49 protein-coding genes, 8 tRNA genes and 1 riboswitch (1 of these 58 running past the window's edge) are annotated in these 57,671 nt (G+C 73.0%); of the genes, 31 read left to right on the top strand and 26 right to left on the bottom strand.

All coding sequences use genetic code 11. The features are described from left to right. From ABZ479_RS26700 to ABZ479_RS26685, 4 genes are all read left to right on the top strand, one after another. On the top strand, positions 1-183 hold the 3' end of the coding sequence (locus tag ABZ479_RS26700) for an aspartate aminotransferase family protein (protein ID WP_500463903.1). The gene continues 1,197 nt to the left of window position 1, outside the view; 183 of the gene's 1,380 nt are visible here — the last part of the coding sequence; its start codon lies off the left edge, out of view; its stop codon occupies positions 181-183. Between the two features lie 69 nt (positions 184-252). Then, positions 253-675: a hypothetical protein gene (locus tag ABZ479_RS26695; RefSeq protein WP_500463902.1), complete on the top strand. Its 423-nt coding sequence runs from the start codon at positions 253-255 to the stop codon at positions 673-675. 128 nt (positions 676-803) lie between these two features. After that, the gene (locus ABZ479_RS26690) at positions 804-1,490 is read left to right on the top strand and encodes a GntR family transcriptional regulator (RefSeq protein ID WP_500463901.1); all 687 of its coding nucleotides are present in this window, start codon (positions 804-806) and stop codon (positions 1,488-1,490) included. Positions 1,491-1,547: 57 nt separating this feature from the next. Beyond that, entirely contained in the window at positions 1,548-2,201 is a 654-nt protein-coding gene (locus tag ABZ479_RS26685) for a putative DNA-mimic protein (RefSeq protein ID WP_500463900.1), read from the top strand. Positions 2,202-2,238: 37 nt separating this feature from the next. On the opposite strand, the gene ABZ479_RS26680 is transcribed toward ABZ479_RS26685, so the two are convergent. Continuing rightward, positions 2,239-2,988 carry an SLATT domain-containing protein gene (locus ABZ479_RS26680; RefSeq protein ID WP_500463899.1) on the bottom strand — a complete coding sequence of 250 codons (750 nt, stop codon included), beginning with the start codon at positions 2,986-2,988 and terminating at the stop codon, positions 2,239-2,241. 203 nt (positions 2,989-3,191) lie between these two features. Here ABZ479_RS26680 and purD point away from each other — a divergent pair, with 203 nt between their 5' ends. From purD to ABZ479_RS26660, 4 genes are all read left to right on the top strand, one after another. Beyond that, a complete protein-coding gene (gene purD / locus ABZ479_RS26675) occupies positions 3,192-4,442 on the top strand; it encodes a phosphoribosylamine--glycine ligase (RefSeq protein ID WP_500463898.1) in 1,251 nt (416 codons plus the stop codon). A 189-nt stretch (positions 4,443-4,631) separates the two neighbouring features. After that, positions 4,632-6,311: a hypothetical protein gene (locus ABZ479_RS26670; protein WP_500463897.1), complete on the top strand. Its 1,680-nt coding sequence runs from the start codon at positions 4,632-4,634 to the stop codon at positions 6,309-6,311. A 95-nt stretch (positions 6,312-6,406) separates the two neighbouring features. Then, positions 6,407-7,963, top strand: coding sequence for a N,N-dimethylformamidase beta subunit family domain-containing protein (locus tag ABZ479_RS26665; RefSeq protein ID WP_500463896.1), 1,557 nt, complete (start codon positions 6,407-6,409; stop codon positions 7,961-7,963). 70 nt (positions 7,964-8,033) lie between these two features. Further along, positions 8,034-8,930, top strand: a complete 897-nt coding sequence (locus ABZ479_RS26660; RefSeq protein WP_500463895.1) for a phosphoribosylaminoimidazolesuccinocarboxamide synthase — start codon at positions 8,034-8,036, stop codon at positions 8,928-8,930. A gap of 181 nt (positions 8,931-9,111) precedes the next feature. Here ABZ479_RS26660 and ABZ479_RS26655 read toward each other — a convergent pair. The 4 genes from ABZ479_RS26655 to ABZ479_RS26640 form a co-directional block, all read right to left on the bottom strand. After that, positions 9,112-9,184 (bottom strand) — tRNA-Gly (locus ABZ479_RS26655). 407 nt (positions 9,185-9,591) lie between these two features. Continuing rightward, positions 9,592-9,664 (bottom strand) — tRNA-Gly (locus ABZ479_RS26650). Positions 9,665-9,709: 45 nt separating this feature from the next. After that, positions 9,710-9,781 (bottom strand) — tRNA-Gly (locus tag ABZ479_RS26645). Positions 9,782-9,935: 154 nt separating this feature from the next. Then, on the bottom strand, positions 9,936-10,253 hold the full coding sequence (locus ABZ479_RS26640; protein WP_319138710.1) for an Lsr2 dimerization domain-containing protein: 318 nt from the start codon (positions 10,251-10,253) through the stop codon (positions 9,936-9,938). 261 nt (positions 10,254-10,514) lie between these two features. On the opposite strand from ABZ479_RS26640, the gene purS reads away from it, so the two are divergent. The 9 genes from purS (at position 10,515) to purM (ending at position 20,207) form a co-directional block, all read left to right on the top strand. Next, a complete protein-coding gene (gene purS / locus ABZ479_RS26635; RefSeq protein WP_499599628.1) occupies positions 10,515-10,760 on the top strand; it encodes a phosphoribosylformylglycinamidine synthase subunit PurS in 246 nt (81 codons plus the stop codon). After that, entirely contained in the window at positions 10,757-11,440 is a 684-nt protein-coding gene (gene purQ / locus ABZ479_RS26630) for a phosphoribosylformylglycinamidine synthase subunit PurQ (RefSeq protein WP_499599630.1), read from the top strand. Before purS ends, purQ begins: the two co-directional genes overlap by 4 nt. Beyond that, positions 11,437-13,686 (top strand): phosphoribosylformylglycinamidine synthase subunit PurL, encoded by a 2,250-nt coding sequence (purL, locus tag ABZ479_RS26625; RefSeq protein ID WP_500463894.1) that lies wholly within the window; start codon positions 11,437-11,439, stop codon positions 13,684-13,686. The genes purQ and purL overlap by 4 nt, the downstream gene beginning before the upstream one ends. Positions 13,687-13,828: 142 nt before the next feature. Next, complete coding sequence (locus ABZ479_RS26620; RefSeq protein WP_500463893.1) at positions 13,829-14,671, top strand: hypothetical protein; 843 nt, start codon at positions 13,829-13,831, stop codon at positions 14,669-14,671. A gap of 55 nt (positions 14,672-14,726) precedes the next feature. After that, positions 14,727-14,930, top strand: coding sequence for a DUF4177 domain-containing protein (locus ABZ479_RS26615; RefSeq protein ID WP_018558397.1), 204 nt, complete (start codon positions 14,727-14,729; stop codon positions 14,928-14,930). Between the two features lie 47 nt (positions 14,931-14,977). Then, complete coding sequence (locus ABZ479_RS26610) at positions 14,978-15,775, top strand: maleylpyruvate isomerase family mycothiol-dependent enzyme (protein WP_500463892.1); 798 nt, start codon at positions 14,978-14,980, stop codon at positions 15,773-15,775. A 29-nt stretch (positions 15,776-15,804) separates the two neighbouring features. Beyond that, the gene (locus ABZ479_RS26605) at positions 15,805-17,466 is read left to right on the top strand and encodes a hypothetical protein (protein WP_500463891.1); all 1,662 of its coding nucleotides are present in this window, start codon (positions 15,805-15,807) and stop codon (positions 17,464-17,466) included. Positions 17,467-17,593: 127 nt separating this feature from the next. Then, a complete protein-coding gene (purF, locus tag ABZ479_RS26600; RefSeq protein WP_500463890.1) occupies positions 17,594-19,111 on the top strand; it encodes an amidophosphoribosyltransferase in 1,518 nt (505 codons plus the stop codon). A 28-nt stretch (positions 19,112-19,139) separates the two neighbouring features. Next, positions 19,140-20,207: a phosphoribosylformylglycinamidine cyclo-ligase gene (purM, locus tag ABZ479_RS26595; RefSeq protein ID WP_500463889.1), complete on the top strand. Its 1,068-nt coding sequence runs from the start codon at positions 19,140-19,142 to the stop codon at positions 20,205-20,207. Between the two features lie 80 nt (positions 20,208-20,287). Here purM and ABZ479_RS26590 read toward each other — a convergent pair whose 3' ends face one another. Beyond that, the gene (locus ABZ479_RS26590) at positions 20,288-20,656 is read right to left on the bottom strand and encodes a DUF3073 domain-containing protein (RefSeq protein ID WP_499599638.1); all 369 of its coding nucleotides are present in this window, start codon (positions 20,654-20,656) and stop codon (positions 20,288-20,290) included. A gap of 330 nt (positions 20,657-20,986) precedes the next feature. Next, a complete protein-coding gene (locus ABZ479_RS26585; RefSeq protein WP_499599639.1) occupies positions 20,987-22,093 on the bottom strand; it encodes a Leu/Phe/Val dehydrogenase in 1,107 nt (368 codons plus the stop codon). 173 nt (positions 22,094-22,266) lie between these two features. Between ABZ479_RS26585 and ABZ479_RS26580 the strand changes: the two genes are divergently transcribed. Both ABZ479_RS26580 and bldC read left to right on the top strand, forming a co-directional pair. After that, a complete protein-coding gene (locus ABZ479_RS26580; RefSeq protein WP_500463888.1) occupies positions 22,267-23,121 on the top strand; it encodes a DUF8083 family protein in 855 nt (284 codons plus the stop codon). Positions 23,122-23,607: 486 nt separating this feature from the next. Next, positions 23,608-23,814 carry a developmental transcriptional regulator BldC gene (bldC, locus tag ABZ479_RS26575; RefSeq protein WP_003949541.1) on the top strand — a complete coding sequence of 69 codons (207 nt, stop codon included), beginning with the start codon at positions 23,608-23,610 and terminating at the stop codon, positions 23,812-23,814. A gap of 263 nt (positions 23,815-24,077) precedes the next feature. Here the strand turns inward: bldC and ABZ479_RS26570 are convergent, their stop codons facing one another. From ABZ479_RS26570 to ABZ479_RS26535, 8 genes are all read right to left on the bottom strand, one after another. After that, complete coding sequence (locus tag ABZ479_RS26570) at positions 24,078-24,287, bottom strand: DUF6274 family protein (RefSeq protein ID WP_499599642.1); 210 nt, start codon at positions 24,285-24,287, stop codon at positions 24,078-24,080. A gap of 139 nt (positions 24,288-24,426) precedes the next feature. After that, a tRNA-Asp gene (locus tag ABZ479_RS26565) sits at positions 24,427-24,501 on the bottom strand. Between the two features lie 72 nt (positions 24,502-24,573). Then, positions 24,574-28,491, bottom strand: coding sequence for an ATP-dependent RNA helicase HrpA (gene hrpA / locus ABZ479_RS26560; protein ID WP_500463887.1), 3,918 nt, complete (start codon positions 28,489-28,491; stop codon positions 24,574-24,576). Positions 28,492-28,766: 275 nt separating this feature from the next. Further along, positions 28,767-28,843, bottom strand: a tRNA-Phe gene (locus ABZ479_RS26555). A 4-nt stretch (positions 28,844-28,847) separates the two neighbouring features. After that, positions 28,848-28,922, bottom strand: a tRNA-Asp gene (locus ABZ479_RS26550). Between the two features lie 332 nt (positions 28,923-29,254). Then, positions 29,255-29,327 (bottom strand) — tRNA-Glu (locus ABZ479_RS26545). 83 nt (positions 29,328-29,410) lie between these two features. Continuing rightward, entirely contained in the window at positions 29,411-30,997 is a 1,587-nt protein-coding gene (locus ABZ479_RS26540; protein WP_500463886.1) for a metallophosphoesterase, read from the bottom strand. Positions 30,998-31,078: 81 nt separating this feature from the next. Continuing rightward, on the bottom strand, positions 31,079-31,429 hold the full coding sequence (locus ABZ479_RS26535; protein ID WP_499599646.1) for a metallopeptidase family protein: 351 nt from the start codon (positions 31,427-31,429) through the stop codon (positions 31,079-31,081). 299 nt (positions 31,430-31,728) lie between these two features. Between ABZ479_RS26535 and ABZ479_RS26530 the strand changes: the two genes are divergently transcribed. From ABZ479_RS26530 to ABZ479_RS26505, 6 genes are all read left to right on the top strand, one after another. Next, entirely contained in the window at positions 31,729-32,241 is a 513-nt protein-coding gene (locus tag ABZ479_RS26530; protein ID WP_500463885.1) for a hypothetical protein, read from the top strand. 199 nt (positions 32,242-32,440) lie between these two features. Then, on the top strand, positions 32,441-34,507 hold the full coding sequence (locus ABZ479_RS26525; RefSeq protein ID WP_500463884.1) for a DEAD/DEAH box helicase: 2,067 nt from the start codon (positions 32,441-32,443) through the stop codon (positions 34,505-34,507). Positions 34,508-34,709: 202 nt separating this feature from the next. Then, positions 34,710-36,257 (top strand): amino acid permease, encoded by a 1,548-nt coding sequence (locus ABZ479_RS26520; RefSeq protein ID WP_500463883.1) that lies wholly within the window; start codon positions 34,710-34,712, stop codon positions 36,255-36,257. Positions 36,258-36,347: 90 nt separating this feature from the next. After that, positions 36,348-36,420, top strand: a tRNA-Lys gene (locus ABZ479_RS26515). A 483-nt stretch (positions 36,421-36,903) separates the two neighbouring features. Then, positions 36,904-37,161 carry a hypothetical protein gene (locus ABZ479_RS26510; RefSeq protein WP_500463882.1) on the top strand — a complete coding sequence of 86 codons (258 nt, stop codon included), beginning with the start codon at positions 36,904-36,906 and terminating at the stop codon, positions 37,159-37,161. A 474-nt stretch (positions 37,162-37,635) separates the two neighbouring features. Next, positions 37,636-38,136: a ricin-type beta-trefoil lectin domain protein gene (locus tag ABZ479_RS26505; RefSeq protein WP_500463881.1), complete on the top strand. Its 501-nt coding sequence runs from the start codon at positions 37,636-37,638 to the stop codon at positions 38,134-38,136. A 79-nt stretch (positions 38,137-38,215) separates the two neighbouring features. Here ABZ479_RS26505 and ABZ479_RS26500 read toward each other — a convergent pair whose 3' ends face one another. The 7 genes from ABZ479_RS26500 to ABZ479_RS26470 form a co-directional block, all read right to left on the bottom strand. After that, entirely contained in the window at positions 38,216-38,395 is a 180-nt protein-coding gene (locus ABZ479_RS26500; protein ID WP_500463880.1) for a GntR family transcriptional regulator, read from the bottom strand. 117 nt (positions 38,396-38,512) lie between these two features. Then, the gene (locus tag ABZ479_RS26495; RefSeq protein WP_500463879.1) at positions 38,513-38,674 is read right to left on the bottom strand and encodes a hypothetical protein; all 162 of its coding nucleotides are present in this window, start codon (positions 38,672-38,674) and stop codon (positions 38,513-38,515) included. A gap of 172 nt (positions 38,675-38,846) precedes the next feature. Further along, positions 38,847-39,158, bottom strand: a complete 312-nt coding sequence (locus ABZ479_RS26490) for a hypothetical protein (protein WP_500463878.1) — start codon at positions 39,156-39,158, stop codon at positions 38,847-38,849. Positions 39,159-39,401: 243 nt separating this feature from the next. Then, positions 39,402-39,833, bottom strand: a complete 432-nt coding sequence (locus tag ABZ479_RS26485) for a DUF7144 family membrane protein (RefSeq protein ID WP_500463877.1) — start codon at positions 39,831-39,833, stop codon at positions 39,402-39,404. A gap of 228 nt (positions 39,834-40,061) precedes the next feature. Continuing rightward, a complete protein-coding gene (locus ABZ479_RS26480) occupies positions 40,062-40,514 on the bottom strand; it encodes a hypothetical protein (protein ID WP_499599651.1) in 453 nt (150 codons plus the stop codon). Positions 40,515-40,684: 170 nt separating this feature from the next. Then, positions 40,685-42,595, bottom strand: coding sequence for a SpoIIE family protein phosphatase (locus ABZ479_RS26475; protein ID WP_500463876.1), 1,911 nt, complete (start codon positions 42,593-42,595; stop codon positions 40,685-40,687). A gap of 19 nt (positions 42,596-42,614) precedes the next feature. Beyond that, positions 42,615-43,295, bottom strand: coding sequence for a class I SAM-dependent DNA methyltransferase (locus ABZ479_RS26470; RefSeq protein ID WP_500463875.1), 681 nt, complete (start codon positions 43,293-43,295; stop codon positions 42,615-42,617). A gap of 307 nt (positions 43,296-43,602) precedes the next feature. Between ABZ479_RS26470 and ABZ479_RS26465 the strand changes: the two genes are divergently transcribed. Continuing rightward, complete coding sequence (locus ABZ479_RS26465; RefSeq protein WP_500463874.1) at positions 43,603-45,420, top strand: hypothetical protein; 1,818 nt, start codon at positions 43,603-43,605, stop codon at positions 45,418-45,420. Positions 45,421-45,432: 12 nt separating this feature from the next. Here ABZ479_RS26465 and ABZ479_RS26460 read toward each other — a convergent pair whose 3' ends face one another. Next, a complete protein-coding gene (locus tag ABZ479_RS26460; RefSeq protein WP_500463873.1) occupies positions 45,433-46,599 on the bottom strand; it encodes an Ig-like domain-containing protein in 1,167 nt (388 codons plus the stop codon). 462 nt (positions 46,600-47,061) lie between these two features. Here ABZ479_RS26460 and ABZ479_RS26455 point away from each other — a divergent pair, with 462 nt between their 5' ends. Then, positions 47,062-49,440, top strand: coding sequence for a DUF8508 domain-containing protein (locus tag ABZ479_RS26455; protein WP_500463944.1), 2,379 nt, complete (start codon positions 47,062-47,064; stop codon positions 49,438-49,440). A 57-nt stretch (positions 49,441-49,497) separates the two neighbouring features. Here ABZ479_RS26455 and ABZ479_RS26450 read toward each other — a convergent pair whose 3' ends face one another. From ABZ479_RS26450 to ABZ479_RS26440, 3 genes are all read right to left on the bottom strand, one after another. Further along, positions 49,498-50,382: a helix-turn-helix transcriptional regulator gene (locus ABZ479_RS26450; protein ID WP_500463872.1), complete on the bottom strand. Its 885-nt coding sequence runs from the start codon at positions 50,380-50,382 to the stop codon at positions 49,498-49,500. Between the two features lie 107 nt (positions 50,383-50,489). After that, on the bottom strand, positions 50,490-51,194 hold the full coding sequence (locus tag ABZ479_RS26445; RefSeq protein ID WP_500463871.1) for a hypothetical protein: 705 nt from the start codon (positions 51,192-51,194) through the stop codon (positions 50,490-50,492). A gap of 35 nt (positions 51,195-51,229) precedes the next feature. Further along, positions 51,230-51,391 carry a hypothetical protein gene (locus ABZ479_RS26440; protein ID WP_500463870.1) on the bottom strand — a complete coding sequence of 54 codons (162 nt, stop codon included), beginning with the start codon at positions 51,389-51,391 and terminating at the stop codon, positions 51,230-51,232. A gap of 193 nt (positions 51,392-51,584) precedes the next feature. Here ABZ479_RS26440 and ABZ479_RS26435 point away from each other — a divergent pair, with 193 nt between their 5' ends. From ABZ479_RS26435 to ABZ479_RS26420, 4 genes are all read left to right on the top strand, one after another. Beyond that, a complete protein-coding gene (locus ABZ479_RS26435) occupies positions 51,585-51,953 on the top strand; it encodes an effector-associated constant component EACC1 (protein ID WP_500463869.1) in 369 nt (122 codons plus the stop codon). 37 nt (positions 51,954-51,990) lie between these two features. Next, positions 51,991-54,474: a caspase, EACC1-associated type gene (locus ABZ479_RS26430; protein ID WP_500463868.1), complete on the top strand. Its 2,484-nt coding sequence runs from the start codon at positions 51,991-51,993 to the stop codon at positions 54,472-54,474. Beyond that, positions 54,471-55,892: an extracellular solute-binding protein gene (locus ABZ479_RS26425; RefSeq protein WP_500463867.1), complete on the top strand. Its 1,422-nt coding sequence runs from the start codon at positions 54,471-54,473 to the stop codon at positions 55,890-55,892. The genes ABZ479_RS26430 and ABZ479_RS26425 overlap by 4 nt, the downstream gene beginning before the upstream one ends. A gap of 217 nt (positions 55,893-56,109) precedes the next feature. After that, positions 56,110-56,249, top strand: a riboswitch (cyclic di-AMP (ydaO/yuaA leader). Positions 56,250-56,662: 413 nt separating this feature from the next. After that, complete coding sequence (locus ABZ479_RS26420; RefSeq protein WP_500463943.1) at positions 56,663-57,583, top strand: M23 family metallopeptidase; 921 nt, start codon at positions 56,663-56,665, stop codon at positions 57,581-57,583. The last annotated feature ends 88 nt before the right edge of the window (positions 57,584-57,671 follow it).

Here is a 57,671-nt window from a genome sequence, read left to right as displayed (position 1 = left end):
GCGGCCTTCGCGGCGGCCTGCAAGAAGAGCGGCCTGTGGCCCTTCGTCAACATGAACCGCACCCATGTGGTGCCCGCCTGCAACATCACCGAGGCCGAGGCCAAGGAGGGCCTGGCGCTCCTCGACGCGGCCCTGGCCGTCGCCGACGAGCACACCGTCGAGGGCGGCCGGCCCGCCTCCTGAGGAACCGTGCCGGCCGCTGCGTGAGTCTTCCGGGCCGACGACGCGACGGCGTCGGCCCGAGGGGAGCGCATGACGGAGACCGGGACACGCGGCGCATCCACGGAGCCCGCGCCGGGGTGCGGCTGGTACCTGGCGGGCGGGGCCCTGTCCGCCGCGGGCGTGTTCGCCGGCACCGTGTGGGTCGCCGGGTCGTGGCAGAGCTGCCCGCTCGGCAACGACGCGAGCAACACCATCGGGCTGAAGCTGCTGATGCCCGTGGCCTGGCTCTGCATGCTCCTGCTGCTGGTGCCCCTCGGGCTCGCGCTGCGCAGGTGGCCGCCGCCCGGCGGGGGCGCCACCGCGGGGCTCGCGCTCGTCACGGCGGTCCTCGCCCTGACCCTGCTCTACCGGGTCGGGATGGAGTGGCCCTCCCACCCGCCGGACCGGCCGTGCACGGACGGCTTCCCCCTCTTCCCGTTCACGGGGAAGACCGGCCCCTACAACGACGGCTGAGCGCGTCCCGGCGCCCGCCCGGGCCGCGGGTGAGCCGCACCACAGGTGTGGACCACCCGCGGCCCGCCCTCGCATAAGGTGTGGCGGAGCCGTAAGCGCACCGCCACATCTGTAGGGAGGCACCGGGCATGCCGGAAGGCCCAGCGGGTGGAACCGTCCGACGGAGCAGTCTGCGGCAGCAGATAGCCGACGCGCTCCGCGACGAGGTGCTCACCGGGCGCATGGCGGCCGGGCGGCACTTCACGGTCAAGGAGATCGCGGAGATGTACGGGGTGTCCGCCACCCCGGTCCGCGAGGCCCTGGTGGACCTCGCGGCGCAGGGGCTGCTCGACGTCGAGCACCACCGCGGCTTCCAGGTGCGGCGCTTCACCGACGCCGAGTTCCGCTCCATGGTCGAGGCGCGCACCCTCGTCGTCGAGGGGATCTTCCGCCGCATCGCCACGCGCGGCATGCGCGAGGTCGACCCCCAGGAGCTGGCCTCCGTACGCCGCCGGGCCGAGGCCGCGGCGCGGGCCTCGCGGGCCGGCGAGCTGGACGTCCTCATCGGCTACGACATCCGCTTCTGGCGCGAACTGACCGCGCTGGCGGGGAACGCCCACGTCGGCGAGTTCCTCGACCGGATCCGCACCCAGACCTGGGTGTACGCGGTGCCCTACCTGCGCGGCCGGCCGGACGTGGCGGGTCTGTGCTGGTCCGACCACGTCGTCTTGGTGACCGCGATCGAGAAGCGGGACACCGGGACCGCCCAGCGCGTCGTCGAGGAGTTCAACGACCATTCGCTCGAGCTCATGCGGCGTCTGGCCGCGGGCCGGTAGGAACGCCCACCGCCCACTACGCTGGTCCGACCACGCACGGAAGGACTTGGAGCGCCTGTGGCCTGCGACTTGTGGCTGGTTCCCCTGGTGGACGTGCTCCGCCACAGCCCCGACAACCCGTTCGCCGAGGAGATCGCCCGCTATGACAAGGCGTTGAACGACGCCGGTCTCCCCCCGGTGCCCGTCTACTCCTACATGCCGGGCCTGTCCGGCGACGTGGCCCCGGTCGCGGGCTTCGACTACGACGCGCTGCACTTCCTGCGCCGCGCCTACCTGCTGCACATCCAGGGCCTCGCGGTCACGCCGGTCGACGAACTCGGCGGCGACTACGAGCAGTTGCTGGAGATGTTCGAGACCACCGCCCAGCAGTCGCACCTCGTCTGGCACTACGACCACGCGGGCGCGTACGTCCCCCTCGACTTCGCCCATCCGCTGGTCAACGACGAACTCCTCGACGCCGGCGGCCCGCTGGGCTCGGCCCACGGCCTGCTGCGCGAGCTCGCCTTCGTGGCCCCGGTGATCGGCATCGACCCGCAGAACCCGCCGCCCGCCCCGGCGCCGCCGGCCGGTCCCACCGAGCTGGAGGAGCCGGCGGCCCCGCCCGCGCAGCAGGACGGCAGCCCCTTCGCGCGGGAGCGCCACGTGTGGCTGGGGCTGCACGCGGCGGCGACCCGTGCGCTGGGCCAGGGGTCGATGATCGTCTTCAGTTAGCGGCGGCCCGGGCCCGGAGGGCGCCCCCGGGCGGCGGTCAGCCGGCGCGGGGACCTTCCGGGGGGCGCTGCCGCGGCATGCTCGGCCGTCCGCCGGGCAGCAGCGGGAACCGCCCCCCGCCGCCGGGCGCGGCGCTCTCCGTGCCCCGGCCGCTCCCCGCCCAGGTGAGGGCCTGGGTCCGCAGCGGGGCGGCACCGGCCCGGAAGTCGACCATCCAGTCGCCGGTCTCGCAGCGCACGAGCTCCGAGACGTCCTCGCAGAAGCGGCGCAGCACCGACAGGCAGCGCTCGGCGGCCTCGGCCGCGGTGCCCTCCGTCGGGCCCAGGACCTCGCGGACCGACTCGGACGCCCAGTCGAAGCGCAGCGCCTCCAGCCGGCGCTGCACGGCCTGGGCGGTCGCCATGTCGCGCATCCAGCCGGCCGTCAGCCCGAGGTAGCGGTCCAGGCCCACGCACACGACGGCCAGCACCAGGGCGGCGTACGCCCAGCGGATGCGGCCGCCCGCGCCCACGACGGCGAGGACGGCGCCGGACGTCGCGAAGAGGGCCGCGCCGACCCGCAGCGCCCGGGCCCAGCGGCGCTTGCGCAGGCGGTCGGCGAGGTACCACTCGACGGTGCGCAGGGCGTCGGCCTCCACCCAGCGGTAGATCTCCTCCAGCCGCTCGGCCGGCTCCCCCCAGTCGCCGAGCGGGAAGGGCTGCGACCGCAGGTCCTCCTGCCTGTGCAGCGCGCGCCGCTTCGGCTTCTCCCGGGGGACCTCCTCGGGATACATGTCCGGCTGGCTCACCTGCACGCTCCCTCGCGACTTCCGATGACGAGGCACCTTCTTACCGCCGAACGGCTGACCGTGCGAGCGTCATCGGGTCATTTCCGCCCTTACGAGTCGCTTGATCAGGTATGGGGTCAGGCTTCGGCCACCCGAAAGAGTGAGCCGGGGGCCGGGGCGACCGGCCCGCGGGGCGGTCGCCGCCAGCCGATACCCTGGGCACCGTGAACGTGCTTGTGATCGGCGGCGGTGCCCGCGAACACGCCCTGTGCCGTGCTCTTTCCCTCGACCCCGACGTGGAGTCGCTGCACTGCGCGCCCGGGAACGCCGGCATCGCCGAGGTGGCGGAGCTGCACCCGGTCGACGCCATGGACGGCGCGGCCGTGGCCGACCTCGCCGAGCGGCTCGGCGCCGACCTCGTCGTGGTGGGCCCGGAGGCCCCCCTCGTGGCGGGTGTGGCCGACGCCGTGCGCGCCCGTGGCATCGACTGCTTCGGCCCGTCCGGGCAGGCCGCGGCCCTGGAGGGCTCGAAGGCGTTCGCCAAGGACGTGATGGCCGCGGCCGGCGTGCCGACCGCCCGCTCCTACGTGTGCACCACCCCCGCCGAGGTGGACGACGCGCTGGACGCCTTCGGGGCGCCGTACGTCGTCAAGGACGACGGTCTGGCCGCCGGTAAGGGCGTCGTGGTCACCGACGACCTGGAGGCCGCGCGGGCGCACGCCAACTCCTGCGAGCGCGTGGTCGTCGAGGAGTACCTGGACGGCCCGGAGGTCTCCCTGTTCGCCGTCACCGACGGCGAGACGGTGGTGCCGCTGCAGCCCGCGCAGGACTTCAAGCGCGCCCTCGACGCCGACGAGGGCCCCAACACCGGTGGCATGGGCGCGTACAGCCCGCTGCCGTGGGCCGATCCGCGGCTGGTCGAGGAGGTGGAGCGCACGGTGCTCCAGCCGACCGTCGACGAGCTGCGCCGCCGTGGCACCCCGTTCTCGGGCCTGCTGTACGCGGGCCTGGCGATCACCTCGCGCGGTGTGCGGGTGATCGAGTTCAACGCGCGCTTCGGCGACCCGGAGACCCAGGTCGTGCTCGCCCGGCTGAAGACCCCGCTGGCGGGCCTGCTGCGCGCCGCGGCGGCCGGCCGGCTGGCCGACTTCCCGCCGCTGCGCTGGAGCGACGGTGCCGCGGTGACGGTCGTCGTCGCCTCCGAGAACTACCCCGGCACCCCGCGCACGGGCGACCCGATCACGGGCCTGGACGAGGTCGCGGCGCAGGACGAGCACGCCTACGTGCTGCACGCGGGCACCAAGGCGGACGCAGAGGGCCGTGTGGTGAGCGCCGGCGGCCGCGTACTGTCCGTGACGGCCACCGGTGCGGATCTGGCCGAGGCCCGCGAGCGCGCCTACCGGGCGGTGGGACGGATCGGGCTGAAGGGCTCGCACCACCGTTCGGATATCGCAGAGAAGGCCGCCCAGGCCTGAATCAGCGGCAAGGCCACTCCAAGGGGTGATGCCTTCGCCATCCTGCTGACGTGAGCCCCGAGCCCAACTACTGTGCCCGGCAAGCGCACTGTGGAACCCCGCGAATACCGCACTATCGGACCTACCGACATTGCGGTGTCGGTGGGCGGTGCGACAGTGGGGGCATGCAGTCGCGTCAGCAGCTTGGGGGTGAGCACACCGTTGGCCGGGGAAGCAGGTGAGGGACACGCGCGGTCACGCGCGCTCGCCGTCCTGCGCATCCGCAGCGCCGCACTCACGGTGGCGCTGCTGCCCGCAGCGGTCGCGGTGGTGCTGCTGGTCGGCGGCGCGACGGGCCGCATCGTCGGTGACGCGTCCGAGGTGCTGCGCTGGGCGGTGGTCGCGGGCGCGCTGCTGGTGCTGCTGCTCGCGGCCGGTGTCGCGGCGGTGATCGTACGGGCCAGGCCGGCCGTGAGCCCGACCGTGGCCGTCTCCGAGGCGTCCGCGCCCGATCTGTACCGCATGGTGCGTGACCTGGCCGTTCGTCTGCAGGTGCCGGCCCCCTCCGCGATAGAACTGACCCCGGACTGCGACAGCTGGCTGGAGGACCGCACCCACCTCCGGCGCCGCAGCACGCCGTCCGAGGCGCCCGCGCTGGTGATCGGCTCGCCCTTCATGTGGTGGATGCGGGTCGCCGAGCTGCGCGCCCTGCTCGCACCGGTCGTGGCGGGCACGGGTCCGGCCGCCGATCCGGACATCGCGGCCGCCCGCCGCTTCGTGCGCGGCCTGGACGCCGCCGTCGGCGTGGCCACCGCCTCGCGGGAGCCCTCGGTGGTCGGCCTGGTGCGGGGGCCCGCGTACGGGTTCCTGGGCTGGGTCGCCAAGCTGCTGCTGCGCGGCTGCCGGGCGCACGCGGCGGAGATGGAGCGCGCGGTGGCCGCCTCCGCCTCCGAGCGGGCCCAGGCCGTCGACTACGGGCTGCGCATCGTGGCCCAGGAGCAGGTGGGCCTGGCCTACGCGGGCTGGGACCGGCTGCTGACCCGCGTGGCGCTGCCCGCCTGGCGCATGGGGCGCTGGCCGTCCCGTCTCGACGCGGGCGTGGTGGCGGCCCTGACCGAGCTGTCCCGGCGGGACCGGCTGGCGGAGGGCTTCGAGACCCGGCTGGGCGAGCGGCCCGCGTGCGACCTGCTGGAGGAGCCCGGCACGGTGGACGAGGCGGCCTCGCTGCTCGCCGCCCGGCTGTTCCACGGCGGTCCGCAGCGCTCGGGCGCCGAATGGGCCCCGGTCGGCTGGGACACCTATCCGCAGGAGGTCGTGGACCGCATCTGGCGCTCCGACGCCTCCCGCCTGGTCTCCGTCCTGGACGAGGTCCACGAGCCCGTGGGGGTCGCCGGGAGCCGGCGCATATCCGTGGCCTCCGGCGGCTCGCGGAGCGCGGTGGACGACTGCGACGAGCCGGCCCGCGCGACCCTGGCCCGGGTGCTGGAACGGCTCTCCGCGGGCGGCGGCGAGGAGCTGGCGGCCCGCATCACCCGGCACGTCGCCCGTGAGGAGGCCGTACGCGAGGCGGCCGCCCGGGAGGACTCCGCCGCACAGGTCCCGCCCGACGGCGCCTTCACGCCCGTCTACCATCTGCTTCCGCCCCGGACCGGCCGTGAGCTGCTCACCGACCACGTGACCGCGATGGTCTGCTGCGCCGCGGTGGACACCGCCGGCGCCGCCCCCGGCCTGGACTGGCTGGACGGGCCCGCCCTGCTGGTCGGCGGGGTGCGCCGGGGAGACCTGGCCTGGCCGGTGCTCCGGCTCGTGGAGAACGGCGACGCCGCCCCCCTGCGGTCCTGGCTCAGCGCCGTGGGCGTACGCCCCGAGAAGCCGATACGGCTCATCTGACGGAAAAATGGCGGGGTTTGTCCGCCCCGGCGTGAAATCCTGGCGACAATGCGCCACGAACAGTAACCAAGACAGCGCATTGTGTGATGTGCTGGATGTGCGCACACGCACACCACCTCGGGGGACACGAGGAGGGGACCATCGTGGTGAAGGAGCAGGTCCACCGCTGGCAGTCCGGGGCACTGGCGCACGGGGTCACCGACCCCTTCGGGCAGGGCCCGGTGCCGTGGCTGCGCGGTGCGGTGCAGTATCTGGACGACACCGGCCAGGTCGTGCCGTGGTACGTCGACCTGGCGGCAAGCCGGGGGGAGCCCGGGGGTTCCCCGGGCGACGCCGTGGGGCGCACGCCCCGCGTGCCCGGCCCGCGCGCGGCGGACGACGTGCGGTGCCAGATCAAGGGCTTCGCGCCGGGCGCCTCCGTGGCCCCCGGCGACGCCATCGACTTCCGGATCACCGTCGACCCGCCGCAGAGCTACGGCGTCGACGTCTACCGGATCGGGCACTACGGCGGGGACGGCGCCGCCCAGTTCACCTCCAGCCCCCGGCTGTCGGGGATCGTCCAGCCCACGCCGCTCGCCGCCGGGCGCACGGTCTCCTGCCACCACTGGTGGCAGTCCTGGCGGCTGCAGGTGCCCGCGTACTGGAAGCCCGGCGCCTACGTCGCCGTCCTCACCACGCAGGACGGCTACCGCAGCCACATCCCCTTCACCGTCCGCGACGACCGGCCGGCCGACCTGCTCCTGCTGATGCCGGACGTCACCTGGCAGGCGTACAACCTCTACCCCGAGGACGGCCGCACGGGCGCCAGCCTCTACCACGCCTGGGACGAGAAGGGCCGGCTGCTGGGCGAGGAGGAGGCCGCGGTCACCGTCTCCTTCGACCGCCCGTACGCGGGCGCCGGGCTCCCGCTGCACGTCGGCCACGCCTACGACTTCATCCGCTGGGCCGAGCGCTACGGCTACGACCTGGCCTACGCCGACGCCCGCGACCTGCACGCGGGGCGGATCGACCCCTCCCGCTACCGGGGCATGGTCTTCCCGGGCCACGACGAGTACTGGACGGTCCCCATGCGGCGCGCCGTCGAGGCGGCCAGGGACGGCGGCACCTCGCTGGTCTTCCTGTCCGCCAACACCATGTACTGGCAGACCGAGCTGGGCCCCTCCCCCTCCGGCGACCCCGACCGGCTGCTCAGCTGCCGCAAGCGGCGCGGCTCCCCGCCGGGCCGCAGCGCCCTGTGGCGGGACATGGGTGAGCCCGAACAACTGCTGATCGGCGTGCAGTACGCCGGCCGGGTGCCCGAACCGTCCCCGCTGGTGGTGCGGAACGCCGGGCACTGGCTGTGGGAGGCCACCGGCGCCGAGGAGGGCGACGAGATCCCCGGCCTGGTCGCGGGCGAGGCGGACCGTTACTTCCCGCGCACACCGCTGCCCGACTACATGGAACGGATCCTGCTCGCCCACTCCCCGTACGAGGACTCGGCGGGCCGCCGGGCGCACCAGGAGACCTCCCTGTACCGGGCGCCGGGCGGGGCCCTGGTGTTCGCCTCCGGCACCTTCGCCTGGTCCCCGGCGCTGGACCGCCCGGGCCACGTCGACCCCCGTGTCCAGCGCGCCACCGCCAACCTCCTGGACCACATCTGCAAGCACGGCTGACCCCCGCGTCGCGCCCCCCAGGCGCACGTACGGGAGAATCGGGAACCGAACCGCCGATCGGGGAGGACCCATGTCCGGATTCGTCCACAAGCCCGAGCCCGCGCAAGTACCGGGCCTGGTGCACCTGCACACCGGCAAGGTGCGCGAGCTGTACCAGAACGAGGCAGGGGAGCTGGTGATGGTCGCCAGTGACCGGATGTCCGCGTACGACTGGGTGCTGCCCACCGAGATCCCGGACAAGGGCCGCGTCCTGACCCGGTTGTCGCTGTGGTGGTTCGACCAGATCGCGGACCTGGTGCCGCACCACGTGCTGTCCACCGAGCTCCCCGAGGGCGCCCCCGCCGACTGGGAGGGGCGGACGACGATCTGCAAGCCGCTGCAGATGATCCCCGTCGAGTGCGTGGCGCGCGGCTACCTGGCCGGCTCCGGGCTGCTCGAGTACAACGCCGACCGCACGGTGTGCGGGGTGACCCTCCCCGAGGGCCTGGTGGACGGCTCCGAGCTGCCCGCGCCGATCTTCACCCCGGCCACCAAGGCCGAGGTCGGCGAGCACGACGAGAACGTCAGCTACGAGGAGGTCGCCCGCCAGGTCGGTGCCGACACCGCGGCGCAGCTGCGCCAGACCACCCTCGCGGTCTACGGCCGGGCCCGGGACATCGCCCGCGAGCGCGGCATCCTCCTGGCGGACACCAAGTTCGAGTTCGGCTTCGACGGTGACGTGCTGACCATCGCCGACGAGGTGCTGACCCCGGACTCGTCCCGCTTCTGGCCCGCCGAGCTGTGGGAGCCGGGCCACGCCCAGCCCTCCTACGACAAGCAGTTCGTGCGCGACTGGCTGACCTCCGCCGGGTCCGGCTGGGACCGCCGCGGTGAGCAGCCCCCGCCGGCCCTGCCGGAACAGGTGGTGGCGCAGACCCGCGCCAAGTACGTCGAGGCGTACGAGCGGCTCACCGGCCTCAGCTGGTAGCCCGCCACGGCCGGTACACCCGCACACCCGCCGCCCGTCCGCCGGTCCTCCCGACCGGCGGGTGAGGCGGCGGTGGTGTGTACGGCCGCGGGGTGTACGGCCTCGGTGCGCGCACGGCCGACGGCCCAGCCGCCCCAGGAACACCGAAGGCCCCGGTCGTCACGACCGGGGCCTTCCTCTGAGCGGACGACGAGGCTCGAACTCGCGACCTCAACCTTGGCAAGGTTGCGCTCTACCAACTGAGCTACGTCCGCCTGCTCCGCGCGTTCCCGTGCGGTGCGTCCTCCACTATAGCCAACCCTCGGGGCCTTGGGCACACACCCCGGCACGGCGGGTTCCCCGCGTCGTGTCCCGGAGGGCCCGCGGTGGGGGCGCGGGACGGGTGGGGACCGGCCCGCGCGCCTCCCGGAGGGTGCCCGGGGGTTCCCGGGCGAGGCGTCAACTCCGGTCCGGCGACGCGGCGTAGAGCCCTTCGAGCCCGCACCGGCGTTCCGTCGCCGGCCCGGTTCCGGAGCGCGGGAGGGATGCGGGCCGGCGACGATCACGGCCTGCCGCCACGGGAGTTCGGGTGCCCGCCCTGTGGGCACGGTCACACCGCCGGTGCCGGCCGGGAACACGAAGAAGGCCCCGGTCGGAAATCCGACCGGGGCCTTCTCTCAAGAGCGGACGACGAGATTCGAACTCGCGACCCTCACCTTGGCAAGGTGATGCTCTACCAACTGAGCCACGTCCGCACGGCGACTACTCTACCCGATCCTCAGGACCGGTCGAGCAATCAGAGCGGGTGACAGGGATCGCACACTGCGCCTTCCTCCTGGAAGGAGGATGTTCTGCTACTGAACTACACCCGCGTGGCCCGGGAGCCCGGCCTTTCGGCCCTGCCCTCGGCGTGCTCCAGACTCTAGCGGATCAACGGGGGTGGCTGTCCAATCGCTTCTTCCGGGTGATTCCCGGGTGGCGCCCCGGCCATCCCCGGCCGCTCGGGCCGGGGCGCCGGTGGCCGGATCAGCCGGCCTCGGCGTACGCCTCGTAGAGCTTCTTGGGGATGCGGCCGCGCGGCGGCACGTCGAAGCCCCGGGAGAGCGCCCAGGCGCGCACGGCGGCCGGGTCGGGGGCGAGTGAGGTGTGCTTGAAGGCCTTGCCGAGCCTGCTGCGGCGGCGGCCCGCCTCGACGTACGGCGCGAGGGCCTCGCGGAGCTGCTCGGCGTTCCCGGCGGACAGGTCGATCTCGTACGACTTCCCGTCGAGGCCGAAAGAGACCGTTTCCGCCGCTTCACCGCCGTCGAGGTCGTCGGAGAGCGTGACCACTACGCGCTGCGCCATGGATGCCGGTCCTTTCAATGGAGAAGGCCTGGGGCCTGCGTTGGCCCCGTTGTTGTACCGAAGCCGCGGGGCCGGGGTCAATGCTTTCCCAATTACCGGCCGGATGTTTTTCGCCGGGACCGCCCGGCCAATTCCTGCGGGTCTCCCGGCGGCAATCCGGCCGAGGGATATTCCGTGACCATCCTGGAATATCTACCCGCGTAGATTTTTCGGCGGGGTACGGTGGGGACATCTCACCGCAGCACACCACCGGGAGTGACCGTGGCACGCGTCGTAGTCGACGTCATGCTCAAGCCGGAGATCCTCGACCCGCAGGGCCAGGCGGTGCAGCGCGCGCTGCCGCGGCTCGGGTTCGAGGGAATCGCCGACGTCCGCCAGGGCAAGCGTTTTGAGCTCGAACTGGAGGGTCCGGTCGACGACGCCGCCCTCACCCGTATCCGCGAGATGGCCGAGACCTTCCTCGCCAACACCGTGATCGAGGACTTCACCGTGAAGGTGGAGTCGTGACCGCACGTATCGGCGTGGTCACCTTCCCCGGGACGCTCGACGACCGGGACACCCAGCGCGCGGTCCGCGTCGCCGGCGCCGAGCCGGTGCCGCTGTGGCACCGTGACAAGGATCTCCACCAGGTGGACGCGGTCGTCCTGCCCGGCGGATTCAGTTACGGCGACTATCTCCGGGCCGGGGCGATTTCCCGCTTCTCGCCCGTGATGGAGTCGATCATCGCCGGTGCCAAGGACGGTCTTCCGGTCCTCGGTATCTGCAACGGCTTCCAGGTGCTCACCGAGACGCATCTGCTGCCGGGTGCGATGCTGCGCAACAATCACCTGCACTTCATCTGCAGGGACCAGAAGCTGCGCGTCGAGAACAACTCGACGTCCTGGACCGCCGATTACGAGCGGGACCAGGAGATCAGCATCCCGCTGAAGAACATCGACGGCCGCTACGTCGCCGACGAGCACGTCCTGGACGAGCTGGAGGCGGAGGGCCGCGTGGTGTTCCGCTACGCGGACTGGAACCCCAATGGCTCGCTCCGGGACATCGCCGGCATCACCAACGCCGCGGGCAATGTCGTCGGCCTCATGCCGCACCCCGAGCACGCCGTCGAGTCGCTGATCGGGACCGGCCGCACCGACGGCCTCGGATTCTTCACCTCGATCCTCAAGAAGCTGGTTCACGCGTCATGACACTCGATTCCGTGAAGCACGCCACCGAGACTCCGGACACCGAGCAGCCGTGGGCCGAACTCGGCCTCAAGCAGGACGAGTACGACCGCATCCGGGAGATCCTCGGCCGCCGTCCCACCGGTGCCGAGCTCGCCATGTACTCCGTCATGTGGTCCGAGCACTGCTCGTACAAGAGCAGCAAGATCCACCTGCGCCAGTTCGGCGAGAAGGCCCCCGCCAACGACGCCATGCTGGTCGGCATCGGCGAGAACGCCGGTGTCGTGGACGTCGGGCAGGGCTACGCGGTCACCTTCAAGGTCGAGTCGCACAACCACCCCTCGTACATCGAGCCCTACCAGGGGGCGGCCACCGGCGTCGGCGGCATCGTCCGCGACATCCTCGCCATGGGCGCCCGCCCGGTCGCCGTCATGGACCCGCTGCGCTTCGGCGCGCCGGACCACCCCGACACCAAGCGCGTCCTGCCGGGCGTCGTCGCGGGCGTCGGCGGCTACGGCAACTGCCTGGGCCTGCCCAACATCGGCGGCGAGGTCGTCTTCGACTCCTGCTACCAGGGCAACCCGCTGGTCAACGCCCTGTGCGTGGGCGTGATGAAGCACGAGGACATCCACCTCGCCAAGGCCTCCGGCGCCGGCAACAAGGTCATCCTCTACGGCGCCCGCACCGGTGGCGACGGCATCGGCGGCGTCTCCGTGCTCGCCTCGGAGACCTTCTCCGACACCGGCCCGGCCAAGCGCCCCGCCGTCCAGGTCGGCGACCCCTTCCAGGAGAAGCTGCTCATCGAGTGCACCCTGGAGATCTTCAAGGAGAAGCTGGTCGCCGGCATCCAGGACCTCGGCGGCGCCGGCCTGTCCTGCGCCACCTCCGAGCTTGCCTCGGCCGGCTCCGGCGGCATGCGGGTCGAGCTGGACACCGTGCCGCTGCGCGACGCGACGCTCTCGCCGGAGGAGATCCTCATGAGCGAGTCGCAGGAGCGCATGTGCGCGATCGTCGAGCCGCGGTACGTCGACCGCTTCCTGGAGATCTGCGAGAAGTGGGACGTGATCGCCACCGTCATCGGTGAGGTCACCGACGGCGACCGGCTGGAGATCTTCTGGCACGGCGAGCAGATCGTCGACGTCCCGCCGCGCACCGTCGCCCACGAGGGCCCGGTGTACGAGCGCCCCTACGCCCGCCCCGCGTGGCAGGACGCGCTCCAGGCCGACGACGCCAACAAGCTGCCGCGCCCGGGCTCCGGCGAGGAACTGCGCGCCCAGGTCCTGACGATGGTCGCGCACCCGAACCAGGCCTCCAAGGCGTGGATCACCGACCAGTACGACCGCTTCGTGCAGGGCAACACCGTGCTGGCGCAGCCGGAGGACTCCGGCATGATCCGCATCGACGAGGACACCAACCTCGGCGTCGCGGTCGCCACCGACGGCAACGGCCGCTACGCCAAGCTCGACCCGTACACCGGCGCGCAGCTGGCGCTCGCGGAGGCGTACCGCAACGTCGCCACCAGCGGCGCCAAGCCGCTGGCGGTCTCGGACTGCCTCAACTTCGGCTCGCCCGAGGACCCGGCCGCGATGTGGCAGTTCGCCGAGGCCTGCCGCGGCCTCGCCGACGGCTGCCTGGAGCTGGGCACGCCGGTCACCGGCGGCAACGTCTCGCTCTACAACCAGACCGGCGACGTCGCCATCCACCCGACGCCCGTCGTGGCCGTGCTCGGTGTGATCGACGACGTCACGCGCCGCACCCCGGTCGCCTTCAAGGACCAGGGCCAGCTGCTCTACCTGCTGGGCGACACCAAGGAGGAGCTGGGCGGCTCCGCCTGGTCCCAGGCGGTCCACGACCACCTCGGCGGACTGCCGCCGGCGGTGGACCTGGAGCGCGAGAAGCTGCTCGGCGAGATCCTCATCTCGGCCTCCCGGGACGGCATGGTCGACGCGGCCCACGACCTGTCGGACGGCGGGCTCGTGCAGGCGGTCGTCGAGTCCTGCCTGCGCGGCGGGAACGGCGCGCGGCTGGTCGTGCCGGACGGCCTCGACCCGTTCGTGTTCCTGTTCTCGGAGTCGGCGGGCCGGGCGGTCGTCTCGGTGCCGCGCAGCGAGGAGCTCCGCTTCACCGACATGTGCGGTGCGCGCGGTCTGCCCGCGACGCGGATCGGTGTCGTCGACGGCGACGCGGTCGAGCTCCAGGGCGAGTTCAGCATCGCGCTGGACGAGCTCCGCACGGCTCACGAGGGCACGATCCCGGCCCTGCTGGCCTGATCCGGGCCCGACCCGGTCGGTCCGGCCCGGTCGGTCCGGCCCGGTCGGTCCGCCCTCCGCATACGCCCCCGTGCCGCCAGGCGCGGGGGCGCTTTGCCGGGGGGCGTGACCGCGCCGCGGCGGTTGGCCCCATACTCCAGGCGTGAGCGAGCGCGATACCCCCGGCGAACTTCCCCGGTGGCGCGGCCGTGACGCCGTGCGCTGGGCGGCGTGCCGCCCCGCCGCGTGGGCCCGTCCTCGCTGGGGCGCCCTGGCACTCGCGGCGGCCGCGTCCGTGGCGGCCGCAGCGGCCCCGGAGGCCCTCGGGGCGGCGCACTACGGGCTGGCCGCCGTCCAGTTGTACTGGCTGGCCAGACTGCCCGGGCTCACCCTGCTGACCGCGCCGGTGCTCGCCGGGCTCCTGGTCTGGCGGGTGGAACCGCAGGCCGCGGTCCCCGCCGTCGCCGCGCTGCTGCTGTGCTGGGCCGGTGCCCGGCACCGTACGGGGGTCCACCGCCGGCAGCGGCTGCTCGCCGCCAACGCCGCCCTGGGCGTACGGCTTCCGCTCCCCGAGCCCCTCCCGCCGCTGCGCCGCGGCCTGGGTACCGTCGCGTCCGGCGTGCTGCTGTGCGCGGCCGCCGTCCCGCCGCAGACCCGCCTGCTCGCCCTGGCCGGCGCCGCGTTGCTCGCCGTGGGTGCGGCGGCGCGGGTGCGGGCGGGTGCCCTGCGGCGCGGCGGGCAGCCGGTGCTGCGCGTGCTGACCCGGGAGGACGAGGACGGCCGGACGTGGGTGTTCGCGGCCGACGACCACGCGGGCCGGGCGCCGCTGTTCTCCTGCCCGGTGGAACCGGAGCCCGAGCCGCCGTCCGGCTCCCGCGGCGACGCGCTGCGGCCCTCGCTGCTGTTCGGGGCACCGTACGAGGGCGCCGAACTGGTGCTGCTGTCCGCCGACTCCGTGGGCGGCACCCTCGTCGACCGGGCGGCGGGACCGGTCCGGCCCGCGTAGTCCGGCGGTACTACTGTGCGTTCCGCAACCACCGGTACGACAAGGGGTGTCAACGATGCACGAGTACAAGGTCGTCAGCTTCCGCGAGTCGCTGATAGGCGACGCCATCGACGACGACAAGCTGGAGAAGACGCTCAACAAGCACGCCGAGGACGGCTGGCAGCTCAAGGCCATCACCTCGGCCGACGTCAAGGGCCGCATCGGCCCGGGCGCCGTGCAGGGGCTGCTGCTCACCTTCGAGCGCCCGCGCCAGGCCTGACCGCCGGGGTCGGGGTGCGGGTCGGGCCCGGCGCGTAGGCTGCGGGCATGCCGCCCACCGCCCGCAAGGCCCGCACCTACGACCCCGCCAGGACCCGGGCCGCGCTCACCGCGCAGGTCGGCCACGTCCTGGCGGCCGCCCGCGGCCTGACGGGCGATCAGCTGGCGGCGCCCTCCGGGCTGCCGGGGTGGGACGTGCACGCGTTGGTGGTGCACATCGCCCGGCAGGTGGAGGCCGTCGCACGGGTCGTGACCGCGCCCGCCCCGGCCCGGGCGGACCTCGACCTCACCACGTGGGCCCGCTCCACGGCGGGCATCGCCGGCCCGCTGGACGCCGACACCCGCGAGGCCGCCGCGCAGAGCGCCGACGCCGCCGCCCGCCTCGAGGAGGCCGCCCGCGGGCTCGCCGGGGTGCTGGACGAGGCGGTGGCGCCCGGGCGCCTGGTGGCGATCACGCTCGGCGCGATGCGGTCCACGGACTTCCTGGTGACCCGGCTCGTCGAGCTGGTCGTCCACAGCGACGACCTCGCCCGGGCGACGGGTGTGCCCGTCCCGCTGGAACGGCAGGCCGTCGCCGCCGTCGTACGGCTCCTCGCGGACACCCTCGCCGTCTCCGTGCCCGGCAACTCCGTCGAGGTCCGCGTCCCGCCGTACGCCGCCGTGCAGTGCGTGCCCGGGCCCCGCCACACCCGGGGCACCCCGACCAACGTCGTCGAGACGGACCCGCTGACCTGGATCCGCCTCGCCACCGGCCGTACGTCCTGGGCCGACGCCCTCGACTCCGCCGCGGTCTCCGCGAGCGGCGAGCGCGCCGACCTGGCCCCGTACCTTCCCCTGCTGGGATGAGACGGTCCCGGCGTCCGCATAATGCGCCGGTGACCCCGACGACCGCCCCGGCCGGCACACCGGCCCGCCCCTGGCTCTCCGCCGACGCCCACCGCTGGGCCGCGCTGCGGCTCCCCGGCTGGGCGCGCCCGCTGTGGTGCGCCCCGGTGCTGGTGGCGGGGGTGATCGCGGCGATCGTCCTCGCGGCGGACGACCGGTGCACGACTGCCGCGCCCTGCGGACCGATGTGGCTGGACGCCATCGGCACCGTCGGCCTCCTCGTCCACATGCTGTGGATGTTCCTGCTGCCCGAGGCGGCGGCGCTGTCGGCGCCTGTGTTGCTGCTGTGGATGACCCGGCCGGACCTGTGGACCGGCGGCGCCGCCGAGCGCGGCGTGGACGTCGTGGTCGTGGCCGCGCTGGGCTGGAGCTGGGCCGCGGTCCTCGCGCGGCTGCAGATGCGCCGCCGCCAGCGGGCGCTGGTCCTGGAGGCGGCGGGAGGAGTCTCGCTCCCGGTGCCGGAGCGGGGTGCGCCGGTGCGGCGCGGCCTGTTCCGGATCGTCGTCGGCCTGGCGGCCCTGGTGGCCGCCGCGGTGGCCGCGGTCGTCGCGGTGTCCGGGGACCGGGCCGACGAACGGCGCGCCGCCGCCGCGGACCGTGTCGAGGCGGTCGTGGTGGCCAACGGCGAGTACGACCGTCTCGGCGTGCGCTTCGCGGACGGGACGCGCCACCGCCTGCCGGCGGTGTTCCCGGAGGACTACGAGCGCGGTGCCGTGATCCCGGTCCTCATCGACGGGGACTGGCGGCGGCCGGCCGCGGAGCCGTACGAGGACCGCACGGGCCTGCAGCTCCTGACGCTCACGGCGGGCGGCCTCGGGCTGTCCCTGCTGCTGTCGGGGGCGGTGCCGGCGTTCCGGGCCGCCTCGGTGCGCCGGGGACCCGTTCCCGTGCTCCGGGTGCTGGCGGGGCGCGAGGACTTCAGGACCGTCATCCGGCCGGTGGACGACGCCGCCGGCGCACCGGTGCTCACCTACGGCGCGGCCGGACCCGGTGCGTGGGCACGCGGCGAGGGCGTGCTGTTCGGTGTCCCGGCGGAAGGCGCCGAACTGGTGCTGTTGGCCGTCACGGACTCCGGCGGCCTCCTGGTCGGTGCCTCGGAGTCGCCGGTGCGGCCGTGGGCGCCGCCGTCGTCCGGGAGCGGGGCGCCCTCCGCCTCCCGGCACCGCCTTGAGGCGGAGGCGAGGGTCGCCGAGGCGGCCGCGGCCCTGAAGCCCGGCACGGGCCCCGTCCGTTGGGACGGCGGTGCGGCCGGCCGTACGGCCGGCGCGCTGCTGCTGGTGGGCACGGTGGCCGTCCTGGGCTCCTCCTGCGTCGGCGGCCCCTGGTGGCGCGCGGTGATGTCCGTCCTGGGCAGCCTGTGGCTGACGGAGAAGGCGCTGTCCATGACCATGTGGCGGATCACCGCCGACGCCGCCGGTCTGCGGGTCCGCCGCCACCTGCGTACCCGGCACGTGCCCTGGGCGGAGGTCACCCGGGTCGTCCGCACCGCGGACGGGGAGCTGATCGTCCGCCGCGTCGCGGGTGTGGAGGACCTCCGGGTCGGCGCGGTCGCCTTCCCCGGCTGGGAGCGGACGCGGCGCCGCCCGTCCGCCGCGACGCGCGCCGCCGCCGAGCTCACCGCCATGGTCCGCGACCCCGGGCTGCGCCCCTGAGCGGCCCCGGCCGGGACCACGACCAAGGTCACATGGCCAAGCGCCCCATGGGTTTACGCGCATAGAACGCGCTTTTGTCGGGTTCCCTCGTTCGGACGACGCCGGAACCTGCCCTAGACTCGATCCCGTGCCACGTGGTGACGGACGACTCAACCACGACCTGCTCCCCGGCGAGAAGGGCCCCCAGGACGCTTGCGGCGTCTTCGGTGTCTGGGCCCCCGGCGAAGAGGTCGCCAAACTCACCTACTTCGGGCTGTACGCCCTGCAACACCGCGGACAGGAGTCCGCGGGCATCGCAGTGAGCAACGGCTCCCAGATCCTGGTCTTCAAGGACATGGGCCTCGTGTCCCAGGTCTTCGACGAGACCTCCCTCGGCTCCCTGCAGGGCCACATCGCGGTCGGGCATGCCCGTTACTCGACCACCGGCGCCTCGGTCTGGGAGAACGCCCAGCCCACCTTCCGCGCCACGGCCAGCGGCTCCATCGCCCTCGGCCACAACGGGAACCTCGTCAACACCGTCGAGCTGGCCGAGATGGTCGCCGCGCTGCCCCAGGGCAACGGCCGGGCGACCAGGGTCGCGGCGACCAACGACACCGACCTGGTGACGGCGCTGCTCGCCGGCCAGGTGGACGAGGACGGCAAGCCGCTCTCCGTCGAGGACGCCGCCCGCAAGGTGCTGCCCGAGGTCAAGGGCGCCTTCAGCCTGGTCTTCATGGACGAGCACACGCTCTACGCCGCCCGCGACCCGCAGGGCATCCGCCCGCTGGTGCTGGGCCGCCTCGAGCGCGGCTGGGTCCTCGCGTCGGAGACCGCCGCCCTGGACATCGTGGGCGCAAGCTTCATCCGCGAGATCGAGCCCGGCGAGCTGATCGCCATCGACGAGAACGGGCTGCGCGCCTCGCGCTTCGCCGACGCCCGTCCCAAGGGCTGCGTCTTCGAGTACGTGTACCTGGCGCGCCCCGACACCGACATCGCGGGCCGCAACGTCTACCTCTCCCGGGTCGAGATGGGCCGCCGGCTGGCCAAGGAGGCCCCGGTCGACGCCGACCTGGTGATACCGACCCCCGAGTCCGGCACGCCGGCCGCGGTCGGCTACGCCGAGGAGAGCGGCATCCCGTACGGCTCGGGCCTGGTGAAGAACTCGTACGTGGGCCGGACCTTCATCCAGCCCTCGCAGACCATCCGGCAGCTGGGCATCCGCCTGAAGCTCAACCCGCTCAAGGAAGTCATCCGGGGCAAGCGCCTGGTGGTCGTGGACGACTCGATCGTCCGCGGCAACACCCAGCGCGCGCTGGTCCGGATGCTCCGGGAGGCCGGCGCCGCCGAGGTCCACATCCGGATCTCCTCGCCGCCGATCAAGTGGCCGTGCTTCTTCGGCATCGACTTCGCCACCCGCGCCGAGCTGATCGCCAACGGCCTGACGGTCGACGAGATCTGCAAGTCCCTGGACGCGGACTCGCTGTCGTTCATCTCGATCGACGCGATGGTCGAGGCGACCACGATCGCCAAGCCCAACCTCTGCCGGGCCTGCTTCGACGGCGAGTACCCGATGGAGCTGCCGGACCCCGAGCTGCTCGGCAAGCACCTTCTGGAGACCGAGCTGGCCGGCGGCCCCGACGCGGCCGACGCGCTCCGTCGCCCGTAAGCATTCGACGCAAGGACACAACACAGCCATGTCCGAGAACACCGGTGCCAGCTACGCCGCGGCGGGAGTCGACATCGAGGCGGGCGACCGCGCGGTCGAGCTGATGAAGGAATGGGTGGGCAAGGCCACCCGCCCGGAGGTCGTGGGCGGTCTCGGCGGCTTCGCCGGGCTCTTCGACGCCTCCGCCCTCAAGCGCTACGAGCGGCCGCTGCTGGCCTCCGCCACCGACGGCGTGGGCACCAAGGTCGACGTCGCCCGCCGCATGGGCGTCTACGACACGATCGGCCACGACCTCGTCGGGATGGTCGTCGACGACCTGGTCGTGTGCGGCGCCGAGCCGCTGTTCATGACCGACTACATCTGCGTCGGCAAGGTCTTCCCCGACCGCGTCGCGGCCATCGTCAAGGGCATCGCCGAGGGCTGCGTGCTCGCCGGCTGCGCCCTGGTCGGCGGCGAGACGGCGGAGCACCCGGGACTGCTCGGCGAGGACGAGTTCGACGTCGCCGGCGCCGGGACGGGCGTGGTCGAGGCCGACCGGCTGCTGGGCGCGGATCGCATCCGTAAGGGTGACGTGGTGATCGCCATGGCGTCCTCCGGTCTTCACTCCAACGGGTACTCGCTCGTCCGGCACGTGCTGTTCGACCGGGCCGGCTGGGCGCTGGACCGGGAGGTGCCGGAGTTCGGGCGCACCCTCGGCGAGGAACTGCTGGAGCCGACCCGGATCTACTCCCTGGACTGCCTGGCGCTGACCCGTACGACCGAGGTGCACGGCTTCTCGCACGTCACCGGCGGCGGCCTCGCGAACAACCTGGCGCGGGTCGTCCCGGACCACCTGCACGCCACGGTGGACCGCTCGACGTGGACGCCGGGCGCGGTGTTCGACACGGTCGGCAGGCTCGGCGGGGTGGAGCGGCTGGAGCTGGAGAAGACGCTGAACATGGGCGTCGGCATGGTCGCCGTGGTGCCCGCGGACTCCGTGGACGTGGCGCTGACGACGCTGGCCGACCGGGGCCTGGACGCCTGGGTGGCCGGCGAGGTCGTGGAGCGCGGCGAGCACACCGAGGCCGTCGCCCTGACCGGGGACTACGCGGGCTGACCGGTGCGGGACAGCACAAAGCCCGGTCCGGACGATGCCCGGACCGGGTCAGTGGTCAAGCTGCAACGGAATGTGTTGCGTCAAGCACGACGACGTTGTGATGAGGACTGGGACTCGTCGTCCTCGTCGTCGTCCTCGTCGTCGCCGTAGAGATCCACGTACCGTGCGTACGGGTCGTCTTCCAGCTCGTCGTCATCGTCGTCTTCCTGTACCTCCGGATTGACCGGCAGTGTCGACGATGCGCCCAGCTCTTCGGCCAGACGTGACAGGTCCGTACCGCCGCTGTTGTACTTCAGCTGGCGGGCGACCTTCGTCTGCTTGGCCTTGGCCCGGCCGCGCCCCATTGGCTCGACCCCCTCAACGGTGGGGCTCGACGGCCCCGAGTCTTGACACGCGTTCACGATGTGGAACGGGCCCTCGGATGAGAGACCCGGTCCGTAGGACTTCAACGGTACCTGCTTCCGAGGCCGCACGGTACGTCGCCCGCACGACGCGCGTCGGAGCAGGGGCCCGCGATGGCCCCGTCCTGGCTGGTCAGTCGCGATTTTACCTTCTTCCGCCACGGTCTGGCTGCCGGGGCGTGGTAACGGTCGGATGTCCGGCCCGCCGTCCTCGTCGCGGAGGCCCGCCGGGAGCCGCCCCGACACGCGAGGACGCGCGCACACCGTACGTCGGGGGCACCCCGCGGGTGTCCGCTTTGTGATGGAGGACACGCCCGCCGTCCGGACCCGGACGCCGGGCGTGCCGGAGGGGCCGCGGTCCTGCCGCGGCCCCGTGGGTCACGGACGCAGCCAGCTCTCCGCCGGGGTGCGCTCGGCCATGCGCTGCTCGGCCAGGCGGTCGGCGGCGGCGGCCGGCGGGATGCCGTCGGCCGCGGCGCGCTCGAAGATGGCGAGCGTGGTGTCGAAGATCTTCGTCGCCTTGGCGCGGGCCCGGTCGAAGTCGAAGCCGTGCAGCTCGTCCGCGACCTGGATGACGCCGCCCGCGTTCACGACGTAGTCGGGCGCGTACAGGATGCCGCGGTCGGCCAGGTCCTTCTCGACGCCGGGGTGGGCGAGTTGGTTGTTGGCCGCGCCGCAGACGATCGAGGCGGTGAGGGCCGGCACCGAGTCGTCGTTCAGGGCACCGCCGAGCGCACAGGGCGCGTACACGTCCAGCGGCGTCCGCACCAGGACGTCAGCGTCGGAGACGGCGGTGACCTGAGGGTGACGGGAGGTGATCCGGTCGACGGCCTCGCCGCGAACATCGGTGACCACGACCTCGGCGCCGTCCTTGAGCAGGTGCTCCACCAGGTGGTGGCCGACCTTGCCGACGCCGGCCACGCCGACCCTGCGGCCGCGCAGCGTGGGGTCGCCCCACTGGGCCTGGGCGGAGGCGCGCATGCCCTGGAAGACGCCCCAGGCGGTCAGCACGGAGGAGTCGCCGGCGCCGCCGTTCTCGGGCGAGCGGCCGGTGGTCCACTGCGGCGCGGTGCGGGAGACCACGTCCATGTCGGCCACGTAGGTGCCGACGTCGCAGGCCGTGACGTAGCGGCCGCCGAGCGAGGCGACGAAGCGGCCGTAGGCCAGCAGCAGCTCCTCGGACTTGTCCATGTCCGGGTCGCCGATGATGACGGCCTTGCCGCCGCCGAGGTCGAGGCCGGCGAGCGCGTTCTTGTACGACATGCCGCGGGCGAGGTTGAGCGCGTCCTCGACGGCCGCCTCGTCGGAGGGGTACGCGTGGAAGCGGGTGCCGCCGAGGGCCGGGCCCAGGGCGGTGGAGTGGATCGCGATGACGGCCTTGAGGCCACTGGCGCGGTCCTGGCACAAGACGACCTGCTCGTGACCGCCCTGCTCCGATCGGAACAGCGTGGAGACGATGCCGGGTGTCTGACGTACGTCGGTCACTGTGGTGACTCCCGAATGTCCAGAGGTCGCCCTCCGGGTGGGTGGGGGAGGGCCGGTCGGCAGAAGACTAGAACCACCCGGCCCTGAACATCTTCCCAGTGTCGTGGATCACTCCCCGTGCCGGAAACGACGTGGGACGATGCCATGGCGGAAGCCGTCACGAGGGAGCGGGTGTGGGCTTGTCATCGGTGCTGGTCCCCTACGCGGCGTATCTGCGGGTGTACGAGCCGCTGGCGGCCTTCCCGGAGCCCGACCGCGGCTACTGGTACCGGTACGCCGCCCAGGGCCCGCAGCGGACCGCACAGGACGAGCTGCGGCAGTCGCTGGCCGGTCTGCTCTCCGTCCCGCCGCTGGCCGTTCCGGTCCGCGAGAGCGGTGAGGCCTTCGTCGCCGTCGTGGACGGCGTGACCCACGTCTGCCCCTGGCGCACCCGGTTGCGCGGCTGGCTGGCCCTGTCCGAACTGGTCGAGGAGTACCCGGCCCCCGTGGTGGACGCGGTGCTGCCGAGGGTCGCGCTCGAGCAGGCGGAGGCCGACTTCGCGGCGTGGCGGGCGGAGAAGCCCGAGAACGCCGACGCCCGGCCCTGGATCCGCGGGGCGACGTGGCACGTCCCGGTGCGCTGGTTCGTGCTGTTCGACGACTCCGAGCGGGAGTACGAACCCGCGGGCGCGGGCGAGTCCAAGGGGCCGGTGATGCGCTACCGGACACCCATGGTGCAGGCCCGCCGGCGGACGGCCCGGGCGCTGCGGGTCCTCAAGGATTCACTCGAAGAGGGGCCTCTGATCGACGGCTTGGTGGACGTGGGGCGTTGGCTCGAGGAGTTCCACCCGCGTTCCCTGGTCGAACTCGACTACGGGGGGCTGGTGCACGCCATCGCGCCGGACTCCCTCGCGGGGGACCGTTCGGCCGCCGACGTGGCGGAGGCGCTGGCTGCGCTGCGGGACGATGACGGCACCCGGGCCGGTGAGGCGTACGAGCGGCTCACCGACCGCTGGAGGGCCGTCAGGGAGCTCCTGTACGCGAGTTGAGGGCCCGTCGGGAACCGGGGGCCGCGGGGGAGGGACTTTGGTCCTGAGTCCGGCCGACCGGTACCTTTGGCCTAAGGGTGACCTAAAGCACGTTTAGGGGTCTTGCCCTCATCCCCACCCCCCATGACAATATGGGACATCGGGTCCGGAAGGACCTCTTTCCACTCGCTCTGGGTGGAATGTCCGGGATTGCATCCCCTTGAGGTGGGGCTGTGGCTCGTGGGTTGGCTGTGACTGATCGTCACCCAGGTGTGACTGTCCGTTATGGCCCGGTCCATCGGCTTCCGTCGAGCTTAGACACCTCAGAGGGCAAATCCATCGGTTTGGCCGACACGGCTGGACAGATGGTGTAGTTGTAGTGCCAAGGACAAGCCGTTCGTCCTATTACCGACTCGGCCCGCGTCCGCCATTTCGGGCAACGCGGGTCAAGGTGCAGAATTTAGAGGAAAGAACCGTGTTGGTTCGGTTCTCTCGAGGAGGCCGCTCATGACCGCTCGCACCCCTGATGCCGAGCCGCTGCTGACCCCCGCTGAGGTCGCCACGATGTTCCGCGTGGACCCGAAGACGGTCACGCGCTGGGCCAAGGCTGGCAAGCTCACGTCCATCCGCACGCTCGGCGGGCACCGCCGCTACCGCGAGGCGGAGGTCCGTGCACTGCTCGCGGGCATTCCGCAGCAGCGCAGCGAGGCCTGACCTGAACAAACGGACGCCCGCGCGGGGCCCCCAACCCGCCACGGCGTCCGCTCCGAAGGGTCCCTGCCCCCATCAGGGAAGCCCGTAGGAACGTCGATCGCACCGGAGTCCGCCGGCTCCGGTGCGATCTTTTTTGTGCGTGTGATGTGTCCGTGTTGTGAGGACTGGGTCCTCTGTCGTGAGTGCAATTGCACATATTAAATTGACGGTCCCACAGGAGGCCCCAAGTTCCCCCAGACGGGGAACTTTTCACGTGACTCCCGTCACATGCCGGAGTCCTGTTCCTCCCCCGGTTCGTGCGGTAGTGGGACGGCCGCGCGCCGTAGCGCCAGCCGCATCAGCCGGTGGCACACCGGGCAGTGCCGGGTGAGGTGCCGTCGCCCGCCCCCTGCCGCGGCCGCCAGGTGCGCGCGCAGCAGCGCCCGCGTCACGTCCCGGGGTGCCGGGCCCGGGTCCCTGGGCGTCGCGCTCATGTGCCAGGCGTACCACGCGGGAACGGACGGGACCAGGGGACCCGTCCCCTCCACAACCGCTACCGGCCACCGCGGCCGCTCCGCGCGCACAGCAAGAAGGCCCGCGTCCTTCGCTGGACGCGGGCCTTGCCTTCTACTGCGGTCCTGACGGGATTTGAACCCGCGGCCTCCACCTTGACAGGGTGGCGAGCACTCCAAACTGCTCCACAGGACCAGGTTTCGCGGCCGTCGTTCCTTGGCCGCGAGGAAGACTGTACAGCAGGTCAGAGGGTGATTGCGAACCCGATCAGCCCCAGGCTTCGTCGAGGGCCTTGAAGATGCGTTTGTCCGAGACCGGGAACGCCGTCCCGAGGGCGTGCGCGAAGTAGCTGACCCGCAGTTCCTCGATCATCCACCGGATGTCCCGCACCCGTTCGGGGACGGGCCGCCCGGCCGGCCGGGCGGCCAGCAGCTCGGCGTACTCGGTCTGGATCTCCCGGACCTTCTCCATGCGCGTGGTGTCCCGCTGCACGCCCGTGGGCATCTGCTGCAGCCGCCGGTCGACGGCCACCAGGTAGCGGAGCAGGTCCGGCAGCCGGCGCACCCCCGCGGCGGTCACGAAACCGGGCCCCACGAGGGCTCCCAGCTGCTCCTTGACGTCCGCCAGGTTGGCCACCAGGGCGAGGCTCTGGGTGGCCTTCAGACGGCGCTCACAGGCCTGCCAGGCGGCCAGCACCTGACGCACCTGCGCGACGGTCCTGACGGTCAGCTCGACGAGGTCGGCGCGCACCGAGTCGTACAGCTTCCGGAAGGACTCCTCGTCCCAGGCGGGGCCGCCGTGCTCGGCCATGAGCCGGTCGGCGGCCGCGGTGACGCAGTCGTCGAACAGGGCGTTCACCGAGCCGTGCGGGCTGCGCGACAGCGCGAGCTTGTCCTGGTTGGACAGCCGGTCCGCGGCGAACTTCGCAGGGTTGGTGGGGACGTTCAGCAGGATCAGCCGGCGGGTGCCGCGCCACATCGCCGCGGTCTGCTCGGCCTCGGTGTCGAAGAGCTGCACGCCCACGCTCTCGCCCTCGTCGACCAGCGCCGGGTACGCCTTGACCGGCTGCCCGGACCGCCGGGTCTCGAAGGTGCGCGGCAGGGCGCCCACCGTCCACCGCGTCAGCCCCGTGCGCCGCTCGATGCCGATGGCGCCGGCGTCGTCGAAGGCCTTGCTGATCGCGGCCTTGGTCTTCGGCCGCAGCTGCAGCCTCAGCGCCTCCAGGTCCTTGTCCTCGGCCAGCTTGCGACGGCGCTCGTCGGTCACCCGGAAGGTGATCTTCAGATGCTCCGGGACCTTGGCGAGGTCGAAGTCCTCGGCGGTGACGGGCACGCCCACCATCCGCTGGAGTTCCCGCGCCAGCGTCTCGGGCAGCGGGTCCTGCACCGGGACGACGCGGTCGAGGAAGGCCTTCGCATAGTTCGGCGCCGGTACGTAGTGGCGGCGGATCGCCTTGGGCAGCGAGCGGATCAGCTCGGTGACGACGTCCTCGCGCAGGCCCGGGATCTGCCAGTCGAAGCCGTCCGGGGTCACCTGGTTGAGCACCTGCAGCGGGATGTGGACGGTCACGCCGTCGGCGTCCGCGCCCGGTTCGAACTGGTACGTCACGCGGAACTTGAGCTTCCCCTGGCGCCAGGAGTCGGGGTAGTCGTCCTTGGTGACGGCCTCGGCGTTCTCGTTGATCAGCATGGAGTGCTCGAAGTTGAGCAGCTCCGGCTGCTCCTTGCGCTGCTGCTTCCACCACGAGTCGAAGTGCGCGCCGGAGACGACGTGTTCGGGGACCAGGCGGTCGTAGAAGTCGAAGAGCGTCTCGTCGTCGACGAGGATGTCGCGGCGCCGCGCCCGGTGCTCCAGCTCCTCGACCTCCGCGAGGAGCTTGCGGTTGTCGTGGAAGAACTGGTGGTGGGTGCGCCAGTCGCCCTCGACGAGTGCGTTGCGGATGAACAGCTCGCGGCTGGTCTCCGGGTCGATCTTCCCGTAGTTGACCTTGCGGTCGGCCACGATCGGCACGCCGTACAGCGTCACCTTCTCCAGCGCGATGACCGCGGCCTGGTCCTTCTCCCAGTGCGGTTCGCTGTAGGACCGTTTCACCAGGTGCTGGGCGAGCGGTTCGATCCACTCCGGCTCGATGCGGGCGTTGACCCGCGCCCACAGCCGGGAGGTCTCCACCAGCTCGGCCGACATGATCCACCGCGGCGGCTTCTTGAAGAGCGAGGAACCGGGGAAGACCGCGAACTTGGCGCTGCGGGCGCCCAGGTACTCGTTCTTGCTGTCGGTGTCCTTCAGGCCGACGTGCGAGAGCAGGCCCGCCAGCAGCGACTGGTGCACGTGCTGGAGGTTGACCTCGTGGTCGCCCTCGGAGAGGTGGATGCCCATCGTCTTGGCGACCGTGCGCAGCTGGCTGTAGATGTCCTGCCACTCGCGGATGCGCAGGTAGTTGAGGTACTCGGTGCGGCACATCCGGCGGAAGGCGGAGGAGGACAGCGCCTTCTGCTGGTCGCGCACGTACCGCCAGAGGTTGAGCAGTGCCATGAAGTCGCTGGTCTCGTCCGCGAAGCGGCGGTGCTTCTCGTCGGCCTGCTGCTGCTTGTCCTGGGGGCGTTCGCGCGGGTCCTGGATCGACAGGGCGGCCGCGATGACCATCACCTCGCGGACCACGCCGTTGCGCTCCGCCTCCAGCACCATGCGGGCCAGCCGCGGGTCCACCGGCAGCTGGGAGAGCTTGCGGCCGGTCTGCGTGAGCTTCTGCCCGTCGAGCGCGCCGAGCTCCTGCAGCAGCTGGACGCCGTCCTTGACGTTCCGGGCGTCCGGCGGGTCGATGAAGGGGAAGCGCGAGACGTCGCCGAGGCCGGCCGCGGTCATCTGCAGGATGACGGAGGCCAGGTTGGTGCGGAGGATCTCGGCGTCGGTGAACTCCGGACGCGTCAGGAAGTCGTCCTCGGAGTACAGCCGGACGCAGATGCCGTCCGCGACACGGCCGCAGCGGCCCTTGCGCTGGTTGGCGCTGGCCTGGCTGATCGGCTCGATGGGCAGCCGCTGCACCTTGGTGCGGTGGCTGTAGCGGGAGATGCGGGCGAAGCCCGTGTCGATCACGTACCGGATGCCGGGGACGGTGAGCGAGGTCTCCGCGACGTTGGTGGCCAGCACGATGCGGCGGCCCGTGCCGCGCTGGAACACCTTGTGCTGCTCGGCGGAGGACAGCCGCGCGTACAGCGGCAGGACCTCGGTCAGGCGCAGCTGCCTCTTGTTCAGGGCGTCTGCGGTGTCGCGGATCTCCCGCTCGCCGGAGAGGAAGACCAGGATGTCGCCGGGGCCCTCGGCCTGGAGCTCGTCGACCGCGTCGCAGATCGCGGTGATCTGGTCGCGGTCGTCGTCGTCGGCCTCCTCCGCGAGCAGCGGCCGGTAGCGCACCTCGACCGGGTACGTACGCCCGCTGACCTCGACGATCGGGGCGTCGCCGAAGTGCCGGGAGAAGCGCTCCGGGTCGATCGTCGCGGAGGTGATCACGACCTTGAGGTCGGGGCGGCGGGGCAGCAGCTGGGCGAGGTAGCCCAGGATGAAGTCGATGTTGAGGCTGCGCTCGTGGGCCTCGTCGATGATGATCGTGTCGTACTGGCGCAGTTCCCGGTCGGTCTGGATCTCGGCCAGCATGATGCCGTCCGTCATCAGCTTGACCAGCGTGCCGTCGCCCACCTGGTCGGTGAACCGGACCTTCCAGCCGACAGCCCCGCCCAGCGGGGTGTGCAACTCCTCCGCCACGCGCTCGGCCACCGTGCGGGCGGCGATCCGGCGCGGCTGGGTGTGGCCGATCAGGCCGCGGACGCCGCGGCCCAGCTCCAGGCAGATCTTGGGGATCTGCGTCGTCTTCCCGGAGCCGGTCTCACCGGCGACGATCACGACCTGGTGGTCGCGGATCGCCTCCAGGATGTCGTCCTTCTTCCGGCTGACCGGCAGCTGCTCGGGGTAGCTGATCCGGGGTATGGCCGTGCGCCGCGCCTCGACCTTCAGCGCGGCCTGGTCGATCTCCGCCCCGATCTCGGTCAGCACGGCCGAGCGGGCCTCGGGCTTGCGGATGCGGCGTGCGCCGTCCAGGCGACGGCCGAGGCGGTGCGCGTCGCGCAGGGTGAGCTCGGCCAGCCGGGCGCCGAGCTCACCGAATGCGGGGGAGGGGGGCTGCGTAGACATACGCGTTCCAGCATCGCATCCGCCGCGCCCCATGGGCGAACGCATTACGCCGGGTGTTCCGCCGTCCTGCGGGGCCCGGGCCGGGCCGTGGTGCGGGGCCTGCTGCGGGCGGGACGGTGGCGTTCGTCACGGCGCCGGCGCCGCGGTGCGACTGGGCGCCGGACGGCGTCAGTTGCCGCCGGCCATAGGGAGGGGCGACGGGGGTGGCCGGCCGGGAGGAACGCGATCCTCACCGGCAACGCGAAACCCCCGCCGAGGATCTCGACGGGGGTTGCTGGTGGCTGGGGCCGGGGTCGAACCGGCGACCTATCGCTTTTCAGGCGATCGCTCGTACCAACTGAGCTACCCAGCCAGCGCGGTCCTGACGGGATTTGAACCCGCGGCCTCCACCTTGACAGGGTGGCGAGCACTCCAAACTGCTCCACAGGACCTTGCGTTGCGCTCTGCGCGAGAGACAGTCTCCCACACGTTTGTGCGTGCTCCCAACGGGATTCCGCCGCGCTGTGCGAGGGACGGATCGCCGGGAACGGGGCTTCCGGTCGGTGATTCTCGGTGACCGGTCGGACACGCACTGGCGGGCCGATCTCGCTGGACCAGCGTATCAGACCCCGGGTGCCGCCACGCACGTGTGACCTGCGGGGCAGCGAGGACGGGACGCCGGCCCGGTCGTGCTGCCCCGGCCCGGAAAACACAGAAGGCAGCGCCGCCGGTGAACCGGCCGCACTGCCAACGCGCATCGTCTGCGGGACGACGCAGACGTATGTGCCCCCAACGGGATTCGAACCCGTGCTACCGCCTTGAAAGGGCGGCGTCCTGGGCCACTAGACGATGAGGGCTGGGTGGCCCGCCGGGCGGATCTTCGGCACCGTCGGGACGCGTCAGCAGCATATGGGATGCGGCGGAGGATCGCCAAAACGGTTTACGGGCTGCTCGTCGCCGTGCCGGAGGGACTGCCGGAGGGTGTTCCGGACGGCGTTCCGACGGGGGAGAGGGAGGGGGCCGGGGCGCGGCCCGGCTCCACCTCCTCCGGGAGGTGGCGGGAGACCTCGGCGGTGGACAGGCCGAGCCCGCCGAGGGTGATCTCGTCCCAGGCCTGCAGTGCGTGGGTGTCCTGGTCCAGGTAGAGGACGGAGGCCTCCACCTTCTGGGGGGTGTCGCCCTCGACGGCGCGCAGCCCGCCGCCGCCGGTCGTGCCCTGCACCATCAGCCGGCTGCCCTCCTCGAGCACGTCGACGGCCCGGGTGTGGGTGTGCCCGGCGAGGATCAGCGGGACCAGGCCGTCGGTCTGGGCGGCGGCGATCGGGTTGTGGGCGATCGCGATGTCGACCTTGGAACCCGTGGTGTTCTGCGCGCGGACGGCGTCGGCCAGCTTCTGCCCGGCCAGCCGTTCCGAGGGGTCGCCGGCCGCCTCGACCGAGCGGTCAGGGGTGAACTGCGGGTCGCCGATGCCGGCGATGCGCAGCCCCTTGACCACCACCGACCGGCCGTCGTCGACGACGTGGGCGTTGGCGCGCTCCGCGACCGCGCGCTGGCTGTCCATGGAGTCGTGGTTCCCGCGGACGAAGACGTAGGGCGCGCCGAGGTCGGGGATGGCGGAGGTGAAGCCGTTCTCGGCGGTGGTGCCGTGGTCCATCAGGTCGCCGGTGTCGACGATCACGTCGATCTTGTACTCGGCGACGACGGACTCGATGATCTGCCAGGCCACCGGGTTGAGGTGGATGTCCGAGACGTGCAGCACCCGCAGCGTGGTCGGGTCCGGGTTGTAGGCGGGCAGCGTGGACGTCGCGTCGTACAGCCGGGTCATGTTCGTCACCAGGCGGGCGAGTTCCTGCTGGTAGATGTCGAAGTCGCTGACGATGCTGCGCGCGTTGCCCACGACCGAGGGGGCGCTGCTCAGCAGGCCGGAGAAGCGGGGTTCCAGGACGCTGCGCGGGTTCCAGGTGCCGTACGCGGTGCCCGCGCAGGCCACCAGCACCGCGAGGGACAGCCCGCCGGCGGCGAGGGCGCGGCGCGGCCTGCGGTAGACGGCGAGGCCGAGGGCGGTGGCGCCGGTCAGCGCGGCCACCGAGGAGCGCAGCGCGAGTTCGGCCGTGCTGTGCCGCACGTCGGCGGTGACCTCGCTCTGCAGTCCGCTGATCCGCTCCGGGTGCCGTACGAGGGTCCGGGCCCGGTCGGGGTCGAGGGTGTCGACGTCCACGACCAGGCGCAGCGGGCCGTCGTGGCTGTCCAGCCGCAGGGCGCCCAGCGGGGAGACGTTGACCTGGGTGTCCCCGGTCCAGGACGGGTGCAGCGACATCCGGGTGTTCATCGGGCCGACCGGTTCCTCGATGCTGCCCAGCACCACCAGGCCGAGCCAGCCGCCCACCAGCGTCACCGCCAGCAGCCCGAGCGCGCCCAGGTACGGCCGGGCGGGAGGGACGGCGAGCGAGGGGGCGGGCGGTACGGCCGTGCGGCGGCGGCGCCACAGGTCACGGATACGGGGCACACGAGATCGAACGCGGACCATTGCCGACGTATGCCCCGGGCCGTCGCGAGACATGCGCCGCCGGGGCGGAGTCCCCCGCCCGCCCGGCGGGGTGACCGCTGATCAGCCCCAGCCGAGTTCGTGCAGGCGCTCGTCCTCGATGCCGAAGTGGTGCGCCACCTCGTGGACGACGGTCGTGGCAACCTCCTCCACGATCTCCTCCTTCGTGGCGCACATGCGCAGGGTCGGGCCGCGGTAGATCGTGATCCGGTCGGGCAGGACGCCGGCGTACCACTCCCCGCGCTCGGTCAGCGGCGTCCCCTCGTACAGGCCCAGCAGTTCCGGATCGGCGGGGTCGGGTTCGTCCTCGACGAACACCGCCACGTTGTCCATGACGCGGGCCAGCTCCGGCGGGATCCGGTCCAGCGCGTCGCTGACCAGTTCCTCGAACGCTTCGCGTGACATCTCCAGCACACCGCCATTGTCCGCGACGGACGGCCGTTCGGGCAGCGTCCGACGCGGATCGCCTCGCCGGATCGTGCTGCCGGACCGCGCCGCCGGAGCCCGCCAAGGGCGCGCCGGGCGGGAGCCGTTCGGCGGCCCGTGCCGGGGCGGGCCGTGCGCGGTGCGGCCGGGCTCGCGCCCGTACGGGCGTGTCCCCGAGGGCCGCGGGCCCGTTGGGCAGCGCGGAACCCGGTCCCGCGACGACCACCCGCCGGACCCACCGCACCGCCGGACCCATCCGTCCCGCCAGATCCACCAGAGGTGCTCCCGTGACCCCTGCCACCGCCCGTGCGCGTACGGCGGCCGTGCTGCTCCTGCCCGTGCTCGCCCTGGGCTCCGTGACCGGCTGCGTCAGCGTGGGCGGCGCGGGCGGCGACGCCCAGCCGAAGGGCGCCTCCTCCGGCGTCGCCGGGGAGGCCGGCGGGACCGGGGACAGCTGGCAGGACGGCGGGATGGTGCTGCCCGGCGGCGGCCCGGGCGGGGTGGAGGGCCGGCCCGGGGCGCTCGCGCCGGGTCCCGGTTCGCCCTCGGTGTCGGCACAGGAGTCGGTGCCGGGGCCGACCCAGGGCCCGGGCCGCTCCCACAGCGCGAAGCCCTCGGGGCGTCCTTCGTCCTCGGGGCGGCCCTCGCAGTCAGCGCCGCCGTCGGACCGGCCGTCGGCGACGTCCTCGCCCGGCGACAGCTCCCCGCCGCCGTCCGGGGACGGCTCGCCCCAGCCGTCGCCGTCCAGCGCGCCCTCGGTGAACGGTGCCGCGGGGGGAGCGGGAGGGAGGGGAGCATGAGGGACCCGGGGGACCGAATTGGCCAAAGCGGTCTCGTATGCGTATGCTGGTAGATCGTTTGATCCCACTGCCCGGCGCCGAACCGAAGCGCGCCGCGTTGGCGCGTTCCTTTTCTCCTGTGGCTGACCGCATCGAGGCGGTTGTAAGCAACCTCCGGAGCTGGCGCGTGCCGAAATCTCCGAGAGGTTTTAGCTTCAGCATGTCTATTGACACTGCCGACCGTTCCGCCATGCCCATCGACACCGACGGCGCCGACGAGGCCGTCACCGAGGAGCGCACCGCTCCCGAGCCCCCCAGCGTGACCTTCGGCGACCTGGGTCTGCCCGAGGGCATCGTCCGCAAGCTGGCGCAGAACGGGGTCACCACCCCCTTCCCGATCCAGGCGGCGACGATCCCCGACGCCCTGGCCGGCAGCGACATCCTCGGCCGCGGCCGCACCGGCTCCGGCAAGACCCTCTCCTTCGGTCTGCCGCTGCTCACCTCCCTGGCCGAAGGCCACACCGAGCGGAAGCGCCCGCGCGGCGTGATCCTCACCCCGACCCGCGAGCTGGCGATGCAGGTCGCGGACGCGCTGCAGCCGTACGGCGACGTGCTCGGCCTGAAGATGAAGGTCGTCTGCGGCGGCACCTCCATGCAGAACCAGATCTACGCCCTTGAGCGCGGCGTCGACATCCTCGTCGCCACCCCGGGCCGGCTGCGCGACCTGATCGAGCGCGGCGCCTGCTCGCTGGACCAGGTGCGGATCGCCGTCCTCGACGAGGCCGACCAGATGGCCGACATGGGCTTCCTGCCCGAGGTCACCGAGATCCTCGACCTGATCCCGCAGGGCGGCCAGCGGCTGCTGTTCTCCGCCACGCTGGAGAACGAGATCGACACCCTGGTCAAGCGGTACCTGAAGGACCCGATCACGCACGAGGTCGACCCCTCGGCGGGCGCGGTCACCACGATGACCCACCACGTCCTGGTCGTGAAGCCCAAGGACAAGGCCCCGGTCACCGCCGCCATCGCCGCCCGCAAGGGCCGCACCATCATCTTCGTCCGCACCCAGATGGGTGCCGACCGCGTCGCCGAGCAGCTGCGCGACGCGGGCGTCAAGGCCGACGCCCTGCACGGCGGCATGACCCAGGGCGCCCGCACCCGGACGCTGGCGGACTTCAAGGACGGTTACGTCAACGTCCTCGTCGCCACCGACGTCGCGGCGCGCGGCATCCACGTGGACGGCATCGACCTGGTCCTCAACGTGGACCCGGCCGGCGACCACAAGGACTACCTGCACCGTTCGGGCCGTACCGCCCGCGCCGGCCAGTCCGGCACGGTCGTCTCGCTCGCCCTGCCGCACCAGCGCAAGCAGATCTTCCGGCTGATGGAGGACGCGGGCGTCGACGCCTCGCGCCACGTCGTCGGCGGGGCCGGCGCGTTCGACGAGGACGTCGCCAAGATCACCGGCGCCCGGTCGCTGACCGAGGTGCAGGCGGACGCGGCCGGCAACGCCGCCCAGCAGGCCGAGCGCGAGGTCGCCGACCTCACCAAGTCCCTGGAGCGCGCGCAGCGCCGGGCCGCCGAGCTGCGCGAGGAGGCCGACCGCCTCACCGCGCGTGCCGCCCGTGAGCGCGGCGAGGACCCGGAGGCCGCCGTGGCCGCCGCCCAGGCCGAGGCCGCCGAGGCGGTCGCCGCCGCGGCGACCGTGCCCGCGCCGGCCGCGGAGGCGTCCGCGCCGGAGCAGCGCACCTTCCAGCGCCGCGACGACCGGGGCAACTACGAGCGCCGCCGTGACGACCGCCCGTCCTTCCGGGACCGTGGTGAGCGCGGCGACCGCGGGTACGAGCGCCGTGACGAGCGTCCGTCGTTCAACCGGGACCGCCGTGACGAGCGCCCCTCCTTCAACCGGGACCGCCGTGACGACCGCCCGTCGTACAACCGCGACCGCCGCGACGACCGCCCGTCGTTCAACCGGGACCGCCGTGACGAGCGCCCCTCGTTCAACCGCGACCGTGACCGTGACCGCGGCTTCGACCGTCGTGACGACCGCCCGGCGCGTTCCTACGACCGCCGCGACGACCGCCCGGCGCGCCCCCACGAGTCCCGCGACCGTCACTTCGGTGGCGACCGCCCCGTCAACCGGGACCGCCGCGACGACCGCCCGGCGTTCAACCGTGACCGCGACGCCAACGACCGCCGCCCGTACGGCCGTCGTGACGACCACCGCCCCAGCGGCGGCGGCTTCGACCGCCGCACGGACAAGCCGCGCTGGAAGCGCAACGGCTGACGCCCGCTGAACGACTGAACGACCCGGAGCCCGGCAGCACTTCGCTGCCGGGCTCCGGTCGTTCCACAGCCCGCCGCACGCCGGGCCGGGGGTGTCCGTTCCGGCCAACGGGTTCCCTGTGACCCCGGTCACGGGAGTTTCCGTCCACTTCCGGACAGGACGTGACGCATGCCGTGCCCTCCGCGAGGGAATCGCTGGGGGCATGACAATTCCAAAAGAACCGGGTGAGGCCGCGGGGCCCCCGGGCGCGGTCTCCGACGAGGAACGCCTCCGCCAGCTCGGCTACACCCAGGTGCTGGCCCGCCGGATGTCCGCGTTCTCCAACTTCGCGGTCTCCTTCACCATCATCTCGGTCCTCTCCGGCTGCCTGACCCTCTACGCGTTCGGCATGAACACCGGCGGCCCCGCCGTGATCACCTGGGGGTGGCTGGCCGTCGGCCTCATGACGCTGGTCGTCGGTCTGGCGATGGCCGAGATCTGCTCCTCGTACCCCACCTCCGCCGGTCTGTACTACTGGGCCCACCGGCTCGCCCCGCCGCGCAGTGCCGCCGCGTGGGCGTGGTTCGCGGGCTGGTTCAACGTGCTCGGCCAGGTCGCCGTCACCGCCGGCATCGACTTCGGCGCCGCCAGCTTCCTCAACGCCTACCTGGACCTGCAGTTCGGCTTCAGCAGCACCCCGGGCCACACGATCGTGCTCTTCGCGGCGATCCTGGTGCTGCACGGACTGCTCAACACCTTCGGCGTCCGGATCGTCGCGCTCCTCAACGACATCAGCGTCTGGTGGCACGTGCTCGGCGTCGGCCTGATCGTCGGTGCGCTCGCGTTCGTGCCGGACCGGCACCAGTCGACGTCGTTCGTCTTCACCCACTTCGTCAACAACACCGGCTGGGGCAGCAGCTTCTACGTGGTCCTGCTCGGCCTGCTGATGGCGCAGTACACCTTCACCGGCTACGACGCCTCCGCGCACATGACCGAGGAGACCCACGACGCCGCCACCGCCGGGCCGCGCGGCATCGTCCGCTCCATCTGGATCTCCTGGATCGCCGGCTTCGTGCTGCTCCTCGGCTTCACGTACGCGATCCGCTCCTACGACCAGGTCCTCGACACGCCGACCGGCGTCCCCCCGGCGCAGATCCTCATCGACGGCCTCGGCGACGTCGGCGGCAAGCTCCTGCTGCTCGTCGTCATCGGCGCCCAGCTCTTCTGCGGGATGGCCTCCGTCACCGCCAACAGCCGCATGATCTACGCCTTCTCGCGGGACGGGGCGCTGCCCCTCTCCTCGGTCTGGCACCGCATCAACCCGCGCACCAAAACCCCCACCAACGCCGTCTGGCTGGCCGCCCTGGGCGCGCTCGTCCTCGGCCTGCCGTACCTGATCAACCTGACCGCGTACGCCGCCGTGACCTCCATCGCGGTCATCGGCCTCTACATCGCGTACGTCATCCCGACCTTCCTGCGGCTGGGCAAGGGCGACGACTTCGAGCGCGGCCCCTGGCACCTCGGCCGCTGGTCCCGCCCGATCGGGGTGGTCGCCGTGTCCTGGGTCGTCTTCATCACCGTGCTCTTCATGCTGCCCCAGGTGAGCCCGGTCACGGTCGACACGTTCAACTACGCGCCGATCGCCGTCCTGGTCGTCCTCGGCTTCGCGGCGACGTGGTGGTTCGTCTCCGCCCGCCACTGGTTCCTCCGCGACCGGGGTCCCGCCTCCGCCGAGGTTCCCGCACCCGCCCCGGCCGACACCTCCGGCTGACCGGTCCCGCCCGCCCGCCGGCGCCGGCCGCGCCGCACGGGCCGAATGCGCTCGGAGCCACGGCCGCCGTCCGGCTATGCTGCGGGGTGCGGGCCGTTAGCTCAATTGGCAGAGCAGTGGACTTTTAATCCATTGGTTGTGGGTTCGAGTCCCACACGGCCTACCCGCAGGCGGTTGGTCTCGCCACCGCTGTCCTGCGTGAATGCGGCCCCACCGGTCTCGACCGGTGGGGCCGCAGCCTCTTCTCCGACCTCTTGCGTGAGCGATGCGTGCACGGGCGTGCTGACGATCTCCGACTTCCGGGCCCGGGGGACCACCGCGGCGGCGCGCTCGGTCAACTCCTCGGTGGCCTCCTCGAAGATGGCCATATAGGTATCAACCGTCAGCGTGATCGTGGACGGGCGCAGCTTTTCCTTCGCGTCGGCCAGGTCTCCGCCGGCCGCCTTGATGAGCGCAGCCGCCCCGTGACGTAGATCACGAAGGTTGATCGGAGGCAGCCCGGCCTCCCGGACGATCCGCCGGAACGTCTCGACACCGTCTCCGGGTGCAGCCAGGACCCGTCCGGCTGGGTGAACACCTTGCCCGTGTCGTACACCGGCAGGCCCGCCTGTAGTAGCTCGTCCCGCTCGGCCAGCTGGCGCGCCCTGTGGGCCCTCAGAACCTCCGCCGTACCCCGGTCGATCCGGATGGTCACCGCACCGCCGCGACCTACGGCATCGACCTCGTCGTCACGACGTTCCTGCAGGTGTTCGTGGGCGGCCGCGTCCTGACCACGCCGTTCGACCTGGGCATGTGGCAGTCCGGCGCCATGGGTGGCGTCGCCGCGGCCCTGTCGCTCGTCAAGGGCCTGGTGGCGAAGGTCTTCGGCGACCCGAACACCGCGTCGCTGTCGGGCAAGGTCTGACCCGTGACGCCGCAAGACCCAGGCGTGTACATCAGCCCGGCGCAGATGTACCAGGAGATGAGATCGCTGCACGACACCGTGTCCCGTGTGGAGATCAAGCTCGACGGCATCCGCGACGACAACAAGGCCCTGACCGACGAACTCGCCGACCACGAAGCCCGGCTGCGACTCCGGCGAGGGCGCACGCTGGCCGCTCCCCACCATCGGCGTCCTCGCGGGTGTCGCGGGTGTTGCCACGGCCGTGTTCTCCCTCCTGCAGCACTGAGAAGCGCCCCGCTGTCCTTCGGGACGGCGGAGCGCTTTCGCGCGTTCAGGGGGCGTCTGCTGACTTTGCGGGCTTCTGTTGTTGGATGTTGACGGAGTGCGGACTGGAACACCTGGCATTAAGGGTTCCGCCACTTTCGCGACACCACGTTGTTTGATTATCCAAGCCAGGCTGGCTCCCCGATCACTCTCAAGATCAAGGGGACCTGTATGCGTAAGCGCATCCTCGCGGTTGCCGCAATGGCCCTGGCCATGCTCGGCACCACGGCCACCAGCGTTCAGACGGCCTCGGCCACCACCCAGCAGGCCGCGGCCGGGCCGATCTACTGGTCCTTTTCGGATGGATTCACCGATGATGGAATCCTCGACCGCTGTCTGACGGAGTATTCAACCGGCGTCATCCGCATGGCCGACTGCTCTGGAGGCACGGCCCAGCAGTGGTACTGGATCAACAGCGCCTGGGACAGCCCCGCCAGACTGCTCAAGAACAGGTGGACGGGCGACTGCCTGGTCGCCCCCGCGAACTATGGGGAGGACATCAAGTCCGGCTCATGCGACGACTGGACGAGCAGGCACTGGGCCATCACCAGCGAGTCCATCGTCGATTTCTATAGCTACACCAGTGGCTATGCCGTGTACTCCGGCTCTACCGACCACGTGGCGTTTCGTACTACCCCCGGCCTCTATTGGAATAAGATCCAGATGAATTAGTTCGCGTGAGGGACGACGTGGCGTAGTGGCCACGCGGTGCCCCGCTGCCCTCACGGGGTGGAGGGGCTCTTTCGTGCGTTCAGGCCGGCGGCTGGTCGGCGACGAACGTTCCGATGCCGGTCTCGCCCCGCAGCCAGCCCTCGTTGCGCAGGTGCGCGAGCGCCTTCTGGCTCGTCGACGTGGCGATGCCCAGCTCGGTCGCCAGCTCCAGCGACACCAACGCGTGCCGCCGACGCGAGGGCACCGCGCGTCCGCGCATGTACTCCCTCCAGAACTGCCGCCAGCCTCCGACGGCAAGCAACGCGGGAGGCCGACGGCTTGGGCCCCCACCGCACCTCGGCGGTGGGGGCCTCGTCATGCCTGAGTGACCGCCCGCTTAGGCCCTTCCCTTGATGTACGGCTCGAAAGCCTTGGCGAGGGTCTTGACGCGATTGGCGTAGATGGTGGGCGATTCCTTGTCGTCCTTGGTCCGGGTGCCAGCCATAGCCGTGGCCGCCGCCTGTAATGCCGCGGCGCGGATCTTCTGCTCGTCAGTCACTAGCCCTCCCCTGTCGATGGCTGCTCAGTACACACTTCCCAGGCGGGGGCGGCGGGCAACCCGCGGACATGACGAGGGCCGGCGCTCGCCACGAGCGCCGGTCCTCCGCCCCAAGGGCGGGCGCAGCTAGATCGGCGCCGTAGCCACCACTCGAACTGCAGCCCGAAGTGCGCTACCCCAAGCGTGAAGCTGGCTCCCTGATGGTCAACCAGAGTGAATCGAACCATTGCTGACATTCGGGAAGCTGCTCCGTATTCTGAGCGAAAAGTCTCGCCCCCACGCCGAGCGCGTCATAAATCCGCCCCGCTGCGCCGTCATCCAACAGCGCGTGGTCCTGCGTGACGCTGTAGTAGCCGATCAGGGACTGAGTCTTGTTCAGCACATACACCTTGACGACGGGGGTGACGGGAACCGTCTTGACCTCGACCGCCACCGACTCGACAAAGCCTCGCGCCGACAGATCGACGAGGAGGTTGCGCAGCACCTCAGTCTGTAGATGCATTAGCCGTGCAAGGCGCCGGCGCGGTCGAGGGTCGTCTCGGTTTTCGATGTTCTGAGGGATAGCCAGTGCCATATCGGGGCTAGGGATCAAGAGCCTGACGGCGATGGAACCTCAGCTGGACAGGGCCGCTTGGTGTTCCGCCCGGTGGGCGAGGCGTCGGCCGGCCCGAGGGGCGGGCGATCACGTACGTGGCGAGCGGCGGCCCTCGTCGTTCCTGCTGCCGGGTCACACGCCGCCGCTGGTCCCGACGTGGAACCTCGTCAGCGCGAACACGATGATGAGGTCGAGCACCATCACGGGAATGGCCCATGCGGGGTAGTAGGGCACGAACATGAACTGGGTGATCAGGCTGATCCCGGCCGCTGCCGCGCCCGCCCCGCGTCCCCAGCTCTTGTTCGTCAGGGCTCCTGCGGCGGCGACGACGAGCGCCACTCCGACGACGAGGTGGATCACGCCCCACGTGGTCAGGTCGAACCGGTAGGCGTACCGGGACGAGGAGAAGAACAGCGAATCCTTCGCGATGCCGCATGCGCCCATGAGGACGCTGAGCGTTCCGCTGAGCAGGAGCAGGGCCCCGGCGACCTGGGACGCCGCGTTCGGCGTCGCGCTGTTGCCCGGCCTCCCCGGACCTCGCTGTGCGTGGGGCGTCGCTGTCATGGTCGCTGCCTTCCTGTGCGGGCGCGGTCACCGGCGCACCCTGTCCGTGCTGAGGCGGCCACGCTTTTCCGTCAGCATCGCCACAACTCTTCGATGCCGCGACCGCAGCCGCTCGCCGGCGGGGCGCCCGTCACCCGTATGCCGCGCCCCCGTGCGGCATGGCAGGGCCCCCGTCCGGAGTACGTCCGGACGGGGGCCCGTGGTGTTCCGGGAGGCCCGGCGGCGGGGTCAGGCGCCGCAGAACTTCAGGCTCTTCAGGGCGTCGTTGATGGCCTTGCCCTGGGCCTCGGTGAGCTCGTTGCCGTGGTACGTGAAGCGCCGGCTCGCCTCGGCGTCCGCCTGCGGGTCGTTGCTGTTGATGGCCGCGCACTGCTGGCGGGCGGCCTCGACGGCCTTGTCGGGGTCCTTGGCGAAGTCGGGGTTGATGGCCTGCAGGGCCGCGATGAGGGCGGTCCGCTCGGCTCCCGTGGGAGCGGACGGGATGCCGCTGGCGGTCAGGGCGTCGCCCTGGTCGGTCAGGGTGTGGTCCTCGTCCGTCTGGTCGGTCTTGGCCACCGGGGACTGCGAGGACGCGGCGGTCTCGGGTGCGGTGGCGGTGGTGTCGGCCGAGGAGCCGCATCCGCTGAGGGTCAGGCCGGTGACGGCGATCAGCAGGGCGGTTGCGGCGATGTGAGTGCGCATGCCGGGATTATTACGGTTCGCCCCGCCTTATGTGGCGGAGGCGGTACGCGGCACGGGTGTGACATCCGCGCGGCCCGCCCGGATGGGTGTGCCGCCGCGCGACGTACGGCCACCGGACCCAAGTCGTCCGCCCCGGAGCGGGGATGACGGGCCGCCACCGCCGGCCGCCGCTACGCCGGGTTCGTGCCCCGCCGGCGGGCCTCGTCGGGGATGGGGAGTTCGAACCAGACGACCTTGCCCGTGCCCAGGCGGCGGGCACCCCAGTGGTCGGCGAGGAGGTCGACGACGTACAGGCCGCGCCCGTTCTCCTCCTCCGCTCCGGCCCGGCGCACCCGGGGGACCAGGGGCGAGTCGTCGCCGACCTCGCAGCGCAGCACGTCGGTGCGGAGCAGGCGCAGGGTGATGGGGCGGGAGGCGAAGCGGACGGCGTTGGTGACCACCTCGCTGACGAGCAGTTCGGTCGTCTCCAGCATCGGGTCCAGGCCCCAGCGGTGCAGGGCGCGGCGGGTCAGCCGGCGGGCCCGGCAGGCGGTCTCGGGCTGCGGGGCGAGGTACCAGTAGGCGACGCTGTGCGTGGGGAAGCCGTCGAAGCGGGCGGCGAGCAGGGCGATGTCGTCATCGCGGGAACCTCCGGGCCCGAGGTCGCCGAGCGCCTGGTCGCACAGCGCCTCCAGGGGCGGCGGGACGAGGTCGCGGCCGGGGGTCTGGACGCGGGCGAGCAGGTTCTCGACCCCGGTCCAGATGTCGTGGCCGCGGGACTCCACCAGGCCGTCGGTGTAGAGGAACAGCGTGGCCCCGGTGGGCGCGGGCATCTCCACCGTCTCGAAGTCGACCCCGCCGACGCCGATCGGCGCGCCCGCGGGCACGGGCAGCACCTCGCCCTTGCCGCCGGGGAGCAGGACGACCGGCGGCAGATGGCCGGCGTTGGCGATCAGCAACCGGTGCGAGATGGGGTCGTAGACCGCGTACAGGCAGGTGGCGATGTGCTCGATGCCCAGGCGCTGCGCCTGTTCGTCGAGGTGGTGCAGGACCTCGTCCGGCGGCAGGTCGAGCCCGGCGAGGGCCTGCACGCTGGTGCGGAGCTGGCCCATGATCGCGGCGGAGGTCATCGAGTGGCCCATCACGTCGCCGACGACGAGCGCGACGCGGCTGCCGGGCAGCGGGATGGCGTCGTACCAGTCGCCGCCCACCCGCGCGGTCTCCGAGGCGGGCAGGTAGCGGCTGGCCAGCCGCACCCCGGTGGGCTCGGGGAGGGAAGCCGGGAGCATGGTGCGCTGCAGTGCGTCGGCGACGGACGCCTCGTGGCCGTACATCAGCGCCTTGTGGGCGCCGAGCGCGGTGTGGGTCGCCAGTTGCGAGGCGACCAGCAGGTCGTCGGCGGTGAAGGGGGGCCGCTCCGGGCGGCGCAGCAGGGTGAGGGTGCCCATGAGGCGGTTGCGGCCGTGCAGCGGGGCGATGATCAGACGGCGGCCGGGCGGCAGCGTCCCGGGCGGGCCGGCCACCGGGCCGAGCAACTCCCTGACGGCGGGGGCGATGCCCGGGGCGTCGCCGAAGACCGGGCGGCCTTCCGTCAGCAGCCGGGCGAGCCGGCCGGTGGTGCTGAGCCGTACGCACTCCGACACCCCGTTCCGGCCCGGGCGGTTGACGCACCGCAGCGCGATCTGCGGCGGCTCCGGCGCCGCGGCCTCGGCGTCCGGCGACGGCAGCGGCGGGTGCGCCGGGGGCGGCCGTTCCGGGGCGCGCCGCCCAGTGGGGTGCAGGTGCAGGACCACGGCGTCCGCCGGGTCCGGGTCGCCCTGCAGCCCCTCCCCGGTCAGCAAGGGATCGTGCAGATGGACGAAGATCACGTCGGCGAAGGCGGGTACGGCCGCCGCGTCCAGCTCGCGCAGCGTCTCGTCCAGGTCCATGCCGGCGGCGATGCGCCGGGTCGCCGCGTCGAGGTAGCGGAGCCGGTCGGTCTGCGGCTGCCCGGGCGCGCGCGGCGCGTCCGCGTCGCGGGGCCAGGTGGTGTGCCGCTCGGGCGGTTCCGCCCCGCCCCCGGCCGGGCCGGGGTCCTCGCCGGGGGTGCGGTGCGGCGCCACGTCCCGGTCCCGTCCCGACTCAGCCGATCCGCCGGCAGCACAGGAAGACCTGTTCCTCCGGCGGTACGTCGCTGAAGGCCGGGGCGTAGGTGTACGAGAACTCCTTGACGATCTCGAAGCCGCCCGACTCGATGACGTGCAGCAACTCCTCCCGGAGGTAGCCGGAGACGCGGATGGTGCAGCCGAGGAACGGGATGGAGAAGTCGTCCACGTCGGCCTCCACCATCGACAGGGCGAACAACCCGCCCGGGAGCAGGAGATGGTGGATCGTGCGGAGGGCGTGCGGGATCTCGGCGCGCGGCAGCATCAGCAGGGAGAAGAAGGCCGCGACGGCGTCGAAGCGGCCGAGCGCGACCGGGCCGCCGGGGTACAGGTCGGCGACGTCCAGCTGGTGGAAGGTGGCGTCCGGGACGTACGTACGGGCGAGTTCGATCATGCCTTCGGAGAGGTCGACGCCGACGACGTCGAACGCCGCGTCGCTGAGCTGCCGGGCGGTCGGGAGTCCGGTGCCGCAGCCGAGGTCCAGCACCCGGGAGCCGGGCGGCAGGGTGTCCACGAGCCACAGTCCGGCGGAGAACTGCCCCTCCTTGTGCGGGAACGCCTCGTCGTAACGGTCACCGATGGCGTCGAAGGCCTCGGCCTGGCCGCTCCGGTCAGGCCGGCCGCACTGGTAACCGCGCCAGACGGTCCTGTCGATCACGAAGACATCCCTTTCGTGCCCCCCTCCAATTATCCCGTGGAGTCCTTCCGACGCCTCTCGATGACAGCCGTCCCTCTGGCCACGGGGAACACGGCAGTCATGCAGGGCACCAGGGTCACCCGGGGCGTCCGGGTCGTCTCTCTCCGTGCGCGGGCGGGGCCGCCGTGGCCCCCGTTACGGACGGGGCGCGTGCGCCGGGGTGTTCCGCGCCCGTATCGTGGGGCCACCGCGAGCACGCCGGCCCGGGGCCGCTCCGCCGCGCGTACGCCGCCGACGCCCACCGCACTTGCCAGGAACCGGACCTCATATGACCGCACCCTCCTTGCACAGCACCGCCGACATCGCCTCCCTCCCCGCGGAGGCGCGCGACGACCTGCGCGCCTACGCGGAGCTCGGCGGCTTCACGCTGACGACCGACACCCATGCCTGGTACGCCGCCGCGGACACCGTCGCCGGCCCCGAGGAGGCCCGCGCCGCCTCCACCGTCCTCGCGGAACTGCGCGGCCGTGACCTGCCCGCGCTGCGCGCCACCGCGCTCCGCCTGGAGGAGGCCGAGGCCCTGGGCATCGACGCCCCCCGCACGGTGGCCGAGAGCGGCCGGGCCGTGTCCCTGCTGCTGCGGGTACGGCTGACGCTGCGCACGCTGAACGCCGACGTGTACGACGTGGCCGAGGGCGAGCTGGACGAGTACGTCGCCGCCACCGCGAGCGGCGCATGGCGCCGGGACCGCGGCGTGAAGGTCACCTGGCTGCGCCGCCGGTCGCTGCGCGGACGCGTCCGCGGGCTGGCCACCGGACGGCCGCGGCGCGACGCCGTGCACACCGCCCTGGCCTCCGCGGCCGTCGAGCGCAACGACTGGGCCGCCCTCGGCGGCACCGGCCGTCCGGCCGTCCCCACCGACGCGGACTTCCTCGACGACGCTTCCCGCGCCGCCGAGGCCGCCGGCACCGGGCTCACCGAACTGGGCCGCCTCCTGCGGCCCGAGGCCGCGCTGGACACCCTCCCCTTCGCCGAGCTCGCGGAGCTCCTCGACCGCCTCGCCGCGGACGAGGGCACGCTGTACCGGCTGCCCAACCTCAAGGCCACCAGGGCCCGGCTGGAGGAGCAGGGCCTCGGCGCGGTGCTCGCGGAGCTGACGGAGCGCCGGGCGGACACGGCCGAGGTCGTCGCGCTGCTGGGCGAGGCGGAGACCCCGGAGGCCCCGGTCGCGGAGACCCCGGTCGTCCCCGAGCCGCGCACGACGGCGGAGGGGGACGCGGAGCCGGAAGCGGAGTCCGCGGTCGAGGCGGAAGCCGTCGAGCCCGAGCCGGTCGTGGAGCCGGAGGAGCCTGCGGCCGAGGCCGTTCCTGCTGAGGCGGAGGCTGTGCTGGCTGAGGTTGCCGCACCTGCTGCTGAGGCGGAGCCGGAGCCGGAGCCGGAGCCGGTTGTCGAGGCGGAGGCCCCGGTCGAGTCTGAGCCGGTCGCAGAGGCGGTTGCCGAGGAGGTTCCCGTCGCGGAGCCGGTGCAGGAACCCGCCGTTGAGGCCGAGGCTGCTCCCGCTGAGGCGGAGGCTGTGGTGGCTGAGGTTGCCGCACCTGCCGCGGAGTCCGAGCCGGTTGTCGAGGCGGAGGTCCCGGTCGAGGCCGAGGCCGTTCCCGCTGAGGCGGAGCCGGTGGCTGAGGCTGCCGCACCTGCTGCCGAGCCGGAGCCGGTTGTCGAGGCCGCGGTCGTCGAGGCCGAGTCGGTCGTGGCGCCGGAGGAGCCCTCCGCGGAGGCCCCGGTCGAGGCCGAGGAGGTTCACGTCGCGGAGCCCGTGCAGGAACCGGCCGTAGAGGCCGAGGCCGAGGCCCCGGCCGAAGCCGCTCCCGCCCAGGCCGAGCCGGTGGCGGAGGCTGACGCACCCGCCGCGGGGTCCGAGCCCGAGCCCGAGGGGCGGCCGGAGAGGCCGGCGGTCACGCCGGGGAAGGCCGTGACGGCGTACTCGGCGGAGGAACTGACCGCGCTGGTGCGGTGGATCGACGGCGACGGCGAGAAGCGGTCGGACGACGAACTGCTGCGTGCCGCGATGAAGGAGCTGGGCTTCGCCCGGCTGGGCCCGCGCATCAAGGAGGCCCTCGGCGCGGCCGTGGCCGAGGCACGCGGCTGACGGGGCCGCGCGTCAGCCGGCGCGCGGCAGGGGCTTGGCGACGACCCGCACCAGGACGGTGCGGGTCGTCGCGTTCCGGCAGGCGTCGGTGATGGTCGCGGTGAACGCGTCGGTGCCGGAGAAGTCCTCGTGCGGGGTGTAGGAGAAGAGGCCGTTGGCCTGCTGGACGAGGACGCCCCGCGCGGGTTCGGTGTGGGCGGTGACGGCCGTCCCGTTCCCGGTGACGTCCTTGAGGACGTCCCCGGTGGCGTGGCCGTGCGGGCCGGACGTGACGCGGAGCCGCCCCGGTACGAGGACCGGCCGGGCGACGACGTAGACGCGGTGCGCGGCGCGGTCGGAGACGTAGAGCCGTCCGCCGGGGGCGAGGGCGGTGCCCCACGGGCGCTTCAGGGGGGTGGCCCCGGAGGAGCGGGCGCGCGGCGGGGGGTAGAGGAGGGAGCCGTCCTCCGTGACCACGAGTCCGTGGACGTCGCCGGGGGCGAGCCGGGCGGCGCCGGGTACGGGGGTGGCCCGGCCGTCGTGGTCGATGCGCCGGACGCGGCCGTCGACGACGGCGTAGACGTCGCCGGCGCGGTCGGCGGTCAGGGCGCCGACGGTGGCGCCGGGGAAGTGGCGGACCGGGGCCTTGCCGCCGGGTGGGATCCGCCGCAGTCCGCCGGCCGGGCCGCCCGAGACGTACACGGAGCGGTCGCCGCCGACAGCCACGGCGTCGTGCCGGCCGGCCTCGGCGAGCAGCGTGGTGGTGCCGTGCCCGTCGGCGCGTACGGAGACGACTTTGCCCTCGCCGGAGACGTAGACCGTGCCGTCGCGGCCGACCGCGAGGCCGTACGGGGCGAAGTCGGTGGTCGCGAAGGTCGAGATGACGGGGGCGGCGCCGGCCTTGCCCGCCGTGACGCGGCGGACGGCGCGGTTGCCGGAGTCGGCGATGTAGAGGCGGCCCGAGCTGTCGGTGGCGAGTCCGGCCGGGTCGCGCAGGGCGGCCGTGGTGGCGGCGGCCCCGTCGCCGCCGCGGCCGGGCTTGCCGCTGCCGGCGTAGGCGACCGGGGCGCATCCGGTGACGGGGGCCGCCGGGGCGGCGGTGCCCGGGGCCGGGGTGAGCAGGACGGCGGCCGCCGCCAGCAGGGCCGCGGCGAGGGGCGGCCGGTGGCGGCGGCCGGGCCGTCCGAGGGGTGGGCGCACGTCGGGCTCCGCGGGATGAGGTGGGGCGACCGGTACTGACGGGACGTCACCAATGTGGCAACCCCGGCCCGTCCCGGCGCGCCGGGTGACCCATCGGGGGGTCGCCCGAACGGTGGCGGCCGGTTGCGGGGTGCCCCCGGGCCCGTCTCCTCCGCCGACGGCGGCCGACGCCCACGGGCCGACACGCACCCAGGCGAGATGAGGGGGCGTGGCGGGACACCCCCCGGCCGGCGGTGCCGGTGCACGGGGGGTCCGCCGCGGGCTCGCGTGTCGTGGTCACGCCAGGGCGAACTCGCAGAATTAACCTCATTGCCCTTGTCATGTGTCTTTCTACGCGCGTAACTTGAGCCGGTCCGCCGTGCGCTGCCCGTCGTCGACGGGTTGTTGGACCCGATAGGAGAAACCCTCGTGCCGATCGCCAGACCGAGCCGACACCGCAACCGCGCCGCGGCGCTCGCGCTCATATCGACCGGAATCGCCGCGTCCGTCGTCCTGACCGGGCTGCCCGCCGCCCACGCGACCCCCTCCAGCGGGGCGGTCGTCGCCGAGGTGTACGGCGGCGGCGGCAACTCCGGCGCGACGCTGACCAACGACTTCGTGGAGCTCGCGAACGCCGGTTCGGCCGCGTACGACCTGGCCGGCTACAGCGTGCAGTACCTGCCCGGTACGCCGTCCGCCGCCTCCAAGTGGCAGGCGACCGCGCTGACCGGTGCGATCGCCCCCGGCGGCCGCTACCTCGTGTCGGAGTCCGCCGGGACCGGCGGCACCACGCCGCTGCCCGCCGCCGACGCCAGTGGCTCCATCGCGATGAGCGCGACCAGCGGCACCATCGCCCTGGTCAACGGCACCACGCCGCTCACCTGCATCACCGCCGCGGACTGCGCGGCCGACCCGCGCGTGGTCGACCTCGTCGGCTTCGGCAGCGCGGTCGTGCGCGAGGGCAGCGGCCCCGTCGCCGGCGCGAGCAACACCGCCTCCGTCGCCCGCGGCGCGTCCCTGGCCGACACCGACGACAACGCCGCCGACCTCACCGCCGGCGCGCCGACCCCGGTCAACGCCGCCGGCCAGACCCCGGGCGGCGGCACCACGGACCCGGATCCCGACCCCGAGCCGACCGAGCCCGGCACCACCCGCGTCCACGACATCCAGGGCACCACCCGGGTCTCCCCGCTCAAGGGCCAGACCGTCACGCGGGTCCCCGGCATCGTCACCGGCGTGCGCACCACCGGTTCCAAGGGCTACTGGATCCAGGATCCGGAGGCCGACGCCGACGCCCGCACCAGCGAGGCCGTGTTCGTCTACACCGGCTCCGTCACGCCCACCGTCGCCGTCGGCGACAAGGTGCTGGTGACCGGCAAGGTCTCCGAGTACTACCCGAGCACCGGCAGCCAGTCGGTCACCGAGGTCACCGGCCCGACCACCACCGTGCTCTCGGCCGGCAACGCCCTGCCCGCCCCCGTCACGCTGGACGCGTCCACCGTCCCGGCCGCTTACGCGCCGGACGCCGGCGGCGGCAGCATCGAGGGCCTGGCGCTCGACCCGGCCCGCTACGCGCTGGACTTCTACGAGGCCCACGAGGGCGAGCTGGCGCGGTTCACCAAGGCCCGCGTCGTCGGCGGCACGACCGCGTTCCACGAGGTCTGGGTGACGGTGAAGCCCGCCGAGAACCCCACCCGGCGCGGCGGCACGGTCTACGGCTCGTACGCCCAGCCCAACACCGGCCGCATCAAGGTCATGTCGATCGGCGCGGGCGTCGACGTCCCGACCGCCGACGTCGGTGACGAGCTGACCGGCACCACCACCGGCCCGATCGACTACGACGGCTTCGGCGGCTACAACCTCCAGGCCACGCAGCTCGGATCGCTGGTGGACAAGGGCCTCAAGCGCGAGGTGACCCGCAGGCAGAAGGGCGGCGAGCTGGCGGTCGCCACGTACAACGTGGAGAACCTCGACCCCACCGACCCGGCCGACAAGTTCGCGCGGCTCGCCGACGGCGTCGTCACCAACCTCTCCTCGCCCGACATCGTGGCGCTGGAGGAGATCCAGGACGACAACGGCGCCACCGACGACGGCACCGTCACCGCCGGCCAAACCCTGCGGAAGTTCACGGACGCCATCGTCGCGGCCGGCGGCCCCCGCTACAGCTGGCGCTCGGTCGACCCGACGAACGACACCGACGGCGGCGAGCCCGGCGGCAACATCCGCCAGGTCTTCCTCTTCGACCCGCACCGCGTGCAGTTCACCGACCGCGCCGGCGGCGACGCCACCACCGCGGTCAAGGCGGTCAAGACCCGCAAGGGCGCCGAGCTGTCGGTCTCCCCCGGCCGGATCAACCCGGGCAGCGAGGCGTGGAACGCCAGCCGCAAGCCGCTGGTCGGCGAGTTCCGCTTCCACGGCAAGCCGGTCTTCGTCATCGCCAACCACTTCAACTCCAAGGGCGGCGACCAGCCGCTGCACAGCGTGAACCAGCAGCCGGTGCGCAGCTCCGAGACCCAGCGGAAGCTGCAGGCCACCGAGGTCAACACCTTCGTGAAGTCGCTGCTCGCGGCCGACCGCGACGCCAACGTCGTGGTCCTCGGCGACCTCAACGACTACGAGTTCTCCGGCACGGTGTCCACCCTCACCTCGGGCGGCGTGCTGAAGGACCTGCTGACGACGCTGCCGCAGTCGGAGCGCTACACCTACGTCTACGAGGGCAACTCGCAGTCGCTGGACCACATCCTGCTCAGCCCGGCGCTGCGCCGCTTCGACTACGACGTGGTGCACATCAACGCGGAGTTCGCCGACCAGGCGAGCGACCACGACCCGCAGATCGTCCGCATCAAGCCGGACGGCTGCTGAGGCACGCACCCCCGACGAGGGCGGCACCGGCGCGACGCCGGTGCCGCCCTCGCGGCGTCACCGGGGGTCGGGCTCCGGGTCGGGGAAGCCGCTGGCGGGCGTGTCGGATCCGGTCCAGGCGGCCAGCAGCTGCAGGGCCGCCTCCGAGGTGGAGCCGGGCTCGGCGGTGTGGATGCACACCAACTGGTCGCCGTCGCCGGCGAAGAGCACGTGCTCGTACGACAGGGTGAGGTCGCCGACGACGGGGTGGTGGTAGAGCTTCACCCCGTGCGACCTCTGCCGCACGTTGTGGTCGGCCCACCAGGCCCGGAACTCGGCGCTCTTGATGGTCAGCTCGCCGACCAGCTCGGTCAGCCCCGGGTCGTCCGGGTGGCGCGCCGCGTCCAGCCGCAGGGCGGCGACCGTCTCGGCGGCGTGCTTGTCCCACTCCCGGTGCAGGTCGCGGGCCGCGTCGTCGAGGAACATGAAGCGGGCGAGGTTGCGGTCGCGCAGCGGCAGCGCGTCGAAGTCGGTGAGCAGCGTGCGGGCCAGCCGGTTCGCGGCCAGTACGTCGGTGCGGCGGCCGACGACGAGGACGGGGGTGCGGTCGCCCAGCAGGTCCAGCACGCGGTAGACCTCAGGGCGCACCCGTTGCGGCCGCAGCGGCCTGCGGCGGGGCGGGGTGCGGTGCCGCGCCAGCTCGAAGAGGTGGGCGCGCTCGGCGGCGTCCAGCCGCAGGGCCCGGGCGACGGCGTCCAGCACCGCCTCCGAGACATTCAGGTGCCTGCCCTGCTCCAAACGGGTGTAGTAATCGGTGCTCACCCCGGCCAGCCGCGCCAGCTCCTCCCGCCGCAACCCCGGCACACGGCGCGGCGCACCGGTGACGGTGATGCCGGCGTCCTGCGGGCTCAGCCGGTTCCTGCGGGCCCGCAGGAAGTCCCTGAGCTCGGCGTTGTGCTCCATGTGTTCCAGTATGGGCGGCCGATCATGGGGCGGCCCGGCGCGGCCGGAGGGGCCGGCGGCGACGGGGCCGGAGGGGTCCGCGGCCGCCCGGTCGGGGGTGCCCGCGGCTACCCGGCGGGAGGGCTCTCCTCCAGGCCGTCCAGCCGTTCCAGCCGCTCCTGGAAGCGGTCCAGCAGCCGCCTGAGCCGGTCCGCCTCCGCGAGCAGTTCCTCGCGCAGCGGCTCGTCGCGCCGCGCATCCTCCCGCGGCGGCCGCCCATGCCCCGCGTCTTCGTGCCCCGGCAGCCGCGGCCCGGCGGCGCCCGGTGCGGGCGGTTCCCCGGTCACGTTCACCCAGGGGCCGGCCAGCCGCGCGAAATCCGCCGGCCGCAGCACCCACAGCCCCGCCGCGCAGCGCCGGCAGACCGCCGTCAGCCCGTGCCAGCCCGGCAGCCCGGTGCCGTCGCGCACGAAGACCCGGGCGGCCCGCCCGCAGCGGCAGGCGCCCATGCGCACGGAGCGCACCCGCTGCCGGGCGTAGCGCGTGCCGCGCTCGTACCGGGTGTACGCGCCCAGCACGCTCACCTGCAGCACCACCGCGTCCCGGCAGTCCGTCGCGCAGGTCAGGGCCTGCGCCTCGGCGGCCGTGTGCAGGCAGTAGAAGCCGCAGTCGCAGCCGCGCGCCGGGCTGCGGTGCCGCCGCCCGTAGCCGCACACGGCGTCGCCGAGGGCGCCGTACACGATCCGCCCGCCCAGCGACACGCCCCGGAAGCCCACGCGGGCGCCGTCGTGCGCCAGCAGCGGGAAGGCCAGCTTGTACCCCGTCGGGGGCACCGCCGGCCGTTCCTCGGGCAGCCGGCGGCCGAGCCTCACCGTGCCGCGGCCTCGGCGGGCCCCGCCGCGCGGACCTCGACGGTGTCCGGGGCGCGGTCCCCGGGGGCCGCCTCCTCGTCCACGAGCCGCTCCATGCCCGCGAGCTCCTCGTCCGTCTCCTCCGCGTAGCCGTTCGCCAGTGCCCTGCCCAGCTTCATGGCGGCCTCCAAGATCGGGCGAATCCCCCGTACGGGGGGTACTCGGGCATCATGCCGCACCGGGCCGCCGCCGGGGTAGGGCACGTCGGGCGCGCCCGCGCCGCCGCGAATTCCTGTCCGGTACACACAACTCCGTGCACGAGCCGTGTGAATGACGGTACGTCAGCGTAGGCTGGGAATGAGGGGAGGCGTCATGGACACGTACGTGACCATCGAGCTGGAGGGCGGCAAGGACGCGGCGGAGGACCTGAGCAGACTGGAGGTCTGGCTGCGGGCCGACGAGGAGCTGGCGCCGCTGGTCGTCCGCAGGGAGCGGCCAGCCGACGAGAGCATGGGCGTCGCCTACGACCTGATCCTGATGATCCTCCAGGAGACCCTGCAGGCCACCGCGCTCACGCTGTTCCGCGCCCTGCGCAACCACCTGCGCAACCAGCCCGGCGACTCGCTCAGTGTCACCGTCCGCGCGGGGGACGTGGAGTGCGTCCTCACCGCCAGGGACGCCCTGACACGCGGCGAGCTGGAGGCGATGGCGGCCCGCATCCGCCAGACGCTGGAGAACTAGATCCGGAGGAAGACGGCCCTGGGGAGGTCCGGCGGGCATGCCGTACGAACCGTTCGCGTCCCGGTCGCGGGCGGTCCTGATCGGGGTGTCCCAGTACGAGCACGCCCGTGACTTCTCCAACATCCCCTCCGCCAGGGCCAACGTGGCCCGGCTGCGCGCCGCGCTCGTCTCCGGCGGGCTCGGCCGGTTCATCCCGCGCACCGTGGAGACCCTCGACGAGCCGCGCACCCGCGACCGCGCGCTGCGGCTGATCGGCACCGCCGCCGCCCAGGCCCAGGACCTGCTGCTGGTCCACTTCACCGGGCACGGGTACGTCGACCTGGGCAGCGGGGAACCCGAGCTGTACCTGATGACCCGGGAGTCCACCAAGGACGGCGCCCGCCTCGACGGCATCCCGTACCGCGACCTGCTGCGGCTGCTCGCCTCCTCGCGCGCCGAGCGCGTCGTCCTCGTCCTGGACTGCTGCTACTCCGGCAACGCCGGACTGGTGCCGCTGCCCGAGCGGCCGTTCTCCCTGATCACCTCCTCGGCCGTCGGCTCGCGCATCCACAAGGGCGACGGCATCGACCCGACGCCCTTCACCGGAGCCCTGATCCGGGTGCTGACCGAGGGCACCGACCCGTACGACCCGGTCACCGTGCAGCGCCTCGGGGTCCGGCTGCACGAACTGGCCGCCGAGTACGCGGCCACCCTCGACGAGCGCGCGGACTACGACCCCTGGTTCCCGACCGAGCGCTCCAGCAACAGCGCCGGCGACACCGTCCTGTCGCAGGCCCGGCTCACCCCGCGGCCCGCCCGCGGGACCCGCTGGCTCGCGCCGCTGCGCCGGCTCGCCCAGTACGCCGGCTTCACCTGGACGTGGACGGCGGGCCCCCACCAGCCGCTCTGGCACCGGGCGGTCGGCATCGGCGCCGCCCTGGCCCTGCTCGCGGGCGGCGTCACCGGCTGGACGTGGGCGCACCGCCCGGCACCGCTGTGCCCCGCACCCCTCGAACTGCGGGTGCTCACCTCTCCGGAGACGCGCGCCGCGCTCACCTCCGTGCTGGACGCCTTCCAGGACAGCGAGGACGCCGGCCCCACCGCCTCGCTCGGCGGCCGGCCCGAAGGCTGCGGCCAGATCAACACCACCGTCTACGCGGCGCCCACCGACCGCACCATCGCCGCCTTCCGCGCCTCCGCCGCCTGGGCCGAGCCGGAACGCGCCTGCGAGGACGAGGACGCCGGGGAGTGCGCGATGCCGCTGCGGGACGTCGGACCGCACCCCGACGTGTGGATACCGGCGGCCGGCACCGCCCTCACCCAGGTCCAGGCCGAGACCCGCCGCCCCGAGAGCGTCGTCGCCCTCGGCCGGCCGGTCACCCTCGCGCACTCCCCGGCCGTCGTCGCCGCGACCACCTCGCTGGAGGGCGTCGCGCGCACCGGCAGCACCGCGCAGCAACTCGTCGACGCCGCCCACGCGCAGGACGTGGTCGTCCGCAGCGCGGAACCGCACTCCTCGGACGCCGCCCTCGACCAGCTGCTGCACCTGGCACCCGGCACCCGGATCACCACCGACGCCGTGCCCCCGGCGGACGACCGGGCCCTGGCCTGCTCGGCCCGCACCTGGCTGGTCGAGCGGCGCGGCATCCAACAGGCCCTGCTCACCGCGGAGTCCACCCTGGCCGCCCTCGTCACCCCGGCCCTGGAGTCCCATCCGCCCTGCCTGGGCGACCAGTCGGACCCCTACACCGCCTACTACCCCTCCGACGTGCCGCCCCTCGACCTCACCCTCGTACCGGTGAGCTGGGAGACCGGCCGGGCCGACCGCGCCGACCGCGCCGAGGCCGTGCACCGGCTCGCCGCATGGCTCGGCTCCCGCCCGGGGCAGCGGGCGCTGGCCGCGCAGGGCTTCCGTACGGACGTCAGCGGGACGGCCGAGGCCGGCGGCACCCCGCTGGACAGCGCGATCTTCGTCGCCGACCCGCGGGCGGGCGGCCGGCCGCCGACCCGGAAGGACATCGAGGCCGCGCTGCGGGACCACGGCGAGGCCGCGGGCACCCGCCGCGACGTCCTCTTCGCCGTCGACGTCTCCAGTTCCTCCTACTCCGGTGCCAACGTCCCCGTCGTGCGCTCCGTGCTGGCCCGCGCCTCCGGCTACCGGTACGGCATCGCCGCGGTGCCCGGCCGCACCCTCCTGCCGCTGGGACCCAACGACGCCGCCGCGAGGGACGCCGCGATCCGGGCGCTGGCACCGGTCGAGCGGGACGCCCCCGTGGCCGCCGCCCTGCGCCAGTGGTCGCGCGCCCTCGCGGACTCCCCCGGGACCCTGATCGTCCTCATCACCGACGACGAGGACAGCGCCCGCGAGGAGCCGCCCACCGTGGACGTCCCCGTGCTGGTCGTCTCGCTGGAGAGCTACGGCTGCTCGCTGCGCTTCAACAAGGCGGTGACCGAGGGGGGCGGGGCGTGCCTGGCCGCCACGCAGGACCTGCCGAACCGGGTCGCGGAGACCATCACCCGCCTCACCTCGGGAGGGTCATGACGGCCGTGAGGGTCACCGGGTCCACCGGGGTCATACGGGTCACGAGGCCCGGGGGAGCCGCGCGCTGCCGGCGCCGGCGCGCACTGGGCGTCGTGCTCCTGCTGGCCACCGCCCTCGCCGCCGCCTGCGGAGGTCTCCGCCCCACGCCGGCCCCGGGGCCCGACCGCTCCCGGCCGCTGATCGTCGCCAGCGACGCCGACCTCACCGCCGGCGGGCGACCCGGCGTCCGCCGCGCCCTGGTCGACGAGTGGAACCGGGCCAACCCGGACCGGCAGGCCCGGCTCGTCGAGCTCCCCTCGGCCTCCGACGAGCAGCGCAGCGAACTGATCGGCGCCTTCCAGTCCGGCACCGCGGCGTACGACGTGGTCAACCTCGACATCAGCTGGATCCCCGAGTTCGCCGACAGCGGCCTGCTGCGACCGCTCGCCCCCGCCCTCGTCGAGGGGGACTTCCTGCGCCAGGCGGCGGACGCCGGCCGCTGGAAGGGCCGCACGTACGCGGTGCCCTTCAACACCGACGTCGGACTGCTCTACTACCGCACCGACGACCTCGCCAAGGCCGGCCGCCGCCCCGCCGACCTGCGCGGCTACGCCAAGATCGGCGACCTCCTCGCCGACGTCCGCCCGCTCGGCCACGCCGCCTACACCACCCAACTGCGCGCGTACGAGGGCCTGACGGTCAACACCCTGGAGACCTTCTGGACCGCGGGCGTCGAACTCGTCGACGGCGACGGCCGCTACACCGGCACCGAGGACGGGCTGCGCGAGGGCCTGGACGAGCTCGGCCGGCTGGGCGCCGCCAACAACCTCAACCCGGAGTCCCTGGAGGCCGACGAGTCGGTCACCCTCGCCCAGTTCACCGAGGGGCAGAGCGTGCTGATGCGCAACTGGCCGTACGCCTACAACCGGCTGGACGCCGCGCTCGCCCCCGGCGTCCGCTTCGGCGTGGCCCGGCTCCCCGGCGTCGCCGCCCTCGGCGGGCAGAGCCTGGGCGTCGCGGCCACCAGCGACCGCCCCGGCGACGCAGCGGACCTGATCCGCTTCCTGACCGGACGCAGCGCCCAACATGCCCTGCTCAGAGCGGGTTTCGCCCCCGCGCGGCGCTCAGCATACGGAGCCGGGGATGTCAACTGTGACGATCCTCACGACCCCCGCGCCTGGTTCTACGACCGCCCCGCGGGCCGCGGCTCCGAGCCCTCCCCCTCACCCGCCGCCGCGACCCCCGGGTACACGACCCTGCTGTGGTGCGCGCTGCAGGCCGCCAGGGCCCGTCCGGCGACCGCGCACTACGTCACGTTCACCCGGGTCCTGCAGCGTGAGGTGCACGGAATGCTCGCGGCGCACCGCTCCACCGACGCCACGGCAGAGCGTCTGGACGGCCGTCTGGGGCGCGCGCTCGGCGGCCGGGGTCCGGGGTGACCATCACTGCCCGTGAGCGCGGCACTCCCTTCCGCATAACGACTGATGCACACTCACATTTCCCGTAGGTCACGGCAGTCACGGCGCAATGTCCGGTTCCGTCCTGTCCATCCCCATAGATTCCCGTCATGAACTCGCTTGAGTGGCTTGGAATTGGCGGGCGCCTCTATTAACGTTCGATAACGCAGCGCGGTCGTCCCGCCGCCGTCAGGGCGGCGCCGTGCGCTTGCCGAATCCCGTCCGCGGGAACCGGGGAACCACTTCCTGGGGTGAATCGGGGGCCTTCCGAGGTCCTCGTAGGAGACCTTCCTGCTCCGAACCCGTCAGCTAACCCGGTAGGCGAGAAGGAAGGAAAGGAGCGCGCCCGCGTGGCGTCGAACGAGCCTGCCCTGATACCCGGACAGCAACAGGGGTCCGCGACCGCGTACTCCGAGTGGGACACCGCCGAGTGGAACATCGCCGCCGGCTGGAATCCCCCGGCAGCCGAGCAGGCACCGCCGACGAAGAACGCGATCGACGGCTGGGACACCGGGCAGTGGAACATGGCCGCCGGCTGGCTCGCCGCGGCCGAGGCGACAGCCTCCCAGGACGCAGGCGCCGTCGCCGACGCCACCGTCGCGCAGCACGAGACCGCCGGGCACGAGGTCTACGAGCCCGCCCGGCACGAGACGTACGAGGCCACTGCGCACGAGGCCTACGAGCCCGCCGCCCCCGCCCAGCCGCGCCACGAGGACATCGAGGCCTTCGACGCCTTCGGGAACACCCGCGACATCGAGGCCGCGCCCTACGAGGGCCCGGACGCCGAGCCGTGGGACCCCTCCGAGGAGTCCGCCGGCCCCCTGCGCGGCCGCCACCGCGTCGCCAAGCAGCGCTCCCTGGGCCGCGGTTCGGCCGTCTTCGGCGTCGCGGCCGTGGCCGTGCTCGGCGTCGGCGGGGTCGCCACCGCCGAGGGCAAGAACCCGCTCCCGGTCTCCCTCCCGCACCTGCCCGACGCGTCCCAGCTGCCCGGCATCGGCGCGCTCGTCGAGGACGACAGCGCCCCCGAGGCCAAGCCCGTCGCCGAGGCCCTGAGCCCCGACGCGGGCGAGGCGCTGCGCAACCGCATCCTCGACCAGGCCCAGCAGCAGCGGAACGCCGCCGACAAGGCCGCGAGGACCGCCGCGCAGCAGGAAGCCTCGGCCAAGGCCGCCAAGTCCGCCGCGCAGGAGCGGGTGCGGGCCGAGGCCGCCGCCAAGAAGAAGGCCGCGGCGGAGGCAGCGAAGAAGCTGGAGGCCGAGCGCCTGGCCGAGCTCGCCAAGAGCTTCGTCAAGCCGGTCTCCTCGTACACGCTGACCGCCGGGTTCGGCGAGTCCAGCTCGCTGTGGGCCAACACCCACACCGGCCAGGACTTCGCCGCCCCGACCGGCACCCCGGTCAAGGCCATCCACAGCGGCACCATCACCGAGGCGGGCTGGGCCGGTTCGTACGGCTACCGCATCATCCTGACCCTCGACGACGGCACCGAGCTCTGGTACTGCCACCTCTCCTCGATGATCGTCACCTCCGGCAAGGTCAGCACCGGTGACACCATCGGCCGCGTCGGCGCCACGGGCAACGTCACCGGTCCGCACCTGCACCTCGAGGTGCGCCCCGGCGGCGGCGACCCGATCGGCCCGATGGGCTGGCTGCGCAGCAAGGGCCTCACGGTCTGAGGCGACCGGTCGCGCCGGTGCACCGCTATCCGGACCACGACTGGAGCACGCTGTGATCGGGCCCCGGCCGTAGTCCGCCGTACAACGG

Origin of the sequence: Streptomyces sp. NPDC005722 (assembly GCF_040630935.1) — a bacterium.
GTDB lineage: Bacteria > Actinomycetota > Actinomycetes > Streptomycetales > Streptomycetaceae > Actinacidiphila.
The sequence above is the reverse complement of the archived record's forward strand: the minus strand, read 5'-3'. Positions and strand labels throughout refer to the sequence as shown.

Bases quoted from the DNA above. Each gene is read 5' to 3' on its own strand.
- ABZ479_RS26660 (WP_500463895.1), top strand. From the start codon at position 8,034: ATGTCCGGATTCGTCCACAAGCCCGAGCCCGCGCAAGTACCGGGCCTG.
- hrpA (WP_500463887.1), bottom strand. From the start codon at position 28,491: ATGTCTACGCAGCCCCCCTCCCCCGCATTCGGTGAGCTCGGCGCCCGG.
- purM (WP_500463889.1), top strand. From the start codon at position 19,140: ATGTCCGAGAACACCGGTGCCAGCTACGCCGCGGCGGGAGTCGACATC.
- bldC (WP_003949541.1), top strand. From the start codon at position 23,608: ATGACCGCTCGCACCCCTGATGCCGAGCCGCTGCTGACCCCCGCTGAG.
- ABZ479_RS26435 (WP_500463869.1), top strand. From the start codon at position 51,585: ATGGACACGTACGTGACCATCGAGCTGGAGGGCGGCAAGGACGCGGCG.
- ABZ479_RS26695 (WP_500463902.1), top strand. From the start codon at position 253: ATGACGGAGACCGGGACACGCGGCGCATCCACGGAGCCCGCGCCGGGG.
- purL (WP_500463894.1), top strand. From the start codon at position 11,437: ATGACACTCGATTCCGTGAAGCACGCCACCGAGACTCCGGACACCGAG.
- ABZ479_RS26440 (WP_500463870.1), bottom strand. From the start codon at position 51,391: ATGAAGCTGGGCAGGGCACTGGCGAACGGCTACGCGGAGGAGACGGAC.
- ABZ479_RS26465 (WP_500463874.1), top strand. From the start codon at position 43,603: ATGACCGCACCCTCCTTGCACAGCACCGCCGACATCGCCTCCCTCCCC.
- ABZ479_RS26525 (WP_500463884.1), top strand. From the start codon at position 32,441: ATGTCTATTGACACTGCCGACCGTTCCGCCATGCCCATCGACACCGAC.
- ABZ479_RS26430 (WP_500463868.1), top strand. From the start codon at position 51,991: ATGCCGTACGAACCGTTCGCGTCCCGGTCGCGGGCGGTCCTGATCGGG.
- ABZ479_RS26500 (WP_500463880.1), bottom strand. From the start codon at position 38,395: ATGCGCGGACGCGCGGTGCCCTCGCGTCGGCGGCACGCGTTGGTGTCG.
- ABZ479_RS26690 (WP_500463901.1), top strand. From the start codon at position 804: ATGCCGGAAGGCCCAGCGGGTGGAACCGTCCGACGGAGCAGTCTGCGG.
- ABZ479_RS26570 (WP_499599642.1), bottom strand. From the start codon at position 24,287: ATGAGCGCGACGCCCAGGGACCCGGGCCCGGCACCCCGGGACGTGACG.
- ABZ479_RS26540 (WP_500463886.1), bottom strand. From the start codon at position 30,997: ATGGTCCGCGTTCGATCTCGTGTGCCCCGTATCCGTGACCTGTGGCGC.
- ABZ479_RS26450 (WP_500463872.1), bottom strand. From the start codon at position 50,382: ATGGAGCACAACGCCGAGCTCAGGGACTTCCTGCGGGCCCGCAGGAAC.
- ABZ479_RS26480 (WP_499599651.1), bottom strand. From the start codon at position 40,514: ATGCGCACTCACATCGCCGCAACCGCCCTGCTGATCGCCGTCACCGGC.
- ABZ479_RS26425 (WP_500463867.1), top strand. From the start codon at position 54,471: ATGACGGCCGTGAGGGTCACCGGGTCCACCGGGGTCATACGGGTCACG.
- ABZ479_RS26615 (WP_018558397.1), top strand. From the start codon at position 14,727: ATGCACGAGTACAAGGTCGTCAGCTTCCGCGAGTCGCTGATAGGCGAC.
- ABZ479_RS26610 (WP_500463892.1), top strand. From the start codon at position 14,978: ATGCCGCCCACCGCCCGCAAGGCCCGCACCTACGACCCCGCCAGGACC.
- ABZ479_RS26505 (WP_500463881.1), top strand. From the start codon at position 37,636: ATGCGTAAGCGCATCCTCGCGGTTGCCGCAATGGCCCTGGCCATGCTC.
- ABZ479_RS26485 (WP_500463877.1), bottom strand. From the start codon at position 39,833: ATGACAGCGACGCCCCACGCACAGCGAGGTCCGGGGAGGCCGGGCAAC.
- ABZ479_RS26665 (WP_500463896.1), top strand. From the start codon at position 6,407: ATGTGCGCACACGCACACCACCTCGGGGGACACGAGGAGGGGACCATC.
- ABZ479_RS26640 (WP_319138710.1), bottom strand. From the start codon at position 10,253: ATGGCGCAGCGCGTAGTGGTCACGCTCTCCGACGACCTCGACGGCGGT.
- ABZ479_RS26520 (WP_500463883.1), top strand. From the start codon at position 34,710: ATGACAATTCCAAAAGAACCGGGTGAGGCCGCGGGGCCCCCGGGCGCG.